The 57,244-nt window shown below is 63.4% G+C and carries 50 protein-coding genes, 1 tRNA gene and 1 riboswitch (1 of these 52 only partly in view); of the genes, 30 read left to right on the top strand and 21 right to left on the bottom strand.

Annotated features, from left to right (window positions below; genetic code table 11):
- Both G542_RS0115380 and ubiD read right to left on the bottom strand, forming a co-directional pair.
- Positions 1–962 carry the 5' portion of an NAD(P)H-dependent amine dehydrogenase family protein gene (locus G542_RS0115380; protein ID WP_027824580.1) on the bottom strand. 61 nt of this gene lie to the left of the window's left edge, so only the first 962 of its 1,023 coding nucleotides appear in the window; its start codon is at positions 960–962; the stop codon falls past the left edge of the window.
- A gap of 98 nt (positions 963–1,060) precedes the next feature.
- Positions 1,061–2,596: a 4-hydroxy-3-polyprenylbenzoate decarboxylase gene (gene ubiD / locus G542_RS0115375; protein ID WP_027824579.1), complete on the bottom strand. Its 1,536-nt coding sequence runs from the start codon at positions 2,594–2,596 to the stop codon at positions 1,061–1,063.
- A gap of 272 nt (positions 2,597–2,868) precedes the next feature.
- Between ubiD and G542_RS0115370 the strand changes: the two genes are divergently transcribed.
- The 7 genes from G542_RS0115370 to G542_RS0115340 all read left to right on the top strand — a co-directional run bounded on the left by G542_RS0115370 (position 2,869) and on the right by G542_RS0115340 (position 10,391).
- On the top strand, positions 2,869–3,486 hold the full coding sequence (locus G542_RS0115370; RefSeq protein ID WP_027824578.1) for an OmpW/AlkL family protein: 618 nt from the start codon (positions 2,869–2,871) through the stop codon (positions 3,484–3,486).
- Between the two features lie 179 nt (positions 3,487–3,665).
- Entirely contained in the window at positions 3,666–4,721 is a 1,056-nt protein-coding gene (locus tag G542_RS0115365) for a PLP-dependent cysteine synthase family protein (protein WP_012698123.1), read from the top strand.
- Between the two features lie 167 nt (positions 4,722–4,888).
- A complete protein-coding gene (locus G542_RS0115360; RefSeq protein ID WP_034986182.1) occupies positions 4,889–5,977 on the top strand; it encodes an ABC transporter ATP-binding protein in 1,089 nt (362 codons plus the stop codon).
- Between the two features lie 4 nt (positions 5,978–5,981).
- Positions 5,982–6,911, top strand: coding sequence for an ABC transporter permease (locus G542_RS0115355; RefSeq protein ID WP_156092922.1), 930 nt, complete (start codon positions 5,982–5,984; stop codon positions 6,909–6,911).
- On the top strand, positions 6,904–7,683 hold the full coding sequence (locus G542_RS0115350) for an ABC transporter permease (RefSeq protein ID WP_012698120.1): 780 nt from the start codon (positions 6,904–6,906) through the stop codon (positions 7,681–7,683). Before G542_RS0115355 ends, G542_RS0115350 begins: the two co-directional genes overlap by 8 nt.
- Positions 7,684–7,859: 176 nt before the next feature.
- Positions 7,860–8,927 (top strand): ABC transporter substrate-binding protein, encoded by a 1,068-nt coding sequence (locus tag G542_RS0115345; RefSeq protein WP_027824575.1) that lies wholly within the window; start codon positions 7,860–7,862, stop codon positions 8,925–8,927.
- Positions 8,928–9,107: 180 nt separating this feature from the next.
- Entirely contained in the window at positions 9,108–10,391 is a 1,284-nt protein-coding gene (locus G542_RS0115340; RefSeq protein ID WP_027824574.1) for a dicarboxylate/amino acid:cation symporter, read from the top strand.
- Positions 10,392–10,457: 66 nt separating this feature from the next.
- Here G542_RS0115340 and trpS read toward each other — a convergent pair whose 3' ends face one another.
- Positions 10,458–11,471: a tryptophan--tRNA ligase gene (gene trpS / locus G542_RS0115335; protein ID WP_027824573.1), complete on the bottom strand. Its 1,014-nt coding sequence runs from the start codon at positions 11,469–11,471 to the stop codon at positions 10,458–10,460.
- Between the two features lie 199 nt (positions 11,472–11,670).
- Positions 11,671–12,495 carry a posphoenolpyruvate synthetase regulatory kinase/phosphorylase PpsR gene (gene ppsR / locus G542_RS0115325; protein ID WP_012698114.1) on the bottom strand — a complete coding sequence of 275 codons (825 nt, stop codon included), beginning with the start codon at positions 12,493–12,495 and terminating at the stop codon, positions 11,671–11,673.
- Between the two features lie 218 nt (positions 12,496–12,713).
- On the opposite strand from ppsR, the gene G542_RS0115320 reads away from it, so the two are divergent.
- On the top strand, positions 12,714–13,865 hold the full coding sequence (locus tag G542_RS0115320; protein ID WP_244878728.1) for an iron-containing alcohol dehydrogenase: 1,152 nt from the start codon (positions 12,714–12,716) through the stop codon (positions 13,863–13,865).
- Positions 13,866–13,940: 75 nt separating this feature from the next.
- Here the strand turns inward: G542_RS0115320 and G542_RS0115315 are convergent, their stop codons facing one another.
- On the bottom strand, positions 13,941–14,999 hold the full coding sequence (locus G542_RS0115315; RefSeq protein WP_027824571.1) for a cytochrome-c peroxidase: 1,059 nt from the start codon (positions 14,997–14,999) through the stop codon (positions 13,941–13,943).
- A gap of 328 nt (positions 15,000–15,327) precedes the next feature.
- Between G542_RS0115315 and ppsA the strand changes: the two genes are divergently transcribed.
- The 8 genes from ppsA to G542_RS0115275 all read left to right on the top strand — a co-directional run bounded on the left by ppsA (position 15,328) and on the right by G542_RS0115275 (position 24,783).
- Positions 15,328–17,712, top strand: coding sequence for a phosphoenolpyruvate synthase (gene ppsA / locus G542_RS0115310; RefSeq protein WP_027824570.1), 2,385 nt, complete (start codon positions 15,328–15,330; stop codon positions 17,710–17,712).
- 135 nt (positions 17,713–17,847) lie between these two features.
- Positions 17,848–18,747: a DMT family transporter gene (locus G542_RS0115305; protein WP_012698109.1), complete on the top strand. Its 900-nt coding sequence runs from the start codon at positions 17,848–17,850 to the stop codon at positions 18,745–18,747.
- 32 nt (positions 18,748–18,779) lie between these two features.
- The gene (locus G542_RS0115300; RefSeq protein ID WP_012698108.1) at positions 18,780–19,208 is read left to right on the top strand and encodes a hypothetical protein; all 429 of its coding nucleotides are present in this window, start codon (positions 18,780–18,782) and stop codon (positions 19,206–19,208) included.
- A gap of 55 nt (positions 19,209–19,263) precedes the next feature.
- Positions 19,264–19,366, top strand: a riboswitch (TPP riboswitch).
- Positions 19,367–19,413: 47 nt separating this feature from the next.
- Positions 19,414–20,217: a hydroxyethylthiazole kinase gene (gene thiM / locus G542_RS0115295; protein WP_027824569.1), complete on the top strand. Its 804-nt coding sequence runs from the start codon at positions 19,414–19,416 to the stop codon at positions 20,215–20,217.
- A complete protein-coding gene (gene thiE, locus G542_RS0115290; RefSeq protein ID WP_027824568.1) occupies positions 20,214–20,846 on the top strand; it encodes a thiamine phosphate synthase in 633 nt (210 codons plus the stop codon). Before thiM ends, thiE begins: the two co-directional genes overlap by 4 nt.
- Positions 20,843–21,643 (top strand): bifunctional hydroxymethylpyrimidine kinase/phosphomethylpyrimidine kinase, encoded by an 801-nt coding sequence (gene thiD, locus G542_RS0115285; protein ID WP_027824567.1) that lies wholly within the window; start codon positions 20,843–20,845, stop codon positions 21,641–21,643. The genes thiE and thiD overlap by 4 nt, the downstream gene beginning before the upstream one ends.
- A gap of 123 nt (positions 21,644–21,766) precedes the next feature.
- Positions 21,767–23,671 (top strand): phosphomethylpyrimidine synthase ThiC, encoded by a 1,905-nt coding sequence (gene thiC / locus G542_RS0115280; protein WP_027824566.1) that lies wholly within the window; start codon positions 21,767–21,769, stop codon positions 23,669–23,671.
- A 143-nt stretch (positions 23,672–23,814) separates the two neighbouring features.
- Positions 23,815–24,783, top strand: coding sequence for an acyltransferase family protein (locus G542_RS0115275; RefSeq protein ID WP_162142389.1), 969 nt, complete (start codon positions 23,815–23,817; stop codon positions 24,781–24,783).
- 68 nt (positions 24,784–24,851) lie between these two features.
- Here the strand turns inward: G542_RS0115275 and G542_RS0115270 are convergent, their stop codons facing one another.
- The 3 genes from G542_RS0115270 to G542_RS0115260 form a co-directional block, all read right to left on the bottom strand.
- Positions 24,852–25,193 (bottom strand): YmgD family protein, encoded by a 342-nt coding sequence (locus G542_RS0115270; RefSeq protein ID WP_027824564.1) that lies wholly within the window; start codon positions 25,191–25,193, stop codon positions 24,852–24,854.
- A gap of 16 nt (positions 25,194–25,209) precedes the next feature.
- On the bottom strand, positions 25,210–25,578 hold the full coding sequence (locus G542_RS0115265) for a YMGG-like glycine zipper-containing protein (protein WP_051190101.1): 369 nt from the start codon (positions 25,576–25,578) through the stop codon (positions 25,210–25,212).
- Positions 25,579–25,745: 167 nt separating this feature from the next.
- Complete coding sequence (locus G542_RS0115260) at positions 25,746–26,894, bottom strand: S-methyl thiohydantoin desulfurase family protein (RefSeq protein ID WP_027824562.1); 1,149 nt, start codon at positions 26,892–26,894, stop codon at positions 25,746–25,748.
- A gap of 95 nt (positions 26,895–26,989) precedes the next feature.
- On the opposite strand from G542_RS0115260, the gene G542_RS17735 reads away from it, so the two are divergent.
- From G542_RS17735 to G542_RS17270, 4 genes are all read left to right on the top strand, one after another.
- Positions 26,990–28,033, top strand: coding sequence for a sensor domain-containing diguanylate cyclase (locus tag G542_RS17735; protein ID WP_081666883.1), 1,044 nt, complete (start codon positions 26,990–26,992; stop codon positions 28,031–28,033).
- A gap of 75 nt (positions 28,034–28,108) precedes the next feature.
- Entirely contained in the window at positions 28,109–30,061 is a 1,953-nt protein-coding gene (locus G542_RS0115250) for a peptidase U32 family protein (protein ID WP_027824560.1), read from the top strand.
- An 85-nt stretch (positions 30,062–30,146) separates the two neighbouring features.
- Complete coding sequence (locus G542_RS0115245; protein WP_027824559.1) at positions 30,147–30,722, top strand: lysophospholipid acyltransferase family protein; 576 nt, start codon at positions 30,147–30,149, stop codon at positions 30,720–30,722.
- 595 nt (positions 30,723–31,317) lie between these two features.
- Positions 31,318–33,135 carry a SulP family inorganic anion transporter gene (locus G542_RS17270; protein ID WP_081666882.1) on the top strand — a complete coding sequence of 606 codons (1,818 nt, stop codon included), beginning with the start codon at positions 31,318–31,320 and terminating at the stop codon, positions 33,133–33,135.
- Here G542_RS17270 and nemA read toward each other — a convergent pair.
- Both nemA and G542_RS0115230 read right to left on the bottom strand, forming a co-directional pair.
- Positions 33,099–34,214, bottom strand: coding sequence for an N-ethylmaleimide reductase (gene nemA / locus G542_RS0115235; RefSeq protein WP_027824558.1), 1,116 nt, complete (start codon positions 34,212–34,214; stop codon positions 33,099–33,101). The two genes, G542_RS17270 and nemA, sit on opposite strands and share 37 nt — an antisense overlap.
- Positions 34,215–34,282: 68 nt before the next feature.
- The gene (locus G542_RS0115230; RefSeq protein ID WP_027824557.1) at positions 34,283–35,692 is read right to left on the bottom strand and encodes a cryptochrome/photolyase family protein; all 1,410 of its coding nucleotides are present in this window, start codon (positions 35,690–35,692) and stop codon (positions 34,283–34,285) included.
- 355 nt (positions 35,693–36,047) lie between these two features.
- On the opposite strand from G542_RS0115230, the gene ylqF reads away from it, so the two are divergent.
- A complete protein-coding gene (ylqF, locus tag G542_RS0115225) occupies positions 36,048–37,016 on the top strand; it encodes a ribosome biogenesis GTPase YlqF (protein ID WP_012698090.1) in 969 nt (322 codons plus the stop codon).
- Here the strand turns inward: ylqF and G542_RS0115220 are convergent, their stop codons facing one another.
- Entirely contained in the window at positions 37,017–38,849 is a 1,833-nt protein-coding gene (locus tag G542_RS0115220; protein ID WP_027824556.1) for a GGDEF domain-containing protein, read from the bottom strand. It abuts the gene before it with no gap.
- Between the two features lie 107 nt (positions 38,850–38,956).
- Here G542_RS0115220 and rph point away from each other — a divergent pair, with 107 nt between their 5' ends.
- Complete coding sequence (gene rph, locus G542_RS0115215; RefSeq protein WP_027824555.1) at positions 38,957–39,673, top strand: ribonuclease PH; 717 nt, start codon at positions 38,957–38,959, stop codon at positions 39,671–39,673.
- Between the two features lie 149 nt (positions 39,674–39,822).
- Positions 39,823–41,145 (top strand): DNA-binding protein, encoded by a 1,323-nt coding sequence (locus G542_RS0115210; protein ID WP_156092921.1) that lies wholly within the window; start codon positions 39,823–39,825, stop codon positions 41,143–41,145.
- Positions 41,146–41,178: 33 nt separating this feature from the next.
- On the opposite strand, the gene G542_RS0115205 is transcribed toward G542_RS0115210, so the two are convergent.
- The 4 genes from G542_RS0115205 to G542_RS0115190 form a co-directional block, all read right to left on the bottom strand.
- Positions 41,179–41,724 carry a hypothetical protein gene (locus G542_RS0115205; RefSeq protein WP_027824553.1) on the bottom strand — a complete coding sequence of 182 codons (546 nt, stop codon included), beginning with the start codon at positions 41,722–41,724 and terminating at the stop codon, positions 41,179–41,181.
- A gap of 16 nt (positions 41,725–41,740) precedes the next feature.
- Positions 41,741–42,445: a C39 family peptidase gene (locus tag G542_RS0115200; RefSeq protein WP_034986176.1), complete on the bottom strand. Its 705-nt coding sequence runs from the start codon at positions 42,443–42,445 to the stop codon at positions 41,741–41,743.
- Positions 42,446–42,450: 5 nt separating this feature from the next.
- Positions 42,451–42,837 (bottom strand): hypothetical protein, encoded by a 387-nt coding sequence (locus tag G542_RS17730; protein ID WP_012698084.1) that lies wholly within the window; start codon positions 42,835–42,837, stop codon positions 42,451–42,453.
- 70 nt (positions 42,838–42,907) lie between these two features.
- Positions 42,908–43,714 carry a hypothetical protein gene (locus tag G542_RS0115190; protein WP_027824552.1) on the bottom strand — a complete coding sequence of 269 codons (807 nt, stop codon included), beginning with the start codon at positions 43,712–43,714 and terminating at the stop codon, positions 42,908–42,910.
- 445 nt (positions 43,715–44,159) lie between these two features.
- Between G542_RS0115190 and G542_RS17260 the strand changes: the two genes are divergently transcribed.
- Positions 44,160–45,557, top strand: coding sequence for a sigma-54 dependent transcriptional regulator (locus tag G542_RS17260; protein WP_197736061.1), 1,398 nt, complete (start codon positions 44,160–44,162; stop codon positions 45,555–45,557).
- A 1-nt stretch (position 45,558) separates the two neighbouring features.
- Here the strand turns inward: G542_RS17260 and G542_RS0115180 are convergent, their stop codons facing one another.
- From G542_RS0115180 to G542_RS0115170, 3 genes are read right to left on the bottom strand one after another with little or no spacing between them, the layout of a single operon-like run.
- Positions 45,559–46,617, bottom strand: a complete 1,059-nt coding sequence (locus tag G542_RS0115180) for an ABC transporter ATP-binding protein (RefSeq protein WP_027824551.1) — start codon at positions 46,615–46,617, stop codon at positions 45,559–45,561.
- Positions 46,614–48,296: an ABC transporter permease gene (locus tag G542_RS0115175; RefSeq protein ID WP_244878727.1), complete on the bottom strand. Its 1,683-nt coding sequence runs from the start codon at positions 48,294–48,296 to the stop codon at positions 46,614–46,616. The genes G542_RS0115180 and G542_RS0115175 overlap by 4 nt, the downstream gene beginning before the upstream one ends.
- The gene (locus tag G542_RS0115170) at positions 48,280–49,278 is read right to left on the bottom strand and encodes a Fe(3+) ABC transporter substrate-binding protein (RefSeq protein WP_211218850.1); all 999 of its coding nucleotides are present in this window, start codon (positions 49,276–49,278) and stop codon (positions 48,280–48,282) included. The genes G542_RS0115175 and G542_RS0115170 overlap by 17 nt, the downstream gene beginning before the upstream one ends.
- Positions 49,279–49,438: 160 nt before the next feature.
- On the opposite strand from G542_RS0115170, the gene G542_RS0115165 reads away from it, so the two are divergent.
- Entirely contained in the window at positions 49,439–49,816 is a 378-nt protein-coding gene (locus G542_RS0115165) for a DUF2325 domain-containing protein (RefSeq protein ID WP_012698078.1), read from the top strand.
- A gap of 83 nt (positions 49,817–49,899) precedes the next feature.
- Here the strand turns inward: G542_RS0115165 and G542_RS0115160 are convergent, their stop codons facing one another.
- Positions 49,900–50,385 (bottom strand): FKBP-type peptidyl-prolyl cis-trans isomerase, encoded by a 486-nt coding sequence (locus G542_RS0115160; RefSeq protein WP_012698077.1) that lies wholly within the window; start codon positions 50,383–50,385, stop codon positions 49,900–49,902.
- Here G542_RS0115160 and G542_RS0115155 point away from each other — a divergent pair.
- Both G542_RS0115155 and G542_RS19090 read left to right on the top strand, forming a co-directional pair.
- A complete protein-coding gene (locus tag G542_RS0115155; protein WP_244878726.1) occupies positions 50,384–51,634 on the top strand; it encodes a ribosomal protein uL16 3-hydroxylase in 1,251 nt (416 codons plus the stop codon). The genes G542_RS0115160 and G542_RS0115155 overlap by 2 nt on opposite strands.
- A gap of 280 nt (positions 51,635–51,914) precedes the next feature.
- The gene (locus G542_RS19090; RefSeq protein ID WP_051190099.1) at positions 51,915–52,304 is read left to right on the top strand and encodes a hypothetical protein; all 390 of its coding nucleotides are present in this window, start codon (positions 51,915–51,917) and stop codon (positions 52,302–52,304) included.
- A 129-nt stretch (positions 52,305–52,433) separates the two neighbouring features.
- Here G542_RS19090 and G542_RS18755 read toward each other — a convergent pair whose 3' ends face one another.
- Together G542_RS18755 and guaB are read right to left on the bottom strand one after the other, a co-directional pair.
- The gene (locus G542_RS18755; protein WP_156092920.1) at positions 52,434–52,913 is read right to left on the bottom strand and encodes a hypothetical protein; all 480 of its coding nucleotides are present in this window, start codon (positions 52,911–52,913) and stop codon (positions 52,434–52,436) included.
- 181 nt (positions 52,914–53,094) lie between these two features.
- A complete protein-coding gene (gene guaB, locus G542_RS0115140; protein WP_027824545.1) occupies positions 53,095–54,555 on the bottom strand; it encodes an IMP dehydrogenase in 1,461 nt (486 codons plus the stop codon).
- 100 nt (positions 54,556–54,655) lie between these two features.
- Here guaB and uvrC point away from each other — a divergent pair, with 100 nt between their 5' ends.
- The 3 genes from uvrC to G542_RS0115125 all read left to right on the top strand — a co-directional run bounded on the left by uvrC (position 54,656) and on the right by G542_RS0115125 (position 57,244).
- Entirely contained in the window at positions 54,656–56,476 is a 1,821-nt protein-coding gene (gene uvrC / locus G542_RS0115135; protein WP_027824544.1) for an excinuclease ABC subunit UvrC, read from the top strand.
- Positions 56,477–56,504: 28 nt separating this feature from the next.
- Positions 56,505–57,086 carry a CDP-diacylglycerol--glycerol-3-phosphate 3-phosphatidyltransferase gene (gene pgsA, locus G542_RS0115130; protein WP_012698071.1) on the top strand — a complete coding sequence of 194 codons (582 nt, stop codon included), beginning with the start codon at positions 56,505–56,507 and terminating at the stop codon, positions 57,084–57,086.
- An 82-nt stretch (positions 57,087–57,168) separates the two neighbouring features.
- Positions 57,169–57,244: transfer RNA gene (locus G542_RS0115125), tRNA-Gly, on the top strand.

The following is a 57,244-nucleotide window of genomic DNA, read 5'->3' as shown; positions in this document are numbered from 1 at the left end:
ACAAAGCCGGCCGGTGCGGCAATCACGTCCGGTACCCGGTTGACGACGCTGGCGCAGGTGAGTTCCACCGTGGATGGGCGGCTGATCTGGACGAACGTGTCCGGTTCGCCGCGCAGCACCCAGTCGTTGCGGTCGGTTTCGCCCGGCAGGTAGACCTTGCCGATGCACTGGCTTTCGATCACCGGCCCTTGCCGGGTGACGAGGGTCACCACGGCGGACATGCCCAGTGCCTCACCGGCGCGGATGGTGCGGCCCATGGTGCGGCTGGGGGTGTCGGACTGTGCCAGGATCGGCACCTGTTTCTGGCTGATGCTGGCGATGGTCAGCCCCAGTTGCGCGGCCAGCCATTCGCAGGCGTTCCACATGTACGAGGGCAGGGCCGTGGCTTCGGCGATTTCGCGCTGGAAGGCCTCGGGAGTCAGGCCGACGCCGTGTACCCGGGCCAGGGCGATGCCGTAATCCTCGACGTTGTAGCTGGATACGCCCTCGATGCGGTTGATGCAGTGGCTGGAGCCGGCCAGCGTGGTGATCAGGTTGCCCCAGTAGACGTCCTGGTAGCCGGAACCGGTCAGCGTACAGCCATGCTGTTTGGCCAGCACGTCCAGCCGGCTGGTCAGTGCCGGCGAGGTGGTCCACGGATAGAACGCTTCCTCGCAGGTGGAAATGGCGTTGACGCCATGGCGGGCGCAGCGCTCGAAGTGCGGGTACATGTCGTCCATCAGGCTGCCGACGGCCACGATGGCGACATGGGCGTCGCACTCGGCAAACACGGCTTCGGCATCTGCCCGTACCGGCACGTTCAGGCGTCGCCCGATGCCGGCCACGTCGCCGGCATCGCGGCCGACCAGTGCCGGATCGGTATCGATGGCGCCGACGATCTCGCAGCCTTTCTCCACCAGATAACGCAGGGTGACCTGCCCCATCTTGCCGCAGCCATACTGGATGACCCGTACGCGTTCCATGACCTGCTCCTTAGGTAAAGTGACAGAGGACTGGACCCAGACTACCAGTCCGGCCTTCGGCCGGACTTGCGGTCAGACAAGCCTCTTGTCATTACCGGCTACAGGCCCAGCGTCTGCCACAGCTGGTCGACCCGGGCTGCCACCGCTGCATCCTTGACGATGGGGCGGCCCCATTCACGGTCGGTTTCGCCCGGCCACTTGTTGGTCGCATCCATCCCCATCTTGCCGCCCAGCCCAGACACCGGGCTGGCGAAATCCAGATAGTCGATCGGGGTGTTTTCCACCAGCACCGTGTCGCGCACCGGATCCATGCGGGTGGTGATGGCCCACATGACCTCTTTCCAGTCGCGGGTGTCGATGTCGTCGTCCACCACCACGATGAACTTGGTGTACATGAACTGGCGCAGGAAGCTCCAGCACCCCATCATCACCCGCTTGGCGTGACCGGCGTACTGCTTCCTGATCGACACCACTGCCATGCGGTAGCTGCAACCTTCCGGCGGCAGGTAGAAGTCGACGATTTCCGGGAACTGCTTTTGCAGGATCGGCACGAACACTTCGTTGAGTGCCACGCCAAGCACGGCCGGTTCGTCGATCGGCTTGCCGGTGTAGGTGCTGTGGTAGATCGCGTCGGGCCGGCGGGTCAGGCGGTCGATGGTGAAGACCGGGAACCAGTCCTGCTCGTTGTAATAGCCGGTATGGTCGCCATACGGCCCCTCCAGAGCGTGCAGGTAGCCGTCGATTTCTTTTAACGGGATACCGTGTTCGCTGACGCCGCTGAAGCCGGCTTCGCAGGGGCTGAGGTGGCCTTCCAGCACGATTTCGGCAAAGGCCGGCACTTGCAGGTCGTTGCCAAGGCTCTGGGTCAGTTCGGTGCGGCTGCCGCGCAGCAGGCCGGCAAACTGGTATTCCGACAGGGTATCCGGCACCGGGGTAACGGCGCCTAGGATGGTGGCCGGGTCGCAGCCCAGCACCACCGACACCGGGAACGGTTCACCCGGGCGGGTGCGGCGCCAGTCGCGGAAATCCAGCGCCCCGCCGCGGTGAGCCAGCCAGCGCATGATGACCTGGTTGCGGCTGATGACCTGCTGGCGGTAAATGCCGAGGTTCTGGCGCTTTTTGGCCGGCCCGCGGGTGACGGTCAGCCCCCAGGTAATCAGCGGGGCAACGTCGCCGGGCCAGCAGTGCCAGACCGGCAGGCGGGCGAGGTTGACCTCAGGGCCTTCTTCGACCACTTCCTGCACCGGGGCCCGGCGGATGGTTTTCGGTGCCATGTCGAGCACCTTTTTATATAGCGGAAACTTGTCCCAGGCATCGCGCAGGCCTTTGGGCGGCTCGGGCTCCTTGAGCATGGCCAGCAACTGGCCGATGTCGCGCAGGGCCGACACGTTTTCGGCTCCCATGCCCAGTGCGACCCGCTGCGGAGTGCCAAAAAGGTTGCCCAGCACCGGGCTGGCATAGCGAGTGTTGCCGGTTTGCGGTGCCTCAAACAGCAAGGCTGGTCCTTCTGCGCGCAGGGTGCGGTCGCAGAGATCTGTCATTTCCAGGCGGGGCGATACAGGCTGCCCGACACGTTTGAGTTCGCCCCGGGCTTCGAGGGCCGCGATGAAGTCGCGCAGGTCACGGTAGTGCATGGTGACAATGATGAATGGCTGAAATGTTTCGAGGCTAGGCGGAGACGAAAGATGTGTCAAATTGACAACAACGTGAAGGAATTTGGTGCCAAATCCGTCCGGCAAATTTGATCGAGATCATGGCAAAAGCATGAATATGCCCACGATAGCCATGTGTCGTAAAAATTGACTAATCAATATGGTTAAACTGCCGCCGGACAACTGAAACAGCGCTTGATATTCGAGATAGCGCAACATTTTCCGGTCTGCGGACAAACTTTGGAGAACTCAACATGAAAAAACTGGCTCTGGCTCTTCTGGCAGGTGCAGCCTTTGCTCCGGCCGTTTCGATGGCTGACGCAGGTGACGTGCTGGTGCGCGTACGTGGTTTGTACATCGCTCCGGAAGTGAGCACGTCACAGACTGCCAGCGATCTGGGTCTGAACGTCAAGCAAGCCATGACCCCGGAGCTTGACTTGACCTATATGATCACCAAGAACATCGGCGCCGAGCTGATTCTGGGTACTTCCAAGCACAATGTGACCTCTGGTGGCGGTGACATCGGTTCGGTGTGGGTGCTGCCGCCGACCCTGACCCTGCAATACCACTTCATGCCGGACGCTGACTTCCGTCCGTACGTGGGTGCCGGCATCAACTACACCCGTTTCTACAACACCAACTTCAAGACTGCTGAAGCCGTGACTGGTGCTGACAGCGTCAACATCAAGAAGAACAGCTGGGGCGGTGCCCTGCAGATCGGTGCTGACTACGCCATCAACAAGAACGTGTTCGTCAACCTTGACGTGAAGAAGGTATGGATGGACACCAAGCTGATGGTTAATGGTGAAGATGCTGGCAAGATCAAGATCAACCCGTGGATCATCGGTGTTGGTATCGGCACCAAGTTCTGACCGCGTCGCCTGACGTGAGTCATGACGGGAACGGCTGGCCGCTCCCGTCCGTATTTCCCTCTCGTGTTGATGTGATGTTTGACGGCGCGCACCCCGCGCCGTTTTTCTTTGCGGACCCGGCAGGCTTCCCCCTCTAGAATGCAGTGTTTAGCTGTTTGCTGTTGAGGAAACGTCACACCATGACGCACTGGATCCATTCCGCCATCGCCAAGATCGAGGCCGATTTCAATCGCTCGTCCGATACCCACCTGATTCCGCTGACGATACCGGCGGTTCCGCACATCCACCTGTATTTCAAGGACGAATCGACCCACCCTACCGGCAGCCTCAAGCACCGGCTGGCCCGGTCACTGTTCCTGTACGGCCTGTGCAATGGCTGGATCCGCGAAGGAACGACGATCATCGAGGCCTCCAGTGGCTCGACCGCAGTCTCCGAAGCCTACTTTGCCCGCCTGCTCGGCTTGCCGTTCATCGCAGTCATGCCGCGCGGCACGTCGGCGGAAAAAGTCCGGGCCATCGAGTTCCAGGGCGGGCGCTGCCATCTGGTCGAGGACCCGGCCACCATCTACGACGAATCCCGCCGGCTGGCGCACGAACTGGACGGCCATTACATGGACCAGTTCACCTATGCCGAACGGGCGACCGACTGGCGCGGCAACAACAACATTGCCGACACCATTTTCCGGCAGATGCAGCTTGAACCGTTCCCGATCCCGAGCTGGATCGTCTGCGGAGCCGGGACCGGCGGCACCTCGGCCACGTTCGGCCGTTACACCCGCTACCAGAAGCTTGATACCCGCGTCTGCGTGGTCGATCCCGAAAACTCGGTGTTCTACGACAGCTACTACACCGGTGACGACGCGTTGACCTGCGAGGGCGGCTCGGGCGTCGAAGGCATCGGCCGGCCGCGGGTCGAGCCATCGTTCATTCCCAGCGTCGTGGACCGGGTGATCCGCGTGCCCAATGCTGCCAGCTATGCTGCGCTGCATTTCCTGTCCGAAGTCCTGGGGCGCAAGTGCGGCGGCTCGACCGGCACCAACCTGTTCGGCGTGTGCGAACTCGCCTCGGGCATGGTGGCGCGCGGCGAGCAGGGCGCCATCGTCACGCTGATCTGCGACTCGGGCGAGCGTTATCTCGACAGCTATTTCAATCCGGACTGGCTGGAAGCCCAGCGCATCGACATCACCCCGTGGCTGCTGCGTTACCGCTGCTTTTTCGAAGAAGGCCGCTGGTAGCCGGCAAGCCCCCAAACGCTGTTTTTCCCCGCTTCACAGCGGGGAAATCCGCGCCGGGAAAACACGGGAAACGGCAGGCGGATTTTTCTGGCCGGATTCTGGCCAAATCAGGTTTGCACCGGGGGGGGTTTTGCCTACAATAGCGCCCTTTTTGGGCGGGGGAAAACATGGCTCTGCTTGAGATTCGCAACGTCGTCAAACGCTTTGGCGACTTTACGGCGGTGAACGGCGTCAGCATCTCGGTCGAGGCTGGCGAATTCTTTACCTTGCTGGGGCCGTCCGGCTGCGGCAAGACCACGCTTTTGCGGATGCTGGCGGGCTTCGAGCAGCCGGACTCCGGCCAGATCCTGCTGGATGGCAAGGACGTGTCGCTGGTGCCGCCGGAAAAACGTCCGGTGCATACGGTGTTCCAGAGCTATGCCCTGTTTCCGCACATGACCGTGCGCGACAACATCGCTTTTCCGCTCAAGATGGCCGGCTGGGCCGCTGACAGGATCGCCACCCAGGTGGATGAACTGCTGGAAGACGTGCGCCTGACGCAGTTCGGCAGCCGCTTTCCGCACGAGCTGTCGGGTGGCCAGCGCCAGCGCGTGGCGATTGCCCGCGCCTTGGTGGACCGTCCGCGCCTCCTGTTGCTGGACGAGCCGCTGTCGGCGCTGGATGCCAAGCTGCGCGAAGAAATGCAGATCGAGCTGATCAACCTGCAACGCGAAGTCGGCATCACGTTCGTGTATGTCACCCATGACCAGGGTGAAGCTCTGGCCCTGAGCCACCGCATTGCCGTGATGAGTGCCGGTTCGGTCGAGCAGCTCGACATTCCGGAAACCATCTACTCCTACCCGAAAAACCGGTTTGTCGCGGACTTCATCGGCCAGTGCAACGTGCTGGAAAGCGAAATCAAGTCGCTGAACGCCGACGGCACCATGCAGATCGAGATTCGTGGTTGCGGCGAGATGAAGGCGCTGGCGCCGCAGGGTGCACAGCCCGGCCAGAAAGGCTGGCTGGCGCTGCGTCCGGAAAAGATCAAGCTCGACCGCGAGCTGCCGGACCTGCCCGACGAAGCCTACTTCAAGGGCAAGATTCACGACTGCCTGTACCTGGGGGACGTGACCATCTACATCGTGGAGGTGGCCGACGGCGTCAAGATCGAGGCCATGCTGCCCAACTCGGCTCCGGGCCTGGCCAAGCTCTTCGACGACGACGACCTGGTCGAGATCGCCTGGCGCTTTGACGCCGGCAGCTTCCTCGTGGAGTGAGGCGATGAAGACGATGCGCGCCCAGCTGGGCAAGTGGCTGCTGTCGTGGCCACCCACCGTTTATCTGGTGGTGTTTTTCCTGATCCCGTCGCTGATCATGCTGCTTGCCGCCTTCCGCTATCCGGGCGACTACGGCGGCCTGCTGCCGCTGTGGACCACGGACGAAGCGACCGGCGCTACCGAAGTGCTGATCAACAGCGGCAACTGGCAGGACTTCTTCACGCTGGAAAGCTTCCACCGGCTGGTGGAAGAGCCGTTGTATTTCGAGCTCTTTCTCAAGTCGGCCGGATATGCGGCCCTGACGACGCTGGTCTGCATCGTCATGGGGTATCCGCTGGCGTGGCTGATTGCCCGCAGCCACAAGAAATACCGCGACCTGCTGCTGCTTTTGGTGATCCTGCCGTTCTGGTCCAACTTCCTGATCCGCATCTACGCGTGGATGATCATCCTCGGCCCGTCGTCCGCCTTTACCAGGGCTGTCAACGTCGTGGTGACCGGTCTGGGCTTCGAGCCGGTCACGCTGCTGTTCACCCCGTTTGCGGTCATTGTCGGGCTGGTATACGTGCACCTGCCGTTCATGGTGCTGCCGCTCTACGCCAACCTCGAAAAACACGACACGGCCTTGCTGGACGCTGCGCAGGACCTGGGCGCCTCGGCCTGGCAGCGGTTCTGGAAAATCACCTGGCCCCTGAGCCTGCCCGGCGTGTTCGCCGGTTCGGCACTGGTGTTCATCCCGGCGCTGGGCATGTTCGCCATTCCGGATATCCTCGGCGGCACCGAGGGCATCATGATCGGCAACCTGATCAAGCAGCAGTTCCTTGAAACGCGCGACTGGCCGTTCGGCGCCGTGCTGTCGATCATGCTGACCGGCGGCGTGCTGCTGATGGCGGCACTGGGTGCGGCCGTGGCACGGGGAGGCAAGAAGCATGGCTAAGAAGCAATCGGTACTGCTGTGGAGCGGTGCGCTCTTTGCCTACCTGTTCCTGTACCTGCCGCTGGTGATCGTGGTTGTGTACTCGTTCAACGATTCGCGCCTGAACGCCGAATGGGTCGGCTTCACTACCAAGTGGTACGTCAAGCTCTTCAACAACGACGAGATGATCACCGCAGCGGTCAATTCGCTGATCATCGGTGTCACCTCCAGCGTGATCGCCACCGTGCTGGGCACGCTCGCGGGCATCGCCCTGCACCGGTTCAAGCTGAAGTTCCTGCCGTTCCTGGTGCTGACACCGATCGCCATCCCGGAAATCCTGATGGGCGTCAGCCTGCTGATCTTCTTCGTGATGATCAACCTGACGCTCGGCATGGTGTCCATCATCCTGGCGCACGTGGCGTTCTGCATCGGCTTTGTGGCCATTGTGGTGCGCGCGCGCATGCAGGGGATGGACGACAGCCTCGTCGAGGCTGCCCGTGACCTGGGCGCCACGCCGTGGCAGGCCTTCCGGCTGGTCACCCTGCCGCAGATCCTGCCCGGCATCATGGCCGGTGCCCTGATGGCGTTCACGCTGTCGATCGACGACTTCGTGATCACCTTCTTCACCGCCGGGGTCGGCGCCTCGACGCTGCCGTTGCAGATCTACTCGATGATCAAGATCGCCGTGACGCCGGAAGTCAACGCCGTGAGTTCGCTCCTGATGCTGCTGACCCTGTGCCTGATCCTGATTGCCAGCCGGCTGTCGCCGTCGTCACTCAAGAGTCACGGCTGAAGCAGCAAAATTGCCATATCATCGCCGGACGATGTTTCCCGGTGTCATGACGGGGCGGGTCGCAAGACCTGCCCCGTTTCGCAGGGCCGTCCCGATAACAGGCCCGTTCGTTCCGTCTGGTGGCCACGACACCAGCACGGCTGTCCTCGTCCCGCCACTGCAAGGGGGATTTGCATATGTGGAAGAAACTGGTATTGGCTGCTTCGCTGGCGGCCTGTTCGACGGCTTACGCGGCCGATGAGCTGCATCTGTACAACTGGAACAACTACCTGTCCGAAGACACGGCCAGGCAGTTCGAAAAAGAGTGCAAGTGCAAGCTGGTGCAGGATTACTACGGTGACAACGAGGAAATGCTGGCCAAGCTGGCGGCTGGTGCCAAGGGGTACGACCTTGTCGTGCCGACCGGCTTTGCCGTGCAGACGCTGATCGGCAAGAAGGCCGCCCAGCCGCTCGACAAGGCCCAGCTGCCGAACCTGAAAAACCTCAATCCGGGCTTCAAGGGCGCGTTCTACGATCCGCAGGGCAACTATTCGATTCCGTATGCACTGACTACGACCGTGCTGGGCTACAACGAAGACGCCCTGAAAAAGGCCGGTGTGGCCGACAAGGCCAACAGTTGGGCGCTGATCTTTGATCCGGCCGTGCTGGCCAAGATCAAGGGCAAGGTCACCGTGCTGGACAGCCAGCGCGAACTGGTGGCGGCTGCGCTGATGTATCTGGGCAAGCCGGCCAACTCGACCAGTCCGGAAGACTGGAAAGCCGCCCGCGACGTGATCCTCAAGGCCAAGCCGTACTGGGCTGCCTTCAACAACCAGAGCTACATCAAGGAACTGACGCTGGGTAACAGCTGGGTGTCGATGGGGTATTCCAACGACCTCTACCAGGCCCAGCAGGACGCCATCAAGGCCAAGCGTCCGTTCAAGGTCGGCTTTGGCCTGCAGAAGGAAGGCAACACCATGTCGGTGGACAACTTCGTGTTGCTGAAGGATGCACCGCGCAAGGATCTGGCCTACAAGTTCATGAACTTCATGCTGGACCCGAAACATGGAGCCGGCCTGAGCAACGAGATGGGCACCGGCAGCCCGAACCAGGCTGCGGCCCAGTTCATCAAGGCTGAAGTACGCAAGAACACGGCCATTTTCCCGGATGCTGCTGCGCTGAAGAACCTGCAACAGCTCAAGGACCTGAACGCCAAGGAGCGCCGTGACCTCAACCGTACCTGGTCGGAAATCAAGCTGAAGTGATACCGGCAGGGTGCCGGTGACAACCGGGGGCGCCTGACCGGCGCCCCCGGTTTTTTGTGCGAGGCAGCATTCCCCGGACAATTCCGCCTGCGCATTTTACCTGTGCGTCATTTGACCTGCTGGAAGAACAAACTACAGAATCTGTCGTTTACAAAATGTTACGCCAAGAATGAGGGTCGAATGACTAACGGGAAAACGTTCTCTCTGCAAATGTGGCAGAAAATTCTAATCGGCCTGATCCTGGGTATCGTGGCCGGTTTTGCCATCGGCGAGCACGCCAAGCTGCTCAAGCCGATCGGTGACATCTTCATCACCCTGATCCGCATGGTGGTGATGCCGGTGATCTTCGTATCGCTGGTCTGTGGTGTGACCGCCATGAAAGACCTGCGCAAGATGGGCCGGGTGGCGGGCAAGACCCTGCTGCTGTACGGCGTGACCATGGCGCTGGCCGGTACCATGTCGATGCTGCTGGCCGGCGCTTTCGGCATCGGCCACGGGCTCAACTACGTGGTGAGCGGCGTCGAACAGGCCGCCACGCACCCGTCGATGCTGGAAACGCTGATGCGGATTTTCCCGGCCAACCCGTTCAAGGCATTTGCCGACGGTGACGTGCTGCCGATCATCGTGTTTGCGCTGTTTTTCGGTGTGGCAATCAATCTGGCCGGCGATGCCGGCGAGCCGGTCAAGCGCTTCTTTGATTCGCTGAACCATGTGGTGTTCAAGCTGATCAACATGGTGCTGGCCTTTGCGCCGTACGGCGTGTTTGCCCTGATGGCCTACGTGACGGCCGACAACGGCTTTGTGGTGCTGGAACAGCTCGCTGCCCTGGTGGGTACCATCTGGCTGTCGTGCATTCTGGTGCTGACCGTGGGTTACAGCGCCCTGCTGATCCTGGCCGGCCTCAAGCCGTGGCCGTTCCTGAAGAAGATGCTGCCGGTGCAGCTGTTCGCCTTCTCGACCACCAGCTCGAACGCCACCCTGCCGCTGAACATCAAGACCGCCGAAACCCAGATGGGCGTGCACAACAGCATTGCCTCGTTCGTGCTGCCGCTGGGGGCCACCGTCAACATGAACGGTCTGGCAACCTATCTGGGTGCCGTGGCCATCTTTGCCGCCAATGCCTACGGGATCGAACTGACCCTGGTGCAGAAGGTGATGGTGGTGCTGACGACCACGCTGGCTGCCATTGGTGCTGCCGGCGTGCCGGGTACCGGCCTGGTGGTGATGAGCCTCGTGCTGTCGTCGGTCGGCCTGCCGCTGGAAGTGATCGCGGCCATTGCTGCCGTGGACCGCATCATCGACATGGCCAACACGCCGACCAACGTGTCGGGCGACACCCTGACCGCCGTGCTGGTGGCCAAGAGCGAGGGTGAGCTGGATCGTTCGGTGTATTACAGTGACCTGTCGGCCCATGACGACGACGAAATTCCGGAAGAGCTGGAGCAGCAGGTCAAGCAGGCCTGAGGCATTATCCGCTGATGCAGAACGGGCTCCCTCAAGGGAGCCCGTTTTCTTTGTGCCGGTCTGCCGTCAGACGCCGAAGTAGTTGATGCCCATGGCGCCCTTGACCTCGGAGAGGGTTTGGGCAGCGACGGCGCGGGCGTTGTCGGTGCCGCGCTTGAGGATGTTCATGACCTCGGCCGGGTCCTGTGCAAAGGCTTCGCGGCGCTGGCGGATCGGCTCGATCATTTCCTGCAGGCGCGCTTCCAGCCGTTTCTTCACCACGCTGTCACCCAGGCCGCCACGGCGGTAGTGGGCCTTGAGTTCTTCCACGGCGGGCTTGTCCGGATCGAAGGCATCCAGCCAGCTGAACACCACGTTGCCTTCCACCTGGCCCGGGTCGGCCACGCGCAGGTGGTTGGGGTCGGTGTACATCATCTTGACTGCGTGACGGATGTCGTCCGGGCTGGCGCCGAGGGTGAGCGAGTTGCCGAGTGATTTGCTCATCTTGGCCTTGCCGTCGATGCCCGGCAGGCGGCCGACCTGCGGCACCAGCGCCTGGCATTCGACCAGCACTTCGCGGTCGACGCTGGCGTTGAAGCGGCGGACGATCTCGTTGGTCTGTTCGATCATCGGGATCTGGTCCTCACCAACCGGCACGACGGTGGCCTTGAAGGCAGTGATGTCGGCGGCCTGCGCAGCCGGATAGGTCAGGAAGCCCGCCGGGATGTCGCGTTCGAAACCGCGCTGGCGGATTTCGTCCTTGATGGTGGGGTTGCGCTCCAGCCGGGCCACCGATACGAGGTTGAGGTAGTACGACGACAGTTCGGACAGTTCCGGCACCAGGCTCTGGATGAAAATGGTGGTTTTGGCCGGGTCGATGCCGACGGCCAGATAGTCGAGCGCCACCTGCAGGATGTTGTCGCGGACCTTGACGTAGTTGCCCATGTTGTCGGTCAGGGCTTGGGCGTCGGCAATCAGCAGGAACTGGCGGTGGCTGTCCTGCAGGGCCACGCGGTTTTGCAGCGAGCCGACAAAGTGGCCCAGGTGCAGCTGGCCGGTGGGGCGGTCGCCGGTGAGGATGACAGGCTGGTTGGATGACATGGGACGATCTCCTGAAGGAACCGGAGCCGTCTGCGAGAGCCTTGAAACGCACATGCCGCCCTCGCAGGCGGCATGTTGTCGGATTACGAAAAGTCCGCGCCGCCGGTCAAGGGCTGCGCCACCAGAAGCCGGAAAAGGGGCAGGACGATTCGGTAAGCATGGCCAGCATGGTGCGCTGCCGCAGCATGACTGTCAACCGTCAGAACCGGCGGGAAATGCCGGTGTGGTGCAGGATGGTGCTGGCGATTTCCTCGATCGATTTGTGGGTGGTGCTGATGAACGGCACGCCATGGTGGCGGAACAGCGATTCGGCCTCGTTGACCTCGCGCCGGCAGTTGTCGATCGAGGCGTAGCGGCTGTCGGGCTTGCGCTCGTTGCGGATGTGGTGCAGCCGCTGCGGTTCGATGGTGAGGCCGAAAATCTTCTTGCGGTACGGCAGCAGCATCTTCGGCAGGGTCGGACTGTCGAGGTCTTCTGGTGTCAGCGGATAGTTGGCGGCCTTGATGCCGTATTGCAGGGCCAGGTACAGGCAGGTGGGGGTCTTGCCCGAACGCGATACACCGACGAGGATCACGTCGGCTTCGGCCAGGTCCTTGAGCTTGACGCCGTCGTCGTGGTTGAGCGAGAAGTTCACCGCCTCGATACGGGTATCGTATTTTTCTTCGCTGATGATGCCGTGGCTCTTGCCGACCGTCAGCGTGGCCTTCTGCTCCAGTTCGTTTTCAAGCTGGCCGACAAAGGCGTGGAAGAAGTCGATCACCATGGCGCAGTCGTCGACCTGGATGGCTTCGCGCACGAACGGGTTGACGATCGACACGAACACCAGCGGGCGGAAATGGTCGGACTGCGCGCGCTGGCGGATCTGTTCGGCCACGGCCATGGCCTTGTCGGCGGTATCGATGAACGGAATGGTTTCGCGCTTGAACTCCAGCATGTCGAACTGGGTCAGCAGGGCGTTGCCCAGCGATTCGGCGGTGATGCCGGTGCGGTCGGATACGAAATAGGCGCTGCGGCGGTGTGGCATGGCAAGGTCTTTCGAGGTCGGTGTCGTCAGATAGGTGCGACTATAAGCCAGAAGGCCAAAGAGGGCGAAATGTCACCCGTCCGGCCCGGATTCGATCTGCCTCAAGGTTGCGCCGGCAGGCTTGTCGTAGGGTGAACGCATGGACCTCCGGCACCGGCAGCCCAGTGCCCGGTGCTGACAGCGGTCGAGTCAGCGAAAGGTTTGCCATGCAGAATTTCATGTTCCACAACCCGACCCGCATCGTGTTCGGCCGGGGGGAAATCGCCCGTCTGCGGGAGCTGGTTCCCGGCGGGGCACGGGTGCTGGTGACATACGGCCAGGGCAGCGTGCTGCGCAACGGCGTGCTGGACCAGGTGCGCTGTGCGCTGGCCGATCATGCCCGGCTGTTCGAGTTTGGCGGCATCGAGGCCAATCCGGCTTGCGAAACGCTGGACCAGGCCATCGCGCTGGGGCGGGAAGAGCGGGTCGACTGGATCCTGGCTGTCGGTGGCGGTTCGGTCATCGACGGCAGCAAATACATTGCCGCCGGCATGGCGCACCCGGGTGAGCCGTGGGAGCTGCTGACCACCGACGCGGCTTCGCGGCTGACCGGCGTCATGCCGATCGGCGTGGTGCTGACCCTGCCGGCTACCGGGTCGGAATCCAACGACGGTGCGGTGATCAGCCGCTACGCCAGTTCCGACAAGCTGGAGTTCAAGACGCCGCTGGTCCAGCCGCGCTTTGCCATCCTTGACCCGCTGACCACTTTCTCGCTGCCGCCCCAGCAGACCGCCAACGGCATTGTCGATACCTTCGTGCATGTCACTGAGCAGTACCTGACCTATCCGGCCCAGGCGCCGATCCAGGACCGTTGGGCCGAGGGGCTGTTGCAGACCCTGATCGAAACCGGTCCGGTACTGATGGAAAAGCCCGACGATTATCATGCCCGCGCCACGGCCATGTGGGGGGCGACGCTGGCGCTGAACCGGCTGATCGGCATAGGGGTGCCGCATGACTGGTCGGCGCACATGATCGGCCATGAGGTCACCGGCCTGTTCGGCATCGACCACGGCCGGACGCTGGCGGCGCTGATGCCGGCGGTACTGGAAGTGTGTCGTGACGACAAGCACGACAAGCTGCTGCAATACGCCGAGCGCGTATGGGGCATCCAGGGGGGCAGCGAGTGCGAACGCATCGATGCTGCCATCGCTGCCACCCGGCGCTTTTTCAGGTCGCTGGGCGTGCCGGTACGGCTGTCGGAATGGGGCATCGGCATCGACGACCTGTCGCCGATCCTCTACAAGCTGGTGGCACACGGCATGACGGCGCTGGGCGAGCGGCGGCGCATCACGCCCGAGGTGGCCAACCGCATCCTGCTGGCGGCCCTGTAGCCGCCGGCCGTTCCGGCAACCAGCAAAAACGCCCCGGAAAACCGGGGCGTTGTCTTGTGCAGGCCGGGCAGCAGCTTACATGTTGTCCGGCTTGGTGGTCTTGGCGGTCGAGGCCGGCAGGATCGGCAGTTGCAGGGCGGCAGTCGGAACGGTGCCGGTCAGCGACTTCAGGAAGGCGGTGATGTCGGCCACTTCCTGGTCGTTGAGCTGGATGCCGAGCTGGGTCTGGCCCATGATGCGCACGGCCTTGTCGAGTTCCCACACGCTGCCGTCGTGGAAGTACGGATAGGTGCGTTCGACGTTGCGCAGGGTCGGCGTACGGAACACGTCCATGTCCGAATCCTTCTTGGTCAGGTCGTAGACACCGTGGTCGGTATTCTTGACGCCGGTGAAGTCACTGTACGGACCCTTGACCAGACCGAACTTGAAGAAGTTGTCGCCGCCGATGGTGCTGCCGGCGTGACAGGCTACACAGCCCTTCTCGACAAAGGTCTTCACGCCACGGACTTCCTGGGCGCTCATGGCCTTGGTGTCACCCTTGAGCCAGGCGTCAAAGCGCGACGGGGTCAGCAGGGTGCGCTCGAAAGCAGCAATGGCGTTGGCGATGTTGTCGTAGGTCAGCGGAGCCTTTTCGCCCGGGAAGGCCTTCTGGAACTGGGCCTGGTATTCCGGGATCGAGGCGATGCGCTCGACGGCAAAGCCTTCGTGCGGAATGGCCATTTCCACCGGGTTCATGATCGGACCCTTGGCCTGTTCTTCGGCATCCTTGGCGCGGCCGTCCCAGAAGTGCGGCTTGAGCAGGGCGGCGTTCATCACGGTCGGGGCGTTACGGCCACCGAACATGCCCTTGTGCCCCATCGAGGTCGGCAGGTTGTCGACACCATAGGTGGCCAGGTTGTGACAGGTGTTACAGCTGACCGTGCCTCCCTTCGAAAGACGTGCGTCGAAATACAGTTGTTTGCCAAGTGCCACCTTGGCCGGGTTGAGCTTGTTGGTGGCGTGGTTGTCTGCCGAGGCGGGCAGGGGTGCAAACACGGCGCGGGCAGTTGTGAGGGTCGCATTGTCGGCGGCGACTGCCAGCAGCGGCAGGGCAAGCGTTGCAGCGGCCATTCCCAGAGCAATTTGACGATTCATGATTGCCTCTTTCTATGAGGGTGATAAACAAGGGCTATTGATCGGCCTTATGAATCAAGGCAGATTGATAGCCCGTATTTCTACCTAGTTTTGCCGGAAAGTATTTGATAAGCATCAACAAAAATGACAAAGAAATTGTTTTTTGGGTAAAAAAAGGACGTGGTCAGATCGATGGCAAGGCCAGTGGCAAGCAGGGGAGGAATGCGCGCAAGTCACGGATAATTCAGCTGTTGCGATGCAATATCGGCCATATTTTTTTTGTCATGTTTGGGCTAGAATCGCGACTTTCCGGTTTCCACCCTCCCTCTAAAACAGGAACTTTTCAGTAATGGCAGAGACTTACGTTGTCTGGTTCGACAAGCTGCGCATGACCGACGTGGAATCCGTCGGCGGCAAAAACGCGTCGCTTGGCGAAATGATCAGCCAACTGGCGGAATCGGGCGTACGCGTACCGGGTGGTTTCGCCACGACCGCACAGGCCTATCGCGACTTCCTCGCCCATGACGGCCTTTCCGACCGCATCAATGCGATGCTGGCCGCTCTGGACGTCGACAACGTGGTCGAACTGGCCCGGGTCGGCAAGGAAATCCGCCAGCTCGTCATCGATACGCCGTTCCCGCCGCAGCTCGAAGCCGAAGTGCGCGTGGCCTACGAAAAGATGGTGGCGGACGCCAATGCCGATATCTCGGTGGCCGTGCGCTCCTCTGCGACCGCTGAAGACCTGCCGGATGCCTCGTTCGCCGGCCAGCAGGAAACCTTCCTGAACATTCGCGGCTACGACAACGTGAAGGAAGCCATCCATCACGTCTTTGCCTCGCTCTACAATGACCGCGCCATTGCCTACCGCGTGCACAAGGGCTTTGCCCACGACGTGGTGGCCCTGTCGGCCGGCATTCAGCGCATGGTGCGCTCGGACGTGGGCGCTTCGGGCGTGATGTTCACCATCGATACCGAATCCGGTTTTGACAAGGTGGTGTTCGTCACCGCCTCGTACGGCCTCGGTGAAACCGTGGTGCAGGGTGCCGTGAACCCGGACGAATTCTACGTCCACAAGCCCACCCTCGAAGCCGGCCGCCCGGCCATCCTGAAAAAGAACATGGGCTCCAAGCTCATCAAGATGGAGTTCACCGACGCCAACCAGGCCGGCCGTTCGGTGCGCACGCTGGATGTCGAGCCCGAACTGCGCCGCCAGTTCTCGATCACCGATGCCGAAGTCGAAGAACTGGCCCGCTACGCCCAGATCATCGAAAAGCACTACGCCCGCCCGATGGACATCGAGTGGGGCCGTGACGGCATCGACGGCAAGCTCTACATCCTGCAGGCCCGTCCGGAAACGGTCAAATCGCAGGAAAACCGCGTGGAAACCCTGCGCCGTTACCGCCTGAAGAACAAGTCGGCCGTGCTGGCCGAAGGCCGTGCCATCGGCCAGAAGATCGGCCAGGGTGTCGTGCGCCTGATCCAGAGCGCTGCCGAAATGGACCGCGTCAAGGCCGGCGACGTGCTCGTCACCGACATGACCGACCCCGACTGGGAACCGGTGATGAAGCGCGCTGCCGCCATCGTCACCAACCGTGGCGGCCGTACCTGCCACGCTGCCATCATCGCCCGCGAACTCGGCATTCCGGCCGTGGTCGGCTGCGGTGACGCCACCGACGTGCTGAAGGACGGCATGCAGGTGACCGTATCCTGCGCCGAAGGCGATACCGGCAACATCTACGATGGCCTGCTGGACATCGAGGTGATCGACCTCGCCCTCGACAAGATGCCCGAGTCGCCGGTCAAGATCATGATGAACGTCGGCAACCCGGAACTCGCCTTCGACTTCGCGCAGCTGCCGAACGAAGGCGTGGGTCTGGCCCGCATGGAATTCATCATCAACCGCCAGATCGGCATCCACCCGAAGGCCCTGCTGGAAATCGACAGCCTGCCGTCCGAACTGCAGGCCACCATCCGTGACCGCATCAGCGGCTACGCCAGCCCGGTGGACTTCTACGTCGACAAGATCGCCGAAGGCGTTTCGACCATCGCCGCTGCCTTCTATCCGAAGAAGGTCATCGTGCGCATGTCCGACTTCAAGTCGAACGAATACGCCAACCTGATCGGCGGCAGCCTGTACGAACCGCACGAAGAAAACCCGATGATCGGCTTCCGTGGTGCGGCACGTTACATCGCTCCGGAATTCCGCGACTGCTTCGAGCTCGAGTGCCGTGCCATCCGCAAGGTGCGCGAAACCATGGGCCTCACCAACGTGGAAGTGATGATCCCGTTCGTGCGCACCCTGACCGAAGCCGCCAAGGTGGTCGACATCCTCAAGGACTTCGGCCTGGAGCGCGGCAAGAACGGCCTGCGCCTGATCATGATGTGCGAACTGCCGACCAACGCCGTGCTGGCCGAACAGTACCTCGAGTACTTCGACGGCTTCTCGATCGGCTCGAACGACATGACCCAGCTGACCCTCGGCGTCGACCGCGACTCCGGCGGTCCGATCGCCCCGACCTTCGACGAGCGCGATCCCGCCGTGAAAGCCATGCTGTCGATGGCGATCCGCACCGCCAACCGTCTGGGCAAGTATGTCGGCATCTGCGGCCAGGGCCCGTCGGACCATCCGGACTTCGCCAAGTGGCTGATGGACGAAGGCATCCACACCCTCTCGCTGAACCCGGATACCGTGGTTGAAACCTGGCTGTACCTGGCCAAGGAAGCCGGCAAGTAAGACTGCCTGCTGCCGGAATCACGGCGCCGCCCCGGTAAGGGCGGCGCTGTTTTTTTGCCGTCACCGGAAAACACTGTATCAACACGGCATTTTTTCGTAGCATGGTGCGTTTATCTCAATCGGGTTGCCATTTCCATGCTGGCCTACGTTGCGCTGACCGTCGCCATGCTGCTGTGGGCGAGTTCGTACATTGCCCTCAAGTACGTGTTTGCCATCTTCGATCCCTACGTGGTGCTGGCGGCGCGCATGGCCATCTGTACCCTGTGCCTGGCACCGTTTGTCTGGTCAGCCTGGCGCCGCATCGACCGCCAGCGCGGAGACTGGCGCTGGCTGGTATTCATGGCACTGTGCGAGCCCTGTCTGTATTTCCTGTTCGAATCCGAATCCCTGCTGCGTACCTCGGCCAGCCAGGCCGGCGTACTGACTGCCATGCTGCCGGTCTTTGTGGCTGTCGGTGCCCGCATCTTCCTCGCCGAGCACATCACCCGTTCGCTGGCACTGGGCAGCTGCGTGTCGATTGCCGGCATCGCCTGGCTGACGCTGGCCAGCGAGGCCAGTGCTGATGCGCCAGACCCCATGCTCGGCAACCTGCTGCTGATCGTGGCACTGGTCTGCGCCACGGGCTACATGCTGGTCGCCAAGCGGCTGACGCGCCGCTATCCGGCCAGCGCCCTGACCCTGATGCAAAGCGGCATGGGCACCCTGTGGTTCGGCAGCCTGATGCTGCTGCCGGACGTGCAGCTGCCGACCGAACTGCCGTTGCTGCCGTCGCTGGTCGTGCTGTATCTGGGGGCCGGCATCACGCTGGGCGCCTACGGGCTTTACACCTGGGGTGTATCGCGCATCCCGGTATCGCAGGCCGGCATGTTCCTGAACCTGATCCCCGTCTTTACCCTGATGCTGGCCTGGGCGCTGCTGGGCGAGCATCTCAATCCGCCGCAATGGGCGGCGTGCGGGCTGATTCTGGCCGGCGTGCTGTGGGGGCAGCGGCCGGATGCGCCACGTGTGCAACAGACGGCCGGTTGCAGCGCATAATGCCGGCTTGTCTTTCGCCTGGAATGCCTGCCATGAACCGAGTGCTGTTTCCCGCCCTGCTGGGCCTGCTGCTGACCGCCTGCGCTTCGACATCGACCGTGCGTTCGATGAACGTGCGGCCGCTGGCGGTACAGGACATTGACCTCAAGGGCTGTGGCATGACGCTGACCCAGCCAGCCGGCGGCACGTTCTTCGTGGCCGATGCCCAGGGCGCTGCCCGGATCCGCCTCGGGGACGAGCGGGTGAAACTCAGCCGCCAGCAGGCCAGCGGTGCCAGCCTGCCGGGCGGGCAGCAGGAAGTGCAGCTGTTTGCCGATCCGACCGGCCAGGTGCAGGTCAAGGTGCAGCTGTCGGTCGCTGGTGCCGCACATGCCGGCCGCCAGTCAGTGCTGGCGCAGCTGGAAGTGGATACGCCTTCGGGCTTCAACCTGCTCAACATGGCAGGCGAAACCGGCTGCTGACCGGGCAAGGTTGACGCCCTTGCCGGCGGCTCGCACAATCGGGCCGTTTTGTTGCAACCGTGACTCGGGGTGTCGTGTGGCCTGGCCACCGGCTGAGACTTTACCCGCATTCACCTGATCTGGGTCATGCCAGCGTAGGGAGGTCACGATGGAAGCGGGAGATCCGCTCTCCGTCCGTCCCCGCGGCATGCCGTGAGGACCTGTCATGTCGGACCTGCTTCCCCTTCCGCCCGCCGCCATCCGGCTGCCTGATCTCGTGCGCCAGCATCCGCCGCTGGTGCACTGCCTGACCAACCAGGTCGTTTCCCAGTTCACTGCCAATGTCCTGCTGGCCGCCGGCGCTGCTCCGGCCATGGTCATTGCCCGCGAAGAAGCCGGCGACTTTGCCCGCATGGCCTCGGCCGTGCTGGTGAATGTCGGCACCCTGACCCCCGTTCAGGCCGACGCCATGCGCGTGGCGGTGGCCGCCGCACTGGAAGCCGGCACCCCGTGGACACTCGATCCGGTTGCGGTGGGCGCACTGGCGTTCCGCACCCAGTTCTGCCGCGAATTGCTGTCCCAGCGTCCGACCGCCATCCGTGGCAATCCGGCCGAAATCCTCGCGCTGGCCGGTGAAGCCAGCCGTGGGCGCGGGGTCGACAGCCTCGACGATTCCACCATGGCGCTGGCCGCCGCGCGCCGGCTGGCAGACGCCACTGGTGCCGTGGTTGCCGTTACCGGCGCAACCGATTTCATTACCGATGGCGAACGGGTGATAGCCCTCGCTGGCGGCCACCCGCTGCTTCAACAAGTCACCGGCACCGGCTGCTCGCTGTCGGCGCTGGTCGCCGCCATGACCGCGATGACCGACGACCCGCTCAGCGGTGCGGCGGTGGCGTGTGCGCTGATGAAACTTGCCGGCGAGCGCGCTGCCGACAAGGCGGCCGGCCCCGGCAGCTTTGCCGTGCACCTGCTGGATGAAATCGCCGCACTCACGCCGGCTGACCTGGCGCAGCGGTGGCCGGCATGAAGATGATTGATTACTCGGTTTACCTCGTCCTTGACCCCGACCTGTGCGGCGGGCTGGACGGCATGTTGCGTGTCACCGAAGCGGCCATGGCCGGCGGTGCCGGCGTGGTGCAACTGCGCGCTCCGCAGTGGAAAAAACGCCAGTGGCTGGATGCCGCCCGCGCCTTGCAGCCCTTGTGCCGGCAGGACGGTGCGGTGTTTGTGGTGAATGATCAGGTCGACGTGGCGCTGGCCGTGGGCGCGGATGGCGTGCATGTCGGCCAGCAGGACCTGCCGGTGGCGGTGGTGCGTGAGCTGATGGGGCCGCAGGCGCTGATCGGCCTGTCGGTCAACCATGCCGGCCAGCTGGCCGCCGTGCCGCCCGAGGCGGATTACCTCGGCCTTGGCCCGGTGTTTGCCACCAGCACCAAAAAAGATGCCGCCCCCGTGCTGGGGCTGGCGCAACTGGCCGGGCTGGCTGCGGCCACTTCGCTGCCCACGGTCGGCATCGGCGGCATTGCCCCGGCCAACGCCGGGGCAGTGTTTGCGGCCGGCGTCGATGGCGTGGCCGTCGTATCGGCCATTTGCACGGCGGCTGATCCGGCCGCCGTCACCCGCGAGCTTTACGCCCTGAAAGGACACACTGCTTGATTCCCCACGCCTTGACCATTGCCGGTTCCGACTCTGGCGGCGGGGCCGGCATCCAGGCCGACCTCAAGACCTTTTCCGCGCTCGGTGCCTACGGCATGAGCGTGATTACTGCGCTGACCGCGCAGAACACCCGGGGCGTCAACGCCGTGGCTGCCGTCGAGCCGGCCTTTGTCGCCGCCCAGCTGGATGCGGTGTTCGAGGATATCCGCGTCGATGCGGTCAAGTGCGGCATGCTGGCCAACGCCGGCATCATCCGGGCGGTTGCTGCCGGGTTTGCCCGCTGGCAGCCCGCCCATGTCGTGCTCGACACGGTGATGATCGCCAAGGGCGGCCACCCGCTGCTCGAGCCGGAAGCGGTGACGGCCCTGCGTGACGAACTCCTGCCGCGCGCCAGCCTGATTACCCCCAATCTGCCCGAAGCCGCCGCCCTGCTGGGCCTGCCGGTGGCGAGCACTGAAGATGCCATGCTCGATCAGGCCGACCGGCTGCTGGCGCTCGGTGCCCCGGCCGTGCTGATGAAGGGCGGGCATCTTACCGATACCGCTGACAGCCCGGACTGGCTGGTCACGCCCGCCCTGCGCCAGCGCTTTGTTGCGCCGCGTGTCGCCACCCGCCACACCCATGGCACCGGTTGCACCCTGTCGGCGGCGCTGGCCGCCCTGCGTCCGCAGCGTGCCGGCTGGGTCGAGACCGTGGGCGAAGCCAAGGCCTGGCTATCGGCCGCGCTGAATGCTGCCGACCGGCTTGAGGTCGGTCACGGCATCGGCCCGGTGCATCATTTTCACGCGTGGTGGTAAGCGCGTTCCGGCCCCGCCTCCCGCGACGGAAATCCCTCCCGGTTTTCGCCGCACCGGGCGGGCTGCGGGCTGCCATGTGCAGGCCGCAGCCCGTCCCACTCCATAACAACACGAGAGAAACCCATGACCCAACCGGTTTTCCGCGCTGACAGCGCCACGGTGGATTCCGCCGCCATCCAGCCCTTGCCGAATTCGCGCAAGATTTACGTCGAGGGCAGCCGCCCGGACATCCGCGTGCCGATGCGCGAGATCCGCCAGAGCGACACGCCGACCCAGTTCGGCGGCGAAGCCAACCCGCCGATCTACGTCTACGACACCAGTGGCCCGTACTCCGACCCGCAGGCGCAGATCGACATCCGCTCCGGCCTGCCGGCACTGCGCGCCACGTGGATTGCCGAGCGTAACGACACCGGGCAACTGGCCGGGCTGACCAGCGACTACGGCCGCGCCCGCGAGGCCGACGCGTCGCTGGACGAATTGCGCTTCAACCTGAGCCGCCTGCCGCGCCGTGCCCTGCCGGGTCGCAACGTCACGCAGATGCACTACGCCCGCGCCGGCATCATCACCCCGGAAATGGAATACGTCGCCCTGCGCGAAAACCAGAACCGGCAGGTGTATGTCGAATCGCTGCACGCCACCGGTAACACCCGCCTGCTGGAGCTGATGACGCGCCAGCACGCCGGCCACAGCTACGGTACCGCGCTGCCGGAGACCATTACCCCGGAATTCGTGCGCCAGGAAATCGCCGCCGGCCGTGCCATCATCCCGGCCAACATCAACCACCCGGAATCCGAGCCGATGATCATCGGCCGCAATTTCCTGGTGAAGATCAACGGCAACATCGGCAATAGTGCCGTCACGTCGTCGATCAGCGAAGAAGTCGACAAGATGACCTGGGGCATCCGCTGGGGCGCGGACACCATCATGGACTTGTCTACCGGCAAGAACATCCACGAAACCCGCGAGTGGATCATCCGCAATTCGCCGGTGCCGATCGGCACCGTGCCGATCTACCAGGCACTGGAAAAGGTCAACGGCAAGGCCGAAGACCTGACCTGGGACATCTTCAGGGACACGCTGGTCGAGCAGGCCGAGCAGGGCGTGGACTACTTCACCATCCACGCCGGCGTGCGCCTGCAATACGTGCCGCTGACCGCCAGCCGCATGACCGGCATCGTGTCGCGCGGCGGCTCGATCATGGCCAAGTGGTGTCTGGCGCATCATCAGGAAAACTTCCTTTACACGCACTTCGCCGAAATCTGCGAGATCATGAAGGCCTACGACGTGGCCTTCAGTCTGGGTGACGGCCTGCGCCCCGGCAGCGCGTGGGATGCCAACGATGCCGCCCAGCTGGGCGAGCTGAAAACGCTGGGCGAGCTGACGCAGATTGCCTGGCAGCACGACGTGCAGGTGATGATCGAAGGCCCCGGCCACGTGCCGATGCAGCTGATCAAGGAGAACATGGACAAGGAACTGGAGTGGTGCCACGAAGCGCCGTTCTACACCCTGGGCCCCTTGACCACCGACATCGCCCCCGGCTACGACCACATCACTTCGGCCATCGGCGCCGCGCAGATCGGCTGGTACGGCACCGCCATGCTCTGTTATGTCACGCAGAAAGAGCACCTCGGCCTGCCGAACAAGAACGACGTGAAAGAGGGCATCATCACCTACAAGCTGGCCGCCCACGCGGCGGATCTCGCTAAGGGCCACCCCGGCGCGCAGATCCGCGACAACGCGCTCAGCAAAGCACGCTTCGAGTTCCGCTGGGAAGACCAGTTCAACCTTGGCCTCGACCCGGACAAGGCGCGTGATTTCCACGACGAAACCCTGCCGAAAGACAGCGCCAAGGTAGCGCACTTCTGCTCCATGTGCGGCCCGCACTTCTGCTCGATGAAGATCACCCAGGACGTGCGCGAATTCGCCGCCAAACAGGGCATCAGCGAGCAGGATGCCTTGCAGAAAGGCATGGAAGTGAAGGCTGTCGAGTTCGTGCAGGGCGGTTCGAAGCTCTACGACCGGGTGTAAGCCGCACCTGTACTGCCGGGAACGCCATCCATCCCTCACCGGGCCGGGCAGGCAAGGAAAACACTAAGCTGGAACATCTCCAGCTTTTTTCCTGGCTGGCCGGTATTCCGGTGCCGGTCATCATCAGGCCGGACACGGGGGGCGTGGTGATCACAAGCCTGGTTTATCTGCGCGCGGTCGCCATCCTGCTGGTCATTGGCGTGCACGCCATCAATTACGGTTCCATGACCTGGGAGCAATGGGCGTGGTGGCATCGCCTGTGGACGGACAGCACGGTGTTCTTCGCGATCATCTCGGGCTATCTCTTTCATCATCTGGTCAGTGACCGCCGGACGATCAGCCGGTTTCTTGGACAGAAACTGCGCCATGTGTTCCTGCCCTATTGCGTCCTGAGCCTGCTGATTCTTGTCTGTGACGGACTCCGGAACCATGAAAGCCCTGTCAGGGTGCTACAGGACTATCCCCTGCACCTGTTGCGGGGTGATGCACTTTTACCTTACTGGTTCATCCCGGCACAGCTGGGCATGACGGCCATTTCGGTCGTGCTGTGGTATGCCCGCCAGTACGCCAGGGTGCTGGTCGTGCTGCCGTTCCTGATCCTGCTGACCGTCCTGGTGCCGCGTCCGGTCGACAGCATCGGCTGGTCACTGCTGCATTTCCTGCCGTTTTACCTTTTGGGCATCGCGCTGTCCAAATACCGGCAGCGCAGCCTGGCCTGGCTGGGGCGCTGGCGCAGTCTTGCCTGGCTGGCCGTGGCAGCCGTCTGCCTGTACGGCCTTTCGCTGCGTTATTACGGGGTAAATTCCCTGCAAAAAGGCGTCGTGTTCCTGCTGCTGTACGGCTGGCTGGAACGGCGGCAGACGGCTGGCTGGCTGGAGAGCCTGCCCGGATGCTGGATGAAGTGGCTGGCTGATGCGAGCATCGGGCTCTTTTTCCTGCATTACCTGTTCATGGAGGGACTGGGCTGGTGGCTGGCCCGCCATCCTGTGATGCTGAACCCATACGCCATGCATGCGCTGGGAATGGCGTTTTCCCTGGGGGGCTCCATGCTGGCCGTCACGCTGGTGCGCCTGCTGCTGCCGCATCACAGCAAGTTCCTGATCGGGTGCTGACATATCCTGGTCTGACAACAAAAAACCCCGCATGGAGCGGGGCATGGGGCAGACCGGCAACTGCCGGCTTACTTGCCGACCTTTTCGCCGGCGACCTGGCGCATGGCGATGTCCATGCCGGTGATCAGGAGGCCGTTCGGGTCTTGCGAGCAGTAGGCGTTCAGGTGCTTGATCACGTCCTTGTCGAGGTCGGGGCGCGGTTTGATCTTCAGGTCGCGGGCTTCGACAGCGGCGTTGCCGAGGCGGGCGATCAGGTCCGACACGGCGGCGGTGTCGGTCTTGGCCATTTCGTTGGCTTCCGTGCAGGTGGTGAAGAATTCGGCCGGGACGCCGGCAGCGGCCGGAGCAGCGGTGGCAGCCAGCGGCGACAGCGCGGCGGCGAGGGCGATCAGGGTGAGGGTCTTTTTCATCGTGCGTCTTTCGTTATCAGTTGTAGCGGCCGACCAGTGCGCCGCCGACAGCGCCGGCTGCGGCACCCTTGATGGCGCCGTTCAGGCCGTTGCCGGTCAGCAGGCCGACGGTGGCGCCGAGCACGGCTCCGGTCTTGGCACCCTTGGTGGCTTTGCGGCCCTTGCGGCCGGGTTCGCTGATGGCACCGAGGCCGCCGCCGACGGCGGCACCGGTAACGGCACCCTTGATGCCGTTACCGGTCAGCAGGCCGACGGTGGCGCCGAGTACGGCACCTTTGGTGGTGCGGCTGGCGGCGTGGGCTGCGGTCGGAACGCTCAGGGCCAGGGCCAGCGCCAGGGCGGCACTCCAGCCGGTGGCGCGGCGAAGGGACAGTTTTCGGGACATGATGGATTGCTCCGGACGACAGGGCAAAAAGTTGAAGTGGTTACAGGTTAAGAGAAATCCGCCCGGCTGGTGCAATGTGTGAACAATGCCACATGATGTTTAACTGCCGGAAAACGCAATGAAAAAGCCCGGTCATGGACCGGGCCGGGCAGGATGGAAAGACGTGTTCACACTGGCAGCGCGGGGGCAGTTCCGTAATAGCCCAACTGGGCCAGCAGTGCGGAAAAACCGCTGGCAAGGACCGGTTCGCGCAGGATGGGCGCTGCGGGGATGCCGAGGAGGCTGATGCGCCGGCCCAGATGCACGGAGGCGCGCAGGGCGGTGTCCGGCCGGATTTCGCTGTTGGACAGCGGGTGCCCGTCGTCGGTGAGCCAAGCCAGCGTGTCCGGGGCGGCGGCCAGCGGGGCGGCACTGCCTTCGGCAAAGGCGATCAGGTTTTCGTTGACGGCGAGCACGTGGACGATGCGGCCGTCGTCGGCGGCGAGGGTGATCTGCAGGCGGTCAAAGCCGCCGGCTTCGGTCAGTTCCACTGCATGGATGGTGCCTTGCGCCAGCACGGTCAGCTGGCCGTCCAGTGCCGTACGCACGGCGGCCACGGCATCGCCGCCTTCGGTCTGCACCCGGCGCAGGGCAGCACCCAGCCGGATGGCCCGGCTGGTGCTGCCGGTGACGCTGCTGTGCGCCAGTTGTGCCGGGGTCAGGGCCCAGGTCGAAAAGGCGCCGACGCTGCCGAAGAGGCTGTAGCCGGTGTCGTCGGTCGCCGACAGGTTGGCGCGTACGAGGCTGTCGGTCTGGTTGGCGTTGGCGGCGTTGAGCGTGATGCTGACGCCTTCCTGTCCGGCTGCCGGCTGGTTGGCCAGCAGCAGGGGCGAGGGTGGGGCAGCGAGATTGAAGGCGGCGAGGTTGAGGGTGGGCAGCGCACGGCCGGCGCTGTCGGCGTCGATCAGGGGCAGGCCGGTCTGTGCTGCCACCACGGCGGGGATCAGGCTGTTCATGGCGCCGACTTCGGCCGGCAGTACGGCACTGGGCGGGGTATCCAGCAGTTTGGCGTAACGGCGGAAGGCATTCAGGGGGGCTTCGGTGAAGTCCCCGGACTGGCTGGCGGCGTTGGGGGCTCCGATGCCGGCGACCACCGCCCCCAGTGTGTCTGCCGGCAGGTCGGCCAGACCGGCCAGCGTGACGGTGAGGCGGTTGCGGCGCAGATAGTCGAGCAGGGGCTGGGCGCCGCTCAACGGGCCGCCGCCGCCGCCGCCCAACAGGCAGGCGCCGAGTACGAGTTGTTCCAGTTCGGTGGATGTCAGGGTACGCTGCGGCATGGTGTGGAATCTCCCCGGATTTTTTGATGAATGGGCCTTCTGTTTATCAGGTTTGGTGGCAAAATATTTCTTTTGCATATTTCTAGCGAGCTGACGTGTTGCAATTTTGCCCTTCGCCTGTCAGCCCTGCCGGATGGGCAGAGATACTGAGAGACCACCTGTCGGTCTTTGAAAGCCTGTGGCAGGAGTTTCCCGACCACATCTTTCTGGTTTCCTGTACCGCCGACGGCGACTTTATCCTGGAGGACTGCAATCCGGCCTTGCAGTCCTACATCGGCCTGCCCGCCGGGAAGACCCGTCATCGCCCGGTGCGGGAACTGGTTGCCGGGCCGTACCAGGAAACCGTGCTCGAGCGTTACCGGCAGTGCGTGTCCTCCGGCAAGCCGTATACCTACGAGGAAACCGGCACGGTGACCGACAGCGATGCCGTACACCACTGGATGACCCTGCTGGTGCCGGCCCATGGCCCGGACGGACGGGTCAGCTTCCTTCTGGGCATCAGCCGCGATGTCACTGCGCTGCGGCAGGCCCAGGAAGTCCTGCGGCGGGAAAACGAACTGCTGGAACAGCGCGTGGCCCTGCGCACGGCCGAGCTGGAAATGGCCAATGCCCAGTTGCGGCAGATGGCGATGTACGACAGCCTGACCGGCGTTTATTCGCGCGGGGTGTTTTTCGAGCTGGCGTCGGAAGCGCTGGACCTGACACGGCAGGAATGCGCGCCCCTGTCGGCGCTGATGCTGGACATCGATTTCTTCAAGAAGGTCAACGACACCTGGGGACACGCCGCCGGTGACCAGGTGCTGCGGCTAGCAGGACGCCGCCTGCGCGAACAGTTGCGTGGCAGCGACATCATCGGCCGCTGTGGTGGCGAAGAGTTTGCCGTCATCCTGCCGCGCCAGCAGGCCGACCGGGCCTGTGCCGTTGCGCAGCAGCTGTGCGATGCCATGTGCACGCGGCCGTTTCCGTGGGAAGGGCAGCAGATAGCCTGTTCGATCAGCATCGGCGTGGCCGAACTTTCCCGTGAAGACGAAAGCATCGAAAAACTGCTGCACCGCGCCGATCTGGCGCTGTTGCAGGCCAAGGGTGATGGCCGCAACTGCTACCGTCTGGCCTCGGGAAGTGACCTGGTAGCGCTGTAACCGGCAAATCCTGGCGTAGCACCTTGATTCCGCTATACTTCCGCCCCTTCGTGAGTTGCCGCCGGAAGTTGCCGCATGAGTCTGCCCGCCCATCATCTTGAACTGTTGGCTCCCGCCAAAACCGCTGACATCGGCCGGGAGGCCATCCTCCACGGTGCCGATGCCGTGTATATCGGCGGGCCGGGCTTCGGTGCGCGGCACAATGCCACCAATTCCGTCGCGGACATTGCCGGACTGTGCGGATTTGCCCATCGCTACCACGCCCGCATCTTTGTCACCCTCAACACCATCCTCCACGACAACGAGCTGGAAGCAGCCCGCGATCTGGTGTGGCAGCTGTGGGATGCCGGCGTGGATGCGCTGATCGTGCAGGACATGGGCCTGCTGCAACTCGACCTGCCGCCGATCGAACTGCATGCCTCGACCCAGTGCGACATCCGCACGCCGGAAAAAGCCCGTTTCCTGGCCGACGTCGGCTTTTCGCAGCTGGTGCTGGCGCGCGAGCTCGGCCTGAAGGACATCCACGCCATCCATGCTGCCGTCGACGGGCAGGCCACGCTGGAATACTTCATCCACGGCGCCCTGTGCGTGGCGTTTTCCGGCCAGTGCTACATCAGCCACGCCCAGACCGGGCGCAGCGCCAACCGCGGCGACTGCTCGCAGGCCTGTCGCCTGCCTTACACCCTCAAGGACGAATCCGGCCGGGTGGTGGCATTCGACAAGCACCTGCTGTCGATGAAGGACAACAACCAGTCGGACAACCTGATGGCGCTGGTGGACGCCGGCGTACGCTCGTTCAAGATCGAAGGCCGCTACAAGGATGCCGGTTACGTCAAGAACATCACCGCCCACTACCGGCAACTGCTGGACGGCCTCCTCGAGGCCCGTCCGGAACTGGCTCCGGCGTCCAGCGGCCGCACCACCCATCTTTTTACGCCCGACCCGGACAAAACCTTCCACCGCGGCAGCACCGACTACTTCACCCGCGAACGGCAGGCCGACATCGGCGCCTTTGATTCACCCAAATACGTCGGCGTGGCGCTGGGCACGGTCAGCCGCACCGGCGCGGACTGGTTCGACCTCGACACCTCCGCCGCCATGGCCAATGGCGACGGCCTCAACTACATGAAAAAACGGGAAGTGGTCGGCGTGCAGGCCAACCGGGTCGAAGCACTGGGCGAGGGACGCTGGCGGGTCTGGCCGAACGAGCCGATGGCCGAACTGGCCGGTCTGGTGCCCGGCGTGCAGGTCAACCGCAACCGCGACCATGCCTGGGAGCAGGCACTGGGCAAGAAATCGGCCGAGCGGCGCGTGCGCGTGTGGCTGACCCTGCGCGACAACGCCCGGGGCCTGACGCTGACCGCCAGCGACGAAGACGGCATCAGCGCCAGCCGCGACCTTGTCATGCCGCTGGAGCCGGCACGCGATGCTGCGCGGGCCGAGGCCGGCCTGCGCGACAACCTCTCCCGCTTGGGCAACACCATGTTCGAGGCTGCCGGCATCGAACTTTTTTTGCGCGAGCCGTGGTTCGTGCCGGGCGGACAGGTGAATGCCCTGCGGCGCGACGTGCTGGCCGCACTGGAAACCGCGCGGCTGGCCGCATGGCAACGACCGCTGCGCAAGGCCGGCACCGAACCGCCGGCCGTCTGCCCGGACGACACGCTGTCGTATCTCGCCAACGTCTACAATCAGGCCGCCCGCGACTTCTACGCCCGCCATGGCGTCCGGCTGATCGACGCCGCCTACGAGGCGCACGAGGAAGCCGGAGAGGTGTCGCTGATGATCACCAAGCACTGCCTGCGCTACGCCTTCGAGCTGTGTCCGAAGCAGGCCAAGGGCGTGCAGGGCGTCATGGGACAGGTGCGGGCCGACCCCATGACGCTGGTCAACGGCAACGAAGTGCTGACGCTGAAGTTTGAATGCCGGCCGTGCGAAATGCACGTGATGGGCAAGATCCGCAAATCCGTCCTCAAGTCGCCGCCGCCGACCGAAATCCCGCTCACCTTCCATCCCGTCCGGCCACGCTAGGCCTGCCGCTTTTGAATTGGATTGCTGCCGTCCGGCCCGGGGGGCCGGCTGGCGGCTGCTCCATTGACTGATTCCACGAGGTTGCATGCAGTACACCGTTTTTGATACCCCGATCCTGCGGCCCCTGCTGGCGCTGGTGGCCCGCGTGGGCCTGCGCCTGAGCGGCTGGCGCGTCGAGGGGCAGTTTCCGGCCGATTCGCGTTACGTGCTGATCGGCGCCCCGCATACCAGCAACTGGGATTTTCCGCTGGCACTGGGCGTGTGCTTTGCCTGCAACGTGAAAATCTACTGGATGGGCAAATCCAGCCTGTTCCGCGGGCTGGCCGGGCCGGTGATGTGCTGGCTGGGCGGCATTCCGGTCAACCGGGACAAGCCGGGCGGGCTGGTCGGCCAGATGATCACCGCCTTTGGCCGCCAGCCGGAACTGGTGCTGGCGATTCCGCCCGAAGGTACCCGCAGCCGGGTCAGCGAGTGGAAAACCGGCTTTTACTACATCGCCCAGCGCGCCGGCGTACCGGTGCTGCCGGTGTATGTCGATGGTGCGCGCAAGGTGGTCGGCATCGCGCCGCTGTTTTACCCGACCGGAGACCTTGAGGGCGACCTGCCGAAAATCCGTGCCATCTATGCCGGCAAACAGGGTATCCGCGCCGAACTGAGCTGAAGCCGGCCGGATGCGCTCATCAGCGCCCCCGTATTGCTGCTGCAGCGGGGGTTACCGGTATCCGGAAAGCTGCAAAGGCCGGTCAGCAGCAGGCACCGGCATGTGCAGCCTCGAAATGGGAGCCGCCGGTACGCGAGGATGTGCAGCGGACCAGTTCCCGCGTCGCCACATGGGGCTGAACCGCCGGTGCCGGCGGAAAGGCCCGGCATGACTCACAGGTGGCGTGGGTGCGTCCCCGGGCCGGAGAGCGACTGGACCGTACATGACCTCTGGCATCACTTTCAGGCCATCCGGCGCGGGTTTTCCGGCGTTCTGGCATATCCGTGCTCCCGGCATCACCGGATGCCTGGACGGGGAGTAACGGCTCGCATGACCGGGAACACCATGCTGCCGGACCCGGTGGCTCAGGACAGGGTAGTTGAACCCCCTGCCCCGGAAACGGCGGCCGGATCAACCGGCGAGGCGGGCCTGCGTGCTGCCGCTGCCATTGCGGGCCGGCGATCAGGCCGGGCTGTCCGGAACCGGGGGCGGGCAGCCTGCCGCGACATGATGCTTGTCTATATTGAGCGCATTGCATCTGCCACCGGAGGGCCGCATGACGCCCGTGCCTGCGCCGTCGAACGAGGCCCGCTTTCCCAACCTGTCCAGCCTGCTGCATTACCACCTCGCTGACCTGCCGGGCGACCTGCGGGCCGGGCTGTCGGTGGCGGCTGTCGCCCTGCCGGTGGGGGTGGCCTATGCCCAGTTGGCCGGTTTTCCGCCGGTGGTGGGGCTGTATGCGTCGATCCTGCCACCGGTGGCCTACGCCATTTTCGGCTCGTCACGGCAGATGATCGTCGGCCCGGATGCTGCCACCTGCGCATTGCTGGCCGCCATTCTGGCGCCGCTGGCCGTGGCCGGTTCGCCCGCCTATCTGGCCTTGTCAGCGTTGCTGACGCTGCTGGCCGGCGGTTTCTGCCTGCTCGGCAGCCGCCTGCGGCTGGGCGAACTGGCGGATTTCCTGTCGCTGCCGATCCTGATCGGTTTCTTGCACGGCGTGGCGCTGTCGATCCTGGTCAGCCAGACCGCCTCCATGCTGGTCATTCCACTGGCACCCGGCACGATCGTGGAACAGTTCCTGCAATTGCTGCATCCCTTGTTGCGCGGCGAGGGGCACGGCCTGTCGCTGCTGGTCGGGATGCTGTGCCTGGCCTGCCTGCTGTTGCTGCACCACTGGCTGCCACGCCTGCCGTCGGCCCTGCTGGTGATGGTGGTGGCCGCGCTGGCGGTCTCCGGCCTCGGGCTGGAAGCGCGCGGCGTCAGTACGCTGGGCGAGGTGCCGGCCGGCCTGCCGTGGCCGGGCAGTGCCCTGTGGCATGTGGACTGGACCGTGCTGCCGCATCTGGTGCTGCCGGCGGCCGGCGTGGCGCTGATCAGTTTTGCCAGCGCCATCCTGACTGCCCGCAGTTTTGCCAGCAAGCGCAGTTATGACATTGATTCGGAACGCGAGTTTGCTGCCATCGGCTATGCCAACATGGCGGCGGCACTGGGCAACAGTTTTGCCATCAGCGGCACCGATTCACGCACGGCGGTCAGCGACATGGCGGGAGGGCGTACACCGCTGGTGTCGATCGTGTCGGCGCTGGTGATGGCGGTGGTGCTGCTGTTCCTGACCGGGCCGTTGCGTTATGTACCGGTGGCGGCGCTGGCGGCCATCCTGGTGCAGGCCGGGCTGTCGATGATCGACATCAAGGGGATGCGCGAGCTGTGGCGCGTCAGCCACATGGCGGTCCTCCTGTCGCTGGTCACGACTGCCGGGGTGGCGGCTTTCGGCATGATCGACGGTATCGGACTGGCCATCGGGCTGTCGCTGTTGCGCTTCATCCGGGTGATGGCGCGGCCCAGTGATGCGCTGCTGGGGCGGGACCCCAGGCTGCCTGGCTATTTCGACCTGCGGCTGCATCCGGATGCCAGGGCTTTGCCCGGCGGGCTGATCTACCGCTTCAATGCACCGCTGGTGTTTTTCAACGCACCGTATTTCCGTCACCGGGTATTGCGCCAGTGCGAAACCGCCGGCCCGGACGTGCGCTGGATCGTTATCGACATGCTGCCGATGACGCAGGTGGATGCCACCGGCCTGCGTACGCTGGAACAGCTGATGGCCGAGCTGGACCGGCGCGGTATCCGCATGGCACTGGCGGGGCGACTGGGGGATTTGCAGGTCTGGTTCGGGGCGAGCGGAGCGATGAGCGAGGCCGAGGCGCAGGCACGGCTGTATCCGACCCTCAAGCGGGCGATCAAGGTGTTGCAGGCTGCCAGCCGGCAGGCGGAGGCACCGGCAGGTCCGGCGGATCAGGCCGGACCTGCTTTGGTTGTGGATGGGCAACCCCGTCCGGATCAGCCGGCCAGTGCGGCACCGGACCAGCGCGGATAGTCGGTGTAGCCGGCCGCGCCGCCACCGTAGACCGTGGCCTGCTGCACGGCATTGAGCGGCAGCCCCTGGCTCAGGCGGGTGACGAGGTCCGGATTGGCGATGAAGGCACGGCCGAAGGCCACGGCGTCGATCAGCCCTGCCGCCAGCTGGCGTTCGGCCTTGGCGGTGTCGTAGCCACCGGCGGCAATCAGGGTACCGGTGTAGTGACGGCGCAGCTGCTGGCGGAAATCGTCGGTCAGCGCTGGTCCGCCGGCCCAGTCGGGTTCGGACAGGTGCAGGTAGGCCATCCCGCGGCGCGACAGCTGTTCGGCCAGATACAGCGCCATGTCCTCGCTGCCGGTGTCGTCAAGGCCGTTGAAAATGCCCAGTGGCGACAGACGGATGCCGACCCGGTCGGCGTGCCAGCTGCCGGCGACGGCATCGACCACTTCCAGCACCAGCCGGGCGCGGTTTTCCAGGCTGCCGCCATAGGCGTCGGTACGCTGGTTGCTGTGGGGCGACAGGAACTGGTGCAGCAGGTAGCCGTGGGCGGCGTGGATTTCCACCAGGTCAAAACCGGCCTCGCGGGCGTTGACGGTGGCCCGGCGGTAGTCGTCGAGCAGGGCCGGGATTTCATCGGTGCGCAGCGCGCGCGGCATCGAGCACGGTACGCGGTCCAGCGTGCCGTCGGCCCGGCGCACGGTGGTGCGGCTGGCGGCGATCAGGGCTGATGGTGCCACCGGCGCCAGGTTGCCCTGCTGGAGCGAAGTATGGGAAATGCGGCCGACGTGCCAGAGCTGGGCAGCCATCTTGCCGCCATGCTGGTGTACGGCGTCGGTAATGTGGCGCCAGCCGGCTACCTGTTCGGCGCTGTAGATGCCGGGGGTGTCGGCGTAGCCCTTGCCGGACGGCGAGATTTGCGTGCCTTCGCTGATGATCAGTCCGGCATCGGCGCGCTGGCAGTAGTACTCGCGCATCAGCTCGGTGGGAACGTCGTCCGGGTAGTGCGCCCGTTCGCGGGTCAGCGGGGCCATGACGATACGGTTGGCAAGCGAAACGGCCCCGGCAGTCAGCGGGGCCAGCAGGCGGTCGGCAGGCATGAAACGGAACTCCAGTGAAATTGACGGTACGGATATGCAGGTAAACGGAGAATGATCAAGCGCATGGTTCAGCCGCCGCGTCCGTACAGCGCCAGCGCCCGTTCGCGCTGGCGGGCATGGTCGACAAGCGGCAGGGGATAGTCGTGCCCGGGGGAAAATCCGGGTGGCAGCCGGCGGGCCAGCCACGGTGCATGGATGGCCTCGGCGTCCAGCCGGGCCAGTTCCGGTACGAAGTGGCGGATGAAGTGGCCGTCCGGATCGAATTTCCGGGACTGGCTGACCGGATTGAAGATCCGGAAATACGGCTGGGCATCGCAGCCGGTCGAGGCTGCCCACTGCCAGCCGCCGTTGTTGGCGGCAAAGTCGAAATCCAGCAGGCATTCGGCAAACCAGGCTTCGCCCAGTCGCCAGTCCAGCAGCAGGTCCTTGGCCAGAAAGCTCGCACAGATCATGCGCAGGCGGTTGTGCATCCAGCCAGTCTGACGCAATTGCCGCATGGCAGCGTCGACCAGCGGATAACCGGTGCGTCCCTCTGTCCAGGCGGCAAAGTGGTCCGCTTCTCCCGGCCAGTCCAGCTGGTCGTAGACCGGCTTGAATGCATGTCCCTGCGCCAGTTGCGGCCGGTGCCAGAGCACCTGGTGGTAAAAATCGCGCCAGACCAGCTCGTTGAGCCAGGCCTGCGCACCCTCATGGCCGGCATCCGTGGCCAGCCGTACCAGCTGGCGGACCGACAGCGTGCCGAACCGCAGGTGCGGCGACAGCCGCGAGGTGGCGTCGAGCGCCGGAAAGTCGCGCTCCTCGTGGTAAAGCGGCAGCCGGGGCAGGAATTGCGCCAGTGCGGCCTGCGCGCCCGTGCTGCCGGCCTGCCAGCCCAGCGCCGCCAGTCCGGTGTCGGCAAAACCCATGCTCGCCAGCGACGGCAGCGGCTGCGCAGGCAGGGGGCACAGCCGGTCAAGGTAAGGCGCCACCGGCCACTCGGCCATGTCGGCGGGTGCCAGGCGTGCCAGCCAGGCACGGGCGTAGGGAGTAAAGACGGTAAACGGGGTGCCGGTGCGGGTCAGCAGTTCGTCACGGGAACGGAGGGTGTGGTCCTTGACGAGATGCAGGATGCAACCCGCCTGCTCCAGCTGTCCGGCGACCCGGGCGTCGCGTGTGACGGAGGCCGGCTCGTCGTCCTGGGCGGCAAACACCGCCTGGGCACCGAGTTCGGCAGCCAGGGCCGGCAGGGCTTCGTCGGCCCAGCCGTAGCGGCAGACCAGCGTGCTGCCATGCTGCTGCAAACGGGCCTGCAATTCACACAGAGAACGATGGATGAAATCCACCCGGCGGTCGGACGCCGGCAGACTGTCGAGAATGGCGCGGTCAAACACGAATACGCACACCACTTCGCGCGATTGTTGCAGCGCCGAACTGAGGGCGGCGTGGTCGTCCAGCCGCAGGTCGCGCCGCAGCCAGCAAAGCGAGCGGGGATAAGGCATGGCAGGCCAGGTCCGGATCGGGGAAAGTCGTCAGTGTAACGGTTCCGGACACAAAAAAGCGCCACCCGGCAGGTGGCGCAAATGGCTTCCAAACGACACGAGAAGAAACGCATTATTGCCGAAAGAACTATGCAGCTTCCCTCAACAACGAAAATAAGTCTAAAGAGATAAACCCATGGCAGCCAGCAGCAAGCCGGGCTCATTTGATAACAGTCAATGTGCCTGACAAATTTGTGCCAATGGCAAGTCAGGCATGCCGTTGGTGACCAGCGGCATGCTGCAGGCCGGAATCGGGCCGGACGGCCAGGGCGGCGGGCGCTACAATGCGCGGCTTATTGCAGCAAGGATTTCACCCATGGCAATCCAATGGTTTCCCGGCCACATGAACAAGGCCCGGCGCGAACTCGCCGACAAGCTCGAAGACATCGACGTCATCATCGAAATGTGCGACGCGCGCCTGCCGATGTCGTCGTCCAACCCGATGATTGCCGAACTGGCCGCCGTACGGCAGCGACCGCAGCTGAAAATCCTCAACAAGCAGGACCTGGCCGACCCGGCCGTTACCCGCCAGTGGATCGACTGGTTTGCCGCGCAGGCCGACACCGGCGCCATTGCGCTGGATACCAGCGAATCCAATCCGCGGCGCAAGATCATCGATGCGGCCCGCGCGCTGGTGCCCAACCGGGTGATCGAGGCCGACCGTCCGCTGCGGCTGGTGGTGTGCGGCATTCCCAACGTCGGCAAATCGACGCTGATCAACAGCCTGATGGGCAAGAAAGTGGCCAAGACCGGCAACGAGCCGGCCATCACCAAGTCGCAGCAGCGCATCCAGCTGTCCGACAGCGTGGTGCTCTATGACACGCCGGGCATGCTGTGGCCCAAGATCGAGCTGGAACGCTGCGGCTATGCCCTGGCGGCCTCCGGCGCAGTCGGGCGCAATGCCATGGACGAAACCGTGGTGGCGCTGGAGCTCCTGGCTCTGCTGATGCCGCGCTACCCGGCCGCCCTGCTGGCCCGCTACAACCTCAAGGCCCTGCCCGAGACCGACGTGCTGCTGTTCGAGGAAATCGGCCGCCGGCGCGGTGCCCTGCGGGGTGGCAGCATTGACGAACAAAAAGCTGCCGAGGTGATCCTCAACGATTTCCGCGATGGCCGCATCGGCCGGTTGTCGCTGGAAACGCCGGAAGAATGGCAGGAAATGGCGGCCGAAATCGCCCGCCGTCGCGAAGCCGAGCGGCTGGCGCAGGAAGCCCGCCGGGCTGCCCGCAAGCACAAGCGCCTGGCCGCACTGGATGAAGAACAGGCCGGAGACGACGAAGCCTGATCAGGCTTCGGCCGGAACAAACGGCCGGCGGCGTTCGACAAACAGGCTGCTGCCGGGCAGGCGCTTGGCCATTTTCTTGGCTTCGGAGGCGCTGGCGGCCAGTTCGTGATGGCCAGGAAACAGTCCCGGCTCGACACGGACAGCGCCGATCGACAGGCTGACCAGCGGGAAAAACGCTGCTTCGCCGTTGCGGCCGACCATGCGGTAGCCGCCGGCTTCCAGGTGCTCGGGCCGGAAGCAGGCGCGGGCCTCCGCGTCAAAGCGGGCGAGTGCCTGCCCGAGCCGGTTTTGCCAGTCCTCGCTCTGCAACACGACGATGAAGTCATCTCCGCCCAGATGGCCGACAAAATCGTCTTCCGGATCGCTGTGCTGCCCCAGTATCTGGCCGCACAGGGCAATCAGCTCGTCGCCCAGGTGGTAGCCATAGAGGTCGTTGAACGGCTTGAAGTGGTCGAGGTCGGCGTAGGCCACCACGAAGGGGCGCTGTGCATCGATCAGGCTGTCGATGGTTTCGTTGATCGGCACGTTGCCGGGCAGGCCGGTCAGCGGATTGGCGTAGCGTGCCGCGGCGATCTGCATGGCGGTGATGCGCTTCATCAGCTCGAAGCCGGTGCCCATGCCGACGTAGCGGTCGTCCTGCGTCAGGATGAAGCCGTCGATCAGGTAGCGCTGCTCGGCGGCCACCATGCGCTTGGACAGGGCTTCGAGGCTGAGGCCGACATCCACCACCAGCGGGGCGCGGTCCATCAGGACTTCGCATGGCTTCTTGCCGAACAGCTCGTGGCTGAACGGGCGGGCAAAGGTTTCAAGCACATGATGACGGCGCAGCAGGCCGACCGGCCGGCCATCGGTACTGACCACCGGTATGGCATACAGGTGCGGGTCGGAGCCGAAGGCACGCCAGGCGAGGTCACCGATGGCGTCCGGTGGCATGACCGGCGGCGAAAAACACAGCTCGCCGGCCGTGGCACGCTGGCGCAGCGGCAGATGGGCGGAGGGTTGCAGCAGCATGCGGATCTCCGGGGGCAGGCTGGCCGGCGGGCTGGGCTCGGGGCGTCCCAGCAGGTAGCCCTGCCCGTACTGGACGCCCAGCCGTCCGAGGGTTGCCAGCTCGGCCTCGTTTTCGATTCCTTCGGCAATCAGGCGCGAGCCGGTTGCGGCGCCGATTTCCACCATCGACTGCACAAACCGTTGCTTCGCCCGGTCCAGATGGATGTTCTGGACAAAATACTTGTCGATCTTGACGAAATCCGGTCGCCATTCATCCCAGCGGCGCAGGTTGGAAAACCCCTCGCCCAGATCGTCCAGTGCCACCTGGAATCCCATGTTCCGGTAGTACGTCAGTGCTTCGGCAAAGGCACTGGCGCGGCCGGTGTGGCGGGTTTCGGTCAGCTCGATCACGATGCTGGCGGGCGGCAGGCCGATTTCGTCCAGGAGTTGCAGGGTTTCGCCAGAGCGGAAATCCGGTGCGGCCAGACAGTCCGGGCTGACGTTGAGAAACAGCTTGCCGGGCAGGCCCAGTGTGCGAAAGCCGGTGACGTGGCGGCGCCGGCAGGCACGTTCCAGCGGTGCCAGCAGGCCGCAGGATTCTGCTGCGGCAAACAGGGCCAGCGGGGCATGCAGGGGTGAGCCAGCCGGGCCGCGGATCAGTCCTTCGTGGCCCAGCAGGTCGCCGCTGCCCAGATGGATGATGGGCTGGAAATGCGGCTGGAGCGATTGCTGCCGCAGGATGCCGGCCAACTGGCCGTACAGGACGGCATCGGCACCGGCTGGCGGGGCGGGATCGGGCAGCTCGGGCCATCGGTAGGGGATCATGCGCAGCAGGCTTGCCATCGGCGGTGGTTCCGGATGACGGGGATTGTCCTGACACGGTGTGACAGTCCCGTGACAGCCGGCGCTACAATGCCGGCCTGAATTCCGCCTTTATCCGAAAGAGTCCCATGCGTCCTTCGCAACGTGCCGCCAGCGAGCTGCGGCCTGTCCGTTTCATCCGCCACTACACCCGCCATGCCGAAGGTTCGGTGCTGGTCGAGTTTGGCGATACCAAAGTGATCTGCACGGCGACGGTGGAAGAGTCGGTGCCGGGCTTTCTGAAAGGCAAGGGGCAGGGCTGGGTCACGGCAGAATACGGCATGCTGCCGCGCTCGACCCACAGCCGGATGCGGCGCGAGGCCGCCAGCGGCAAACAGTCCGGCCGTACGCAGGAAATCCAGCGCCTGATCGGCCGCAGCCTGCGGGCCGTGGTGGACCTGCAAAAGCTCGGAGAGCGGCAGATCGTCGTCGATTGTGACGTGATCCAGGCCGATGGCGGTACGCGCACAGCCAGCATTTCCGGTGCCTGGGTGGCGCTGGCTGATGCCATTGACGGGCTGATGGCCAAGGGGCTGCTGACGGAGAATCCGTTGCGTGACCATGTGGCGGCGGTGTCGGTCGGCATGGTCGACGGGCAGCCGGTGCTGGACCTCGATTACACCGAGGATTCGGGGTGCGATACCGACATGAACGTGGTGATGACAGGGCAGGGCGGGTTTGTCGAAATCCAGGGAACGGCCGAAGGTGTACCGTTTTCACGCGAGGACATGCAGGCACTGCTGGCGCTGGCGGACGAGGGTATCCGCGCGATTGTCGGCTTGCAGCAGGCGGCGCGCCAGCCCTGAGTCCTGCCGGTTTTGTGATGTGGCCGCGCCATGACATGGCGCGGCTTTTTTGCAACATCAATGTCAATTGCGTAGCGGGGGCAGCTTATCTCTCCTAAACCGAATGCGTGGATTCTTGTGCATTGCAGGTTTTATCTGGGGAGTACGTCTTGTCATTCGTATGCAAACCCTTGCCCGCCGCCCTCGGTGCAGCGGGCTGGCTGCTGGCCGGTCTGGCCATGGCGGCGCCGGAGGTACCGTCGGGGAGTCTGGCCGAACAGCTCAAACAGATGCAGCGCGAGTGGTCGCAGTATCGCTCTGCCACCGAAAAGCAGCTGGCCAGCCAGCAGGCGCGGATCGACCAGCTGGAAGCCCAGCTCGGACAGCGGCCACCCCCGCCTCCGCCCCCCCGGGTCAGCGCTTCGCCTGACGGTCTGGTCGTGGGGGCTCCGGCTGCGGTGGCCAGTACCGGTCCTGCCGGCGGGCCGGCCATCAGCTCCACTCCGGTTTCCAGCAACCCGGCGACCCAGTCACGCACGCAGGACGTGGCCCAGGCACTGGACGTCCCCGGCGTGCTGACGCCCAAGGGCCGTTTTGTACTGGAGCCTTCATTGCAGTATTCCTATTCCAGTTCCGACCGGGTGGCCTTGCTGGGTTACACCATCATTCCAGCCATTACCATTGGCCTGATCGACGTGCGGCGGGTTAACCGCAGTTCGTGGATCGGCAGCATTGCCGGCCGTTACGGCATTACCAACCGGCTGGAGGTGGAGGGGCGCCTGCCTTATGTCTGGCAGTCGGAGAATTCGCTCCAGCGGGCACTGGCCACAGGGTCATCAAACGACCAGATCTTCAATACCAGCGGCAAAGGCATCGGTGATGCAGAAGTGGCGCTGCGTTACCAGTTCAACCAGCCGGTGGATGGCGGGCCGTACTACATCGGCAACCTGCGGGTGAAGTCGAACACCGGCAAGGGACCGTTCGATGTCAACTATGTCACCCAGGACAACTTCCAGTACCAGACCGAACTGCCGACCGGTTCCGGCTTCTGGGGCTACCAGTTCGGCGCTTCGGCCATTCTGCCGTCTGACCCCGCCGTGTTCTTTGGCACGCTCAGCTACACATGGAACCAGAAAGCCAGTGTCAACAAGGTCCAGTGCGTGAAAGTGGATGCCAACAGCAGCATGCCCTGCCAGGCAACGCTGATCGGCACGGTTGATCCCGGTGATGTCGTAGAGGTGAACTTCGGCATGGGGGTGGCCATCAACGACCGCTCATCTTTCAGCATTGCTTATGACCATAACTACATCGGCAAGAGCAAGGTTAATGGCGTGACGCCGGTGGATGCCTATGCGGTACAGGTCGGCATGCTGCAACTCGGGTATGCCTACCGGCTGACCAAATCCAGCGCCGTCAACCTGACACTGGGCATTGGTACGACCCAGGATTCGCCCGGAGTCCAGCTGACACTGCGGGCCCCCATCACTTTCTGAGCCATGACGGGCCAGCCAGCGTGCTGGCCCTGATCAGTGCAGCGTCAGCACCGTAGCGTTCCGTACGCCCTCCATCAGGCGCATGTTCTGGTAAGCCGAGAGGCTGGGAACCGCCACGCTGATGGTGGTCAGCGTCTGGATCAGCCGGTTGTCCACCGCATTCTGGACCACCAGCAAGGGTTGCTGGCTGCTGCTCAGGATGGTGGTGCCGGCCTGGGTCAGTGCACTTTGCAAAGCACCGTTGGCAAGGCTGGTGATTGCGCTGCCACCCGGGTTGGTCACGATCCACTTCGCCTGTGTTCCCTGTGCTATCGCAGCACCGATGTCGGGGATCGACAGGCGCTGCATGGCGACGGTGGTGCCGTCGACCAGTACCGTACGCTCCAGCCCGAAAGCGAAGGTCTGGCCACCCGGTATCTGAAAGCCGCCACGCAATTCATCCAGCTGCCCGCCAGCCAGTGCCGGAGCCGCCAGTTCCACCCGGTCGCTGTCCGCCGGCAGCCAGGCTTCAGCAGCATGTACCGGTAACGGGCTTGTCAGGATGCACAAGGAAACACCCAATGCAGGAATGGCACGCATGACTTGTTCCTCGCGCTCAGAAATCGTTGGGGCCGCGCATCAGCACGCTGGTATTGGCAAACGAAGGATCGAAGCGCGACAGGGCCAACGGGGCGGACTGGCGGACCTGCCATTCGCCAGTCTGGTTGAAGTGCTGCTGGCCGAGGCTTTTGCGGTTGGTGATGATGAACACCACCTTGCCCCATGTCTGTTCGAATTCGTCGCGCGGCATGATCCGCAGGCCCAGTGCCGGATCACCGAGCAGGACCTTGTTGCCGACCATGCCCTTGAGTACGACAAAATGGCGGTAGCCACCGTTGTCGATCAGGACAATGGCCGGAATGCCGGCACTGGCAAACGTGTCCAGTGATACCTCGAAACCGTTGGCATCAAAGCCGTGGCTGGCCAGATAGCGTTTCATGTCGGCCATGGAGAATCCCACTTGCCGGATGCGCTCCTGGTCACCGGCATCAAACATGGCCTTGAAGGTGTCCTCCTCGTCCGTTGGCGTGGCGTAGTGATAAGTCAGCAAGGTCGCAAGGGCAGCCGAGCCGCAACTGAAATCGTATTGCTGGCGAACGGTATAGCGGAATGCGCGCTCTTTCAGGCTTTCCACCCTCACCTGGGTTGCGCCCAGACTTCCCAGCGGGGCGCCCAGGGTATCGGCCTGCGCCAGTCCCGCAAGAAAAAAAGGCGCCGCCAGAGCGGCGCAGACCAGATGGCCAAGTGTTGCCACACGCATTCTCCTCAGAAAAGCGACACGTTCAGGATGGTCGAGTTCTGGATCACCACCTGGTTGCCGCTGTTCTGTACCACCGTTCCGATACCGTTCATGCCCGCCAGCCCGCCGGTTGCAATCTGGTTCAGGCCGGTGACGACATGGCTGAACTGGCCATTGCCGACACTGGCTTCCAGGTCTGCCTGGTTGCTGACGAAGCGTACCTGGTCGGTCAGGTTGCCTGACTGGCCGGTGAGGCTGGCCAGGTCGTCGACCGGACGACCGTCGGCCTGGGCGAACACGACCGTGTCGGAAGTTGCCGCCATGGCGGAAGGTGCTGCGACCGGGTCCGCTGCCCACGCCAGCGTGACGGGCAGGGCCAGACCGAGACCCATTAGGAGACGAACAAGTGTCATGGTGCCGGACCTCCGTGCGGCGTACCGGCTTGCCGGTACGCCTTGTCCTGGTGACGGGGCAGCGGAAGCCTTAGTGCACGGCCAGATTGGCTTGTACGTTGACCGATTGCTGCACCTGGGCGCTGACGCCCGAGTTGAGCGAGACCTGGGTAATGCCGGCGGAATTGGCCAGCGAACCGTTGTCGACACCGTTGTTGCCGGTCAGGACGGCCGGCTGGTTGCCTCCATGCCCGCTGCCTGCATTGATGGATACTCCTGCAACTGCACCACTGAGATTGGAGGCAACCCAGGTGGCCGTGTAGCTGTGGTCATCCTGGTTGTAGGAGTTGTTGGTCGATGCGTTGGTCTTGGTCGAGGTGTTGCTGAGGTTGGCGGTATTGAACGAATCCTTGTTCCAGGTCGAAGTGTTGTAGGAGTCGTTGGTCGAGGCGTTGGTCTTGGTCGAGGTGCTGCTGAGGTTGGCGGTATTGAACGAATTCTTGTTGCTGGTCGACGTGTTGGTGGATGTATTGGTACTGGTGTTGTTGGAATCGTTGGTAGACGAGTTGGTCTTGGTACTGTTCAGGTTGGCCGTGTTGAACGAGTCCTTGGTATGGGTGTCGGTGGACGTGCTGGTGTTGTTTGAATCGTTGGTGGACGAATTGGTTTTGGTGCTGCTGAGGCTGGAGGTGTTGTAGGAGCCGTTGGTCGAGGAGTCGCTCAGGCTGTTGTTCGACTGGGTAGTGGAGGTGGCTGTCGAGGTGGCTCCCTGGTTGGCTGCGGCGCCACCTGTGGTGGCGCCGACCGTATCGCTGGCGGCTGGAGCAGGCGGCTGGTCGGCGAATGCCGGTGCGGCAAAGATCATGGCGATGGCAGCTGCAAGGGTGAGCTTGTTCATGAGGGTGTCTCCTGTTGCACATGGATCGAAAACCCCGACCGGGGCAGGGCAGCGATGGCAAAGGGTGTGCCAGTTCGTGCCGGCGCCCGGCTGGTGCGGGCCGGAGCATTTGCAACGGCTGTATCGATCTTGTGACAGTGCGTAAGTGTTTCTTTTTTGAGACAAACACCGGATTTACGAATTCTGGTGCCAGTGCTGCCATGTGCTGATGTGATTTGCCATCAACATTCGTCTATGCCTAATAAGGGCCCCGCGGCTGAGCGGAGGCAGGTTCCGGTCACATGGCATGTCTTGGATGTTGAGACACAGGCCGCTGTCCTGCCCTGTCATGCCGGTGCCGCCTGTCTCATCCGTGACATGACCATGCGGAGGCGCCTGTATACCCAAAGGGGGAGCATCCTTTCCGGCTGCCTCGGACGCTGCTGCCAGCCTACAAGGAGAAATCGTGAAACCGCGTCGTGTCCTGATTGCCAATCCTTGCGTTGAAACACAAAGACTTGCCATCGTTCTGCAAAAACACGGCTGGGAAGTCATTTCCGAGACACGACTGGACCGGCTGGCGCAGGCCTGCAAGCTGCACAAGCCGACCGTGGGACTGTTCCGCCTGGATGACGTGCAGATTTCCCGACTGGACAACCAGGTCCGCAGCCTGCTGGCGGCCACCCGCATCGACTGGATTGCCGCAGTATCGCGCCGCTGTCTTGACCAGCCGGCCTTGCAGGCATTGCTGTACGACTGGTTCTATGACTTTCACACCCTGCCTTACGACCCGGAGCGGTTGATGGTGACGCTGGGGCGTGCATACGGGCGGGCACAGCTGTTTGCCGGACGACAGGAGGACAGCCAGATCACGCAGCCTGTCGATTTCTGCGATTTTGTCGGCCAGAGTTCCAGCCTGCTCAAGCTCAAGGAAGACATCCGCAAGGTAGCCACCACCGATGTCAGCGTGCTGGTAACCGGGGAGTCCGGCACCGGCAAGGAAATGGTGACGCGGTTGCTGCATGCCCTGTCGCCACGGCGCGAGGGGCCGTTCGTACCCGTCAACTGTGCTGCGATTCCGGCGACACTGATCCAGTCCGAGCTGTTCGGCTATGAAAAGGGCGCCTTTACCGGTGCCAACCAGCGCAAGATCGGACGCATCGAGGCTGCCGACAACGGCACGCTGTTCCTCGACGAAATCGGCGATCTGGCGCGCGACCTGCAAGCCAACCTGCTGCGCTTCCTGCAGGAGGGCACCATCGAGCGCGTGGGTGCAGCCACCAGCAAGGCAGTCAACGTGCGGGTGGTATCCGCCACCCACGTTGACCTGCCGGCCTCCATCCGCGAAGGCAATTTCCGCGAAGACCTCTATTACCGGCTCAACGTATGTCACCTGCACATCCCGCCCCTGCGCGAGCGCAAGGACGACATCGTGCTGCTGGCCGAGCGCTTCCTGGCCGAGTTCATCGCCCGCGAGCGTCTGCCGGCCAAGCGTTTTGCCAGCGAAACCATCGCGTCCATGCTGGCACACCGCTGGCCCGGCAACGTGCGCGAACTGCAAAACCGGGTGAGCCAGGGCGCCGTGATGTCGTCAGGCCGGCTGGTGCAGCCGGCTGACATGGGGCTGGCCAGCAGCGGCCTGGAAGAAAGCGTGGTGTGGCAGACGCTGGACGAAATCCGGGGAGATGCCGAGCGTGAAGCCCTGCAACGGGCACTGGTACTCAGCCGTCACAACCACTCGCAGGCCGCCACCCAGCTGGGCATTTCCCGCGCCACCCTCTATCGCCTGCTGGAAAAGCACAACCTGTCGTCAGGCGAGACACCTTCCGACCTGAAAGACGGCCCGCCCTCTACCATCAGCTGATTCAGGCCGTCGCCGGAAACGCCACCAGATGTTCCGGTACCAGCCGGAATCCGGTCCGGCGGCCAATGTCGATGCGCTGGTGGCTGGGAGCCAGCGCCAGCAGGGTATTGCCGGAGTCCAGCCGCAGTGTATAGAGGAATTCTGCCCCGCGGAAGGCGCGTTGTACCACTTCTGCCGTCGTGGGAGAGCCCGGCTCCAGCTGCACGTCGTCCGGGCGCAGCAGCACGTCGACACGGCAGCCTTCGGCCAGCCCGGTCGAAGTGGCATCCAGCTGGCAGAAGTCGCCGGTTTCCAGGGCGACGCAGCCCGGCTCGTGCCAGATGCCGGGCAGGAATGCTCCCTCGCCGACAAAATCCGCTACAAAGCGGGTCGCCGGCTGGTGATAGAGCGTATATGCATCGGCCCATTGCTCGATGCGGCCGGCGCGCATGACACCGATCCGGTCGGCCATGGCGAATGCCTCGCGCTGGTCGTGGGTCACCAGGAGGGCTGCCACGCCTTCACGCTTGAGGATGGCGCGGACTTCCTGTCCCAGCTGGTCGCGCAATTCGACGTCCAGGTTGGAAAACGGTTCGTCCAGCAACAGCAGGCCCGGGCACGGTGCCAGCGCCCGGGCCAGTGCCACCCGCTGCTGCTGACCGCCTGACAGTTCGTGCGGATAGACATGGCTGCGGTCGGTCAGGCCGACCAGCGACAGCAGCTCTTCGGTACGTGACTGGCGGGCGTGGGACGGCAGGTCGCCGAGTCCGAACATGATGTTGCCGGACACCGTCAGGTGAGGAAACAGGGCGTAATCCTGGAACACCATGCCGATGCCGCGCCGGTGGGCCGGCAACTGCCAGCCGGCACGGCTGATGACCGAACCATTTAGGTGGATGTCGCCACCGGTAACGGCTTCAAAACCGGCAATGGCGCGCAGCACGGTGGTCTTGCCGCAGCCGGAATGACCGAGCAGGCAGCCGATTTCACCGTGGGCCAGCCGGAACGACAGGCCGTCAACCACGGTCTGGCGACCATAGCGCACGCAGATTTCATTGAGGTCCAGCAGGGCAGGGGTCATGAGCGGGTCTCGCGGGCAAGCAACAATACCGGGATCAGGCCGGTCAGGACGATGGCCACCGATGGCAGGGCGGCCCGGTCCCACTGGCCTTCACTGGTCATTTCGAAAACGCGCACGGCCAGCGTGTCCCAGCCGAACGGGCGGGTCATCAGCGTGATCGGCATTTCTTTCATGGTGTCGACCAGCACCATCAGCAGGGCTGTCAGCAAACCGCCGCGCAGCTGCGGCAGGTAGACCCGCCGCAGGAGCGGCAGGCCACGCATGCCCAGCAACCGGGCCGATTCTTCCTGGCTTTTGGGGATGCGTGCTAGGGCACTGTCGACCGGAGAAAAGCCCACGGCAGCAAAGCGCGCAGCCAGTGCCAGCAGCATGACGGCCAGGGTTCCCTTGAAAATGGCCGTCTGCCCGGCGAGCCAGGGCAGGTGGTTGAGCAACTGGTTGTCGAGCCAGGCCACCGGCACGAACACGCCGACCGCCAGCACGGTGCCGGGTACGGCATAGCCCAGTGTGGCCAGCCGGACGGCCAGCCGGGTGGGCAATGAGGCATCCCGGCGCTGGGCGTAGGCCAGCAGCAGTGCCAGCGTGGTGACCAGTCCGGCCGTCAGCAGGGCCAGCAGCAGGGTGTTGCCGACAAAACCGAAATAGCGGGCATCGAGATCGGTTTCCATGACCGACAGGGCCCAGACCAGCAGCTGGGCAAACGGCACGCCAAAGGCCAGCAGCAGGACCAGTCCGGCTCCGGTGGTGGCCAGCCAGGCGCGTTTGCCATGCAGCGGGGTGCGCGGCAGCGGCGCCGGCTGGCGCTGGACATAGGCGCGCCGGCCGCGCGCACGTTGTTCCAGCCAGACCAGGCCGAACACACCGATTACCAGCAGCGAGGCCAGCTGGGTAGCAGCCGGCAGGGAGAAGAACGAAAACCATGCCTTGTAAATGGCGGTTGTAAAGGTGTCGAAGTTGAACACCGATACCGTGCCGAAATCGGCCAAGGTTTCCATCAGCGCCAGCGACAGGCCGCCGATGATCCACGGCCGGGCCATGGGCAGCGCCACCCGCCAGAATCCCTGCCAGGGCGACAGGCCGAGCGAGGCGGCAGCTTCCAGTGCTCGCCGTCCCTGGGTGGCGAAGGCATTGCGGGCGAGCAGGTAGACGTACGGATACAGCGACAGGCTCATGACGATGATGACCCCGCCGGTGGAGCGGATGGGCGGAAAAGCCACCGGCCCGTCGGCCAGGGTGCGCAGCCAGGTTTGCAGGGGGCCGGTAAAGTCCAGCAGCCCGACCATGGCAAAGGCCAGCACGTAGGCGGGCATGGCCAGTGGCAGCATCAGGGCCCAGCTGAAAAAGCGCCGTCCGGGGAAATCGTGCACGGCCGTGAGCCAGGCCAGCGGGACGCCAAGCAGCAGTACGCCGATGCCGACGCCGGTGAGCAGGATGGCGGTGTTGGCCAGCAGGGTGGGCAGGACGATGTCACCCAGGTGCTGCCAGAGCGAGAGGTCGATCTGGCCGAGGGATGACAGGATGACCGCCAGCGGTATGGCGGTGAGCAGGGCGATGCCGGCGCTGCCCAGGCGCCAGCGCCACAGTGACTGGTTCAAGGTGCGTACCACAAACGACAAGGCGCCTCCGGTGGCGGAGGCGCGGGTTGACAGGGGGATGGCCGGATCAGCGATAACCGGCACGATCCATCAGCTTGACCGCTTCGGCCTGCATTTCACCGGCTTTGGACACGTTGATGTAGTTATGCTTGAAATCGCCCCAGGCAGCCACTTCTGCTGCCGGTTTGACCTTCGGATTGACCGGGTATTCCATGTTGATGTCGGCAAACAGGTTTTGTGCCTTGTCGGACGACAGCCATTCAAGGAAACGGACGGCTCCCTTTTCGTTTTTGGCATGGGTGGTGACGCCGGCACCGGCGATGTTGACATGGGTGCCGGAGGTCTGCTGGTTGGCCCAGAAAATGCCCAGTGGCAGTTTGGGCTGCTTGTCCATCAGGCGGCCGTAGTAATAGGTGTTGGCGATGCCGACATCACACTGGCCGGCGGCGATGGCTTCCAGCATCTTGGTGTCGTCCGGGAACGGTGCGGTGGCCAGGTTGCGGACCCAGCCCTTGACGATCTGTTCGGTTTTGGCCGCACCGTGTTCAGCCATCATCATGCCGACCAGCGACTGGTTATAGACTTTCTTGGAGGTGCGCAGGCACAGCCGGCCGCGCCACTTGGGATCGGCCAGCGCTTCGTAGCCGGAGAGGTCGGCCGGTTTGACGGTGCGGGTGTTGAAGAAAATCGTGCGGGCCCGTACGGCCAGCCCGAACCATTGTCCCTTGGGGTCGCGCAGGTGCGCGGGCACGTTCTGCTCCAGTGTCCTGGAATGCACCGGCTTGAGGAGCCCGGCATTGGCCGCCTGCCACAGGTTGCCGGCATCGACGGTCATCAGGATGTCGGCCGGGGTGTTTTTGCCCTCGGCAGCCAGCCGCGCCATCAGCGGGCCTTCCTTGTCGGTGATGAAACGTACCTGGACGCCGGTTTCCTTGCTGTAGGCGTCGAACAGCGGCTTGATCAGCTGCTCGTTACGGGCGGAGTACACGGTGATTTCTTCGGCAGTGGCCACGGCGGAGGCCAGTGCAGCCAGGGTTGCGAGAGTCAGGCCGGTGAGTTTCATCATGAGCGGACGGGATGGCTTTAATTGAGAACAGATGTCATTCTGCTGGAATGTGGTCTGTCTGACAAGACAAAATGAGAGTGGATCGCATCTGTCTTGACGGAACAGCGATTCGTAGTAAATGATAGCAGCTCTCAATTGTGTCGATTGACCGGAGGCTGACATGAAGGCATTGCTGGTAGGCGCAGATACGCTGGGCAACATTCCTGACGTGCTGGCTGAATTCGGAATTGCGGTTCGCGGGCACCTGACCGGTCGTCACAGTGCGCATCAGCGGCGTTCCAACACGCTGCCGGCCGATACGGATCTGGTCATCCTGTTTACCGATTTTCTGGGGCATAACGTGATGAAGCATTTCCGGGCGCTGGCCGGCCAGCGGCAGGTCCGCTGCGTGGCGTGCCGCCGGTCGACGTGTGCCCTCAAGCTGGCCTTGGCCAGTGCCGGTCTGTCCGGGTGCCAGGAGGCATGTGCGGACTGTCCGGCAGGCAAGGGCGCAAGCGGGACATTTCCTTTGTCCCGGCGACCGGGACGGAAGGGGTAGCCGGGCGCAGCTGGCAGAAAAGCCAATGGCCACCCTTTCGGGTGGCCATTGTGCTGGTGCAGCTTGCCGGCAAACGGGCCGGATCAGTGGTGATGACCACCTTCGCCGTGCACGTGACCGTGTTCGAGCTCTTCCTGGGTGGCCGGGCGCACTTCGGTGACCGTGCCCTTGAAGCGAATGGTCTGGCCGGCCAGCGGATGGTTGCCATCCACGACAACCTTGCCGTCGGCGATGTCGGTAATGCGGAAAATGATGACGTCGCCGGTTTCCGGATCATCGGCTTCGAACATCATGCCGACTTCGAGTTCCACGTCCGGCGGGAACACGTCAGCGTCTTCCACGCGGACCAGTTCTTCGTCCGGCTCGCCAAAAGCATTGTCCGGATCCATCTTGATGTCGATACTGTCGCCAACGGACTTGCCATGCAGTGCCTCTTCGACCAAGGGGAAGATGCCGTCGTAGCCACCGTGCAGGTAGCTGATCGGCTCGTCGGTCTGGTCGAGCAGGTTGTTGTCGGCGTCGTACATTTCATAGTTCAGCGACACGACCGAGTTTTTGGCGATTTGCATGGGATTGAGTTCCTGGAAAAGTCATAAGGCACGGCAAGCAACGCCGTGCCGTGTTGCCCCCGATTGTAAACCAGAGTGCCCGCTACTGCCGGGCAAAACACCGGATATGATGGATAAACCCCTTGCCCTGCTGGGCGGCCTGACCGCCCGCGAATTCCTGCGTGATTACTGGCACAAGCAACCCTTGCTGATCCGTGGTGCCTTGCGTGATGTCGGCACACCGGCTGATTTTGAGGTGTTGGCAGAGCTGGCCCGGCGCGACGATGTCGAGTCGAGGCTGATCGAGAACCGGGCTGGTGGTCGCTGGCATGTCGAGCACGGCCCGTTCCAGCCTGCCCGTCTGGCGCGTTTGCCCGAAACCGACTGGACGCTGCTGGTACAGAGTGTCAATCATCATCTGCCGCATGTTTCCGATATTCTGTGGCGTTTCAATTTCCTGCCTTATGCACGGCTGGATGACCTGATGATTTCCTATGCGCCTCCCGGGGGAACTGTCGGTCCGCATTTTGATTCTTATGATGTGTTCCTGCTGCAGGTCGGTGGAAAAAAACGCTGGCAGGTGGGGTCGCCGGACAATGATCAGCTGGAGGACGGGGCGCCCATCAAGGTGTTGTCCTCGTTCGATGCGCTGCAAAGCTGGGAACTGGAACAGGGGGACATGCTCTATCTGCCGCCGAAATTCTCCCACTATGGAGTGGCGCTTGAGCCGGGCATGACCTATTCAATCGGTTTTCGGGCGCCAACGACGCAAGAACTGGCCGAGCAGTTTCTGACCTATCTGCAGGACACGCTGTGCCTGGACGGCCGCTACGCTGATCCTGACCTTGAGCCATCCCGGCATCCGGCCGAAATCAGCGAGTCCATGGTGGATCAGGTACAGGACATGCTCAAGGCAATCCGGTGGGACCGGGACGGAGTCGGCGAGTTTCTCGGGTGCTATCTGACAGAGCCCAAGAACCATGTTTTTTTCGATCCGCCAGAAGATCCGCTGGACGAGGATGAGTTTGCCAAAGTCATCCTGCGTGATGGTCTTGTACTGGATCTGAAAAGCCAGATGCTGTTCAGGAATTCATTATGCTTTGTGAATGGTGAAATCCATGCCGGAATGGATGGCGATCTGCCTGTCTGGAGGGAATTGGCCAATCAGCGCCGATTGGCTGGTCAGGCAATTAGCGACGGGATGACGGAGACTTTATATGCCGGATATCTATCCGGATGGTGGTGGCCTGCCAATCCAATAGTTGATTGAATTGGCGGGTTTTCCCAAAAAAACGCTATCGCACTGCAATACGGAAAGCCCGGAATCTGGCGAAATCCCCTTGACTCACAGTAACTTTGTAACACTTTGTAGGATTCCCGTGTATCAAGGGTTTGCAGGGTTTGACCCGACTTTTATTAAGATGGAAACGTGCTACAATTGGTCCCAACAGCTAACCGCATTGCAACATGGTTCCAACGGTTGAGCTGGTGTTTTTATCCAACGCACTCCCTTGAATAGGTAGATCAAGAAATGAAACAGTCGCTCCTCGTTGCTGCCCTGCTGGCCGTTGCCCTGTCCGCTTGCGGTAAGAAAGAAGAAGCTCCGGCTGCTGACGCTGCTGCTGCTCCGGCCGCTGAAGCTCCTGCTGCTGAAGCCGCTGCTCCGGCCGCTGAAGCTCCTGCTGCCCCGGCTGCTGACGCTGCTGCTCCGGCCGCTGATGCTGCTGCTCCGGCTGCTGACGCTGCTGCTGCCCCGGCTGCTGATGCTGCTGCCGCTCCGGCCGAAGAAAAGAAGCAGTAATTCCTGCTTCCTGAATGGTGGTTTCGGCCACCATGCAGCAAAAACCCTGCTCACGCAGGGTTTTTGTTTTGGGGAGAAGGCGCCTCCGGATCAGCAAAAGCCGGGTATCTGTTCCTTCTCTTGCTGTTGTCTGCCGTGATGTTGTATCCCGTCAGGAACGATGTGTTTGCCTGTTTGTCCTTCCCTCCAAAAACAATAGTCGATACAGAGTCCGGTTCCGGTCAAGCGCGTGATCATGAAGACACGGCAGTCTTTTGTGGATCAGGTCCTATGGGACTTGGAGGCTGATTCCGGATTCGGCGTATGACCAGAGCAGCTCATGCTGCTGCATGCACTGCGGGGACAGGCAGGTAATGGCTACCAGCAATGGCGACTCTGCCCGCCCAAGATCGTAATGCTCGGCAACAGGTGCGTTTGCCGGCAGCAGGAGCCATGCAAGATGGGGATGGGTCCGGAATACCATGGCACCGCAATAACTGCAGGTAGCGACCGGATGGACCGGGTGAGGGAACAGGTGCCGCCAGCCATGACGGATCTGCAGCATTGCCACGTCCTGACGAAAGCAGGTGTCATTGCAGTAGCAGTGCATCATGAAGGGCTCGTGGGTTTCAATACGCGCCTCATGCGCATCCTGAGACAGGCCTGCCCAGCCTGTCAGGCGGCTTTCCGCACGTACCAGCTGGAGTTCGGGGGATGGAGCCTCTCCGCGGCAACCGGCGCAGTTCTGGGCGAAGTCCGACGGATGCATACGAATATCCTGATAGACACAGAGGTGATAAGCCATTCTGGTACAGCCCTAATGGACTGACCAGCAGGCAGAATGGATTTTGTATGCCCGGATGGCGGAATGTTGCAACTCTGCGACGAGCGGATATGAAAAACGGGGCCGGCAAAGCCGTACCCCGTCAGTTTTTTTGCCGCAGCCCGGATTACTCAACGTGGTAGTTCGGAGCTTCCTTGGTGATCTGCACATCGTGCACGTGCGATTCGCGCATGCCGGCCGACGTGATTTCGACAAATTCAGCCTTGGTGCGCATGTCGTCAATGGTGGCACAACCGCAATAACCCATCGAAGAACGCAGGCCGCCCATCAACTGGTGAATCACGGCAACGACCGAGCCCTTGTACGGCACACGGCCTTCAATGCCTTCCGGTACCAGCTTGTCGGCGTTGGCTTCGTTGTCCTGGAAATAGCGGTCGCTTGAACCCTGCTGCATGGCGCCCAGCGAACCCATGCCGCGATAGCTCTTGAACGAACGGCCCTGGTAGAGTTCGACTTCGCCCGGAGCTTCTTCAGTGCCGGCCAGCAGGCCGCCCAGCATCACCACGTTGGCGCCGGAGGCAATGGCCTTGGAAATGTCGCCGGAGAAGCGGATGCCGCCATCGGCAATCAGCGGCACGCCGGTGCTCTTCAGGGCTTCGCTGACATTGCTGACGGCCGTCAGTTGCGGTACGCCCACGCCGGCCACGATACGGGTCGTGCAGATCGAGCCCGGGCCGATACCGACCTTGACAGCATCAGCGCCGGCTTCCACCAGTGCCAGTGCCGCAGCGGCCGTGGCGATGTTGCCGCCGATCACTTCCACTTGCGGGAAGTTCTGCTTGACCCAGCGCACGCGGTCGAGCACGCCCTGGCTGTGACCATGGGCAGTATCCACCACGATGACATCCACGCCGGCTTCCACCAGCAGGGTGACGCGCTCGTCCGTGCCTTCACCCACGCCGACGGCTGCCCCGACGCGCAGGCGGCCTTGTTCGTCCTTGCAGGCCAGCGGCTTTTCGCTGGTCTTGATGATGTCCTTGACGGTGATCAGGCCCTTGAGTTCAAAGGCATCGTTGACCACCAGTACCCGCTCCAGCTTGTGGGCGTGCATCAGTTCGCGGGCCTCTTCCAGCGAAGCGCCTTCGCGGACCGTGACCAGACGCTCGCGCGGGGTCATGATGTCGCGGACCGGTGTGTCCAGACGGTTTTCAAAGCGGATGTCGCGGTTGGTGACGATGCCGACCACACGGCCGTTTTCCATCACCGGCAGGCCGGAAATCTTGTTTTCACGCGACAGGCGGATCACGTCGCGCACCAGCATGTCAGGCTTGATGGTGACCGGATCCTTGACGATGCCGGACTCGTGGCGCTTGACCTTGCTGACTTCGGCGGCCTGTTTCTGGGCCGACATGTTCTTGTGCAGGATGCCGATGCCGCCTTCCTGGGCCAGGGCGATGGCGAGGCGGGCTTCGGTCACGGTATCCATGGCAGCAGACACCAGCGGCAGGTTGAGCCGGATGTTGCGGGTCAGGCGGGTGGCAAGGCTGACATCACGGGGCAGGACGGAGGAATGGGCGGGAACAAGAAGGACGTCGTCGAAGGTGTACGCTTTCTGGACGATGCGCATGGTGCTTCCTTTGCGGCAAAAGAGCATTATACCGGCCCGTCCCGGTCCAAGGCAAAACGCCTTGCCGCCTAACACGTTGACAACACAGCACTAAGTCATCATGCCCGATACCGCTCCTTCTTCACCGTTCGACTACCAGACCGTGCTGGCCAGTCTGCCGGCCTTGCCCGGTGTCTACCGCATGCTGGACACCGAAGGACAGGTGCTCTATGTCGGCAAGGCCGTCGACCTGAAACGACGGGTTTCGCAGTATTTCCAGAAGTCCGACCTGAGTCCGCGCATCGAACTGATGGTGCGGCAGATCGCTGCCATAGAAACCACGGTGGTGCGCAGCGAAGCCGAGGCGCTGGTGCTGGAAAACAACCTGATCAAGTCGCTGGCACCCAAGTACAACATCCTGTTTCGTGACGACAAATCCTATCCCTACCTGATGCTGTCACGGCACGCCTATCCGCAGCTGGCCTATTATCGCGGTGCGCTGGACCACCAGCACCAGTACTTCGGTCCGTACCCGAACGGCTACGCTGTGCGCGAGGCGATTGCGATCCTGCAACGGGTCTTCAGGCTGCGCACCTGTGAGGACAGCGTGTTCGCCAACCGCTCGCGTCCATGCCTGCTGTACCAGATCAAGCGCTGTTCGGCGCCCTGCGTCGGCCTGGTCGGCGAAAAGGACTATGCCGCCGATGTGCGGCGGGCAGCGGAATTCCTGTCCGGCCGGCAGCATGCGCTGACCGAGGACATGACCCGGGACATGCTGGCAGCCAGCGAAGCACTGGAGTTCGAGAAAGCGGCCGAACTGCGCGACCAGATCCAGGCGCTGGCCCGGGTGCAGGAGCGTCAGTTCGTCATGAGCACGTCCAGCGACATTGACTGTGACGTGGTGGGGATTGCGCGGGAAGGCGGGCTGGTATGCGTCAACCTGGTGATGATCCGCGGCGGCAGCCAGCTGGGCGACAAACGCTTTTTCCCCGACAACGCCGACGATCTGGACGACAGTGGCGTGCTGGAGGCGTTCCTGTTGCAGCATTACAGCCATCAGCCGGCTCCGGGAACTGTTTATGTCAGTACGGCGGTCAACCCGGTAATGGGTGAGGCACTGTCGGCCATTGCCGAGCGGCGGGTCAGCGTGATCAGCCACACGTTGGGCGAGCGGCGGGTCTGGGTGGAAATGGCCGGGAAAAACGCACGCCTGTCGATCCAGCAGAAGCTGGCCAGCCGCAGTACCCAGGAAATGCGGATTGCCGCGCTGGCCGAGGCACTGGGCTACGACCAGGTCGAGCGTCTGGAGTGTTTTGACATCAGTCACACCATGGGCGAGGCAACGGTGGCCAGTTGCGTGGTGTATGACCACGGGCAGATGCGTCCGTCGGAGTACCGTCACTTCAACATAAGCGGCATCACGCCCGGCGATGATTACGCCGCCATGCGCGAGGCGCTCACCCGCCGTTATCAGAAGCTGGCCGCTGGAGAAGGCAAGCTGCCGGACATATTGCTGATTGACGGCGGCAAAGGACAGGTGGGCGTGGCGGTGGAAGTGCTGGCAGAGCTGGGCCTGAACGAATTGCCCATCGTCGGCGTGGCCAAGGGCGAGGCACGCAAGCCCGGACTTGAGACACTCGTCTTGGTGCGCGAGCAAAAGACGCTACAATTGCCGGCGGATCACCCGGCTTTGCATTTGATCCAGACTGTCCGCGACGAAGCGCACCGCTTTGCCATTACCGGCCACCGGGCCCGACGGGCCAAGACCCGTACCACTTCGACGCTGGAAGAAATCCCCGGTGTCGGTCCCAAGCGGCGGCAAAGGCTCCTGACCCGTTTTGGCGGGCTCAAGGGACTGGCGGCAGCCAGTGTCGAGGACATTGCGCTGGTCGAAGGCATCAACCGGGTGCTGGCTGAAAAAATCTACGCTGCCCTGCATTGACGGGCAGTCCAACCTCCTGAAGCTGTCCATGCCATTCAACCTGCCGATTCTGCTGACCTGGTTACGCGTTGCGCTGATTCCCGTCTTCGTTGCGCTCTTTTATCTGCCTGCCGACTGGATTACACCGGTGGCAGTCAATGTCTGGTCTGCCGTGATTTTTGCAGTGGCGGCAGTGACCGACTGGTTTGACGGATTCCTGGCGCGGCGCTGGGGGCAGACTTCGGCCTTTGGTGCATTTCTGGATCCGGTCGCCGACAAGCTGATCGTGGCGGCCGCACTGATCCTGCTGGTACATCTGGACCGGACCAGCAGCCTCCTGGCGATGATCATCATCGGGCGCGAGATCACCATTTCCGCCCTGCGCGAGTGGATGGCTGAAATGGGGCAGCGCAAGAGTGTGGCGGTGGCATATATCGGCAAGCTCAAGACCACGGCACAGATGCTGGCGATTCTGCTCTTGCTGTACCACGAGCCGGTCATCCCTTATGTCTCGACCGACCTGCTTGGAAATGTCCTGATGGTTGTTGCAGCCGTTTTGACTTTGTGGTCAATGGTTTATTACCTGAAAATGGCTGGCAGTGAGCTGGCTTCGCCGAAAAAAGCCGGCTGAAGGCTTGACAGTCAATCAGCGATCCATATAATTCGCAATCTCTCGCAGCGGCAACGGTGCGGGAATCAGCAAGTCACACGATGCGGGAATAGCTCAGTTGGTAGAGCGCAACCTTGCCAAGGTTGAGGTCGCGAGTTCGAGCCTCGTTTCCCGCTCCA

This window comes from Laribacter hongkongensis DSM 14985, from assembly GCF_000423285.1.
In the GTDB taxonomy this organism is placed as follows: domain Bacteria; phylum Pseudomonadota; class Gammaproteobacteria; order Burkholderiales; family Aquaspirillaceae; genus Laribacter; species Laribacter hongkongensis.
This window is presented reverse-complemented; position numbering and strand designations above follow the sequence as displayed.

Bases quoted from the DNA above. Each gene is read 5' to 3' on its own strand.
- G542_RS0115220 (WP_027824556.1), bottom strand. From the start codon at position 38,849: ATGGCAAGCCTGCTGCGCATGATCCCCTACCGATGGCCCGAGCTGCCC.
- G542_RS0115300 (WP_012698108.1), top strand. From the start codon at position 18,780: ATGAACCGAGTGCTGTTTCCCGCCCTGCTGGGCCTGCTGCTGACCGCC.
- G542_RS17270 (WP_081666882.1), top strand. From the start codon at position 31,318: ATGACGCCCGTGCCTGCGCCGTCGAACGAGGCCCGCTTTCCCAACCTG.
- G542_RS0115360 (WP_034986182.1), top strand. From the start codon at position 4,889: ATGGCTCTGCTTGAGATTCGCAACGTCGTCAAACGCTTTGGCGACTTT.
- G542_RS0115250 (WP_027824560.1), top strand. From the start codon at position 28,109: ATGAGTCTGCCCGCCCATCATCTTGAACTGTTGGCTCCCGCCAAAACC.
- G542_RS0115270 (WP_027824564.1), bottom strand. From the start codon at position 25,193: ATGAAAAAGACCCTCACCCTGATCGCCCTCGCCGCCGCGCTGTCGCCG.
- G542_RS0115340 (WP_027824574.1), top strand. From the start codon at position 9,108: ATGACTAACGGGAAAACGTTCTCTCTGCAAATGTGGCAGAAAATTCTA.
- G542_RS17730 (WP_012698084.1), bottom strand. From the start codon at position 42,837: ATGACACTTGTTCGTCTCCTAATGGGTCTCGGTCTGGCCCTGCCCGTC.
- G542_RS0115365 (WP_012698123.1), top strand. From the start codon at position 3,666: ATGACGCACTGGATCCATTCCGCCATCGCCAAGATCGAGGCCGATTTC.
- G542_RS0115320 (WP_244878728.1), top strand. From the start codon at position 12,714: ATGTTCCACAACCCGACCCGCATCGTGTTCGGCCGGGGGGAAATCGCC.
- G542_RS18755 (WP_156092920.1), bottom strand. From the start codon at position 52,913: ATGCATCCGTCGGACTTCGCCCAGAACTGCGCCGGTTGCCGCGGAGAG.
- G542_RS0115160 (WP_012698077.1), bottom strand. From the start codon at position 50,385: ATGCAAATCGCCAAAAACTCGGTCGTGTCGCTGAACTATGAAATGTAC.
- G542_RS0115355 (WP_156092922.1), top strand. From the start codon at position 5,982: ATGAAGACGATGCGCGCCCAGCTGGGCAAGTGGCTGCTGTCGTGGCCA.
- G542_RS0115245 (WP_027824559.1), top strand. From the start codon at position 30,147: ATGCAGTACACCGTTTTTGATACCCCGATCCTGCGGCCCCTGCTGGCG.
- uvrC (WP_027824544.1), top strand. From the start codon at position 54,656: ATGCCCGATACCGCTCCTTCTTCACCGTTCGACTACCAGACCGTGCTG.
- G542_RS0115260 (WP_027824562.1), bottom strand. From the start codon at position 26,894: ATGCCGCAGCGTACCCTGACATCCACCGAACTGGAACAACTCGTACTC.
- G542_RS0115205 (WP_027824553.1), bottom strand. From the start codon at position 41,724: ATGCGTGCCATTCCTGCATTGGGTGTTTCCTTGTGCATCCTGACAAGC.
- pgsA (WP_012698071.1), top strand. From the start codon at position 56,505: ATGCCATTCAACCTGCCGATTCTGCTGACCTGGTTACGCGTTGCGCTG.
- G542_RS0115230 (WP_027824557.1), bottom strand. From the start codon at position 35,692: ATGCCTTATCCCCGCTCGCTTTGCTGGCTGCGGCGCGACCTGCGGCTG.
- G542_RS0115305 (WP_012698109.1), top strand. From the start codon at position 17,848: ATGCTGGCCTACGTTGCGCTGACCGTCGCCATGCTGCTGTGGGCGAGT.
- ppsR (WP_012698114.1), bottom strand. From the start codon at position 12,495: ATGCCACACCGCCGCAGCGCCTATTTCGTATCCGACCGCACCGGCATC.
- thiM (WP_027824569.1), top strand. From the start codon at position 19,414: ATGTCGGACCTGCTTCCCCTTCCGCCCGCCGCCATCCGGCTGCCTGAT.
- rph (WP_027824555.1), top strand. From the start codon at position 38,957: ATGCGTCCTTCGCAACGTGCCGCCAGCGAGCTGCGGCCTGTCCGTTTC.
- guaB (WP_027824545.1), bottom strand. From the start codon at position 54,555: ATGCGCATCGTCCAGAAAGCGTACACCTTCGACGACGTCCTTCTTGTT.
- G542_RS0115265 (WP_051190101.1), bottom strand. From the start codon at position 25,578: ATGTCCCGAAAACTGTCCCTTCGCCGCGCCACCGGCTGGAGTGCCGCC.
- ylqF (WP_012698090.1), top strand. From the start codon at position 36,048: ATGGCAATCCAATGGTTTCCCGGCCACATGAACAAGGCCCGGCGCGAA.
- ubiD (WP_027824579.1), bottom strand. From the start codon at position 2,596: ATGCACTACCGTGACCTGCGCGACTTCATCGCGGCCCTCGAAGCCCGG.
- nemA (WP_027824558.1), bottom strand. From the start codon at position 34,214: ATGCCTGCCGACCGCCTGCTGGCCCCGCTGACTGCCGGGGCCGTTTCG.
- G542_RS0115315 (WP_027824571.1), bottom strand. From the start codon at position 14,999: ATGAATCGTCAAATTGCTCTGGGAATGGCCGCTGCAACGCTTGCCCTG.
- G542_RS0115155 (WP_244878726.1), top strand. From the start codon at position 50,384: ATGGGATTGAGTTCCTGGAAAAGTCATAAGGCACGGCAAGCAACGCCG.
- G542_RS0115190 (WP_027824552.1), bottom strand. From the start codon at position 43,714: ATGAACAAGCTCACCCTTGCAGCTGCCATCGCCATGATCTTTGCCGCA.
- G542_RS0115180 (WP_027824551.1), bottom strand. From the start codon at position 46,617: ATGACCCCTGCCCTGCTGGACCTCAATGAAATCTGCGTGCGCTATGGT.
- trpS (WP_027824573.1), bottom strand. From the start codon at position 11,471: ATGTCATCCAACCAGCCTGTCATCCTCACCGGCGACCGCCCCACCGGC.
- thiE (WP_027824568.1), top strand. From the start codon at position 20,214: ATGAAGATGATTGATTACTCGGTTTACCTCGTCCTTGACCCCGACCTG.
- ppsA (WP_027824570.1), top strand. From the start codon at position 15,328: ATGGCAGAGACTTACGTTGTCTGGTTCGACAAGCTGCGCATGACCGAC.
- G542_RS0115200 (WP_034986176.1), bottom strand. From the start codon at position 42,445: ATGCGTGTGGCAACACTTGGCCATCTGGTCTGCGCCGCTCTGGCGGCG.
- G542_RS0115350 (WP_012698120.1), top strand. From the start codon at position 6,904: ATGGCTAAGAAGCAATCGGTACTGCTGTGGAGCGGTGCGCTCTTTGCC.
- G542_RS0115170 (WP_211218850.1), bottom strand. From the start codon at position 49,278: ATGATGAAACTCACCGGCCTGACTCTCGCAACCCTGGCTGCACTGGCC.
- G542_RS0115370 (WP_027824578.1), top strand. From the start codon at position 2,869: ATGAAAAAACTGGCTCTGGCTCTTCTGGCAGGTGCAGCCTTTGCTCCG.
- G542_RS0115165 (WP_012698078.1), top strand. From the start codon at position 49,439: ATGAAGGCATTGCTGGTAGGCGCAGATACGCTGGGCAACATTCCTGAC.
- G542_RS0115345 (WP_027824575.1), top strand. From the start codon at position 7,860: ATGTGGAAGAAACTGGTATTGGCTGCTTCGCTGGCGGCCTGTTCGACG.
- thiC (WP_027824566.1), top strand. From the start codon at position 21,767: ATGACCCAACCGGTTTTCCGCGCTGACAGCGCCACGGTGGATTCCGCC.